At 38.0% G+C, this 57,671-nt stretch carries 59 protein-coding genes and 1 pseudogene (2 of these 60 cut by a window edge); 8 read left to right on the forward strand and 52 right to left on the reverse strand.

What is annotated here, in order from left to right:
• The 3 genes from IGI52_RS07750 to IGI52_RS07760 all read left to right on the forward strand — a co-directional run.
• Nucleotides 1-35, forward strand: the 3' end of a protein-coding gene (locus IGI52_RS07750; RefSeq protein ID WP_438780928.1) for an ATP-dependent nuclease. Its footprint begins 1,690 nt before the window's first position; 35 of the gene's 1,725 nt are visible here — the last part of the coding sequence; its start codon lies beyond the left edge, outside the window; its stop codon occupies nt 33-35.
• A gap of 837 nt (nt 36-872) precedes the next feature.
• A complete protein-coding gene (locus IGI52_RS07755) occupies nt 873-1,157 on the forward strand; it encodes a hypothetical protein (RefSeq protein WP_438780929.1) in 285 nt (94 codons plus the stop codon).
• 75 nt (nt 1,158-1,232) lie between these two features.
• Nucleotides 1,233-1,391 (forward strand): hypothetical protein, encoded by a 159-nt coding sequence (locus tag IGI52_RS07760; protein WP_438780930.1) that lies wholly within the window; start codon nt 1,233-1,235, stop codon nt 1,389-1,391.
• 499 nt (nt 1,392-1,890) lie between these two features.
• On the opposite strand, the gene IGI52_RS07765 is transcribed toward IGI52_RS07760, so the two are convergent.
• The 24 genes and pseudogenes from IGI52_RS07765 to IGI52_RS07880 form a co-directional block, all read right to left on the reverse strand.
• Complete coding sequence (locus IGI52_RS07765) at nt 1,891-2,889, reverse strand: hypothetical protein (RefSeq protein ID WP_438780932.1); 999 nt, start codon at nt 2,887-2,889, stop codon at nt 1,891-1,893.
• Between the two features lie 570 nt (nt 2,890-3,459).
• Nucleotides 3,460-5,148: an allophanate hydrolase gene (atzF, locus tag IGI52_RS07770; protein ID WP_438780934.1), complete on the reverse strand. Its 1,689-nt coding sequence runs from the start codon at nt 5,146-5,148 to the stop codon at nt 3,460-3,462.
• A 3-nt stretch (nt 5,149-5,151) separates the two neighbouring features.
• Nucleotides 5,152-8,772, reverse strand: coding sequence for an urea carboxylase (uca, locus tag IGI52_RS07775; protein ID WP_438780935.1), 3,621 nt, complete (start codon nt 8,770-8,772; stop codon nt 5,152-5,154).
• A 4-nt stretch (nt 8,773-8,776) separates the two neighbouring features.
• Nucleotides 8,777-9,490, reverse strand: coding sequence for an urea amidolyase associated protein UAAP1 (locus IGI52_RS07780; protein ID WP_438780936.1), 714 nt, complete (start codon nt 9,488-9,490; stop codon nt 8,777-8,779).
• Nucleotides 9,491-9,493: 3 nt separating this feature from the next.
• Entirely contained in the window at nt 9,494-10,150 is a 657-nt protein-coding gene (locus IGI52_RS07785) for an urea amidolyase associated protein UAAP2 (protein ID WP_438780937.1), read from the reverse strand.
• A gap of 18 nt (nt 10,151-10,168) precedes the next feature.
• Nucleotides 10,169-10,966 carry an ABC transporter ATP-binding protein gene (locus IGI52_RS07790; RefSeq protein ID WP_438780938.1) on the reverse strand — a complete coding sequence of 266 codons (798 nt, stop codon included), beginning with the start codon at nt 10,964-10,966 and terminating at the stop codon, nt 10,169-10,171.
• A gap of 11 nt (nt 10,967-10,977) precedes the next feature.
• Nucleotides 10,978-11,787, reverse strand: coding sequence for an ABC transporter permease (locus IGI52_RS07795; protein ID WP_438780939.1), 810 nt, complete (start codon nt 11,785-11,787; stop codon nt 10,978-10,980).
• Nucleotides 11,788-11,817: 30 nt separating this feature from the next.
• Nucleotides 11,818-12,882 carry an ABC transporter substrate-binding protein gene (locus tag IGI52_RS07800; protein ID WP_438780941.1) on the reverse strand — a complete coding sequence of 355 codons (1,065 nt, stop codon included), beginning with the start codon at nt 12,880-12,882 and terminating at the stop codon, nt 11,818-11,820.
• 20 nt (nt 12,883-12,902) lie between these two features.
• Nucleotides 12,903-13,256, reverse strand: coding sequence for a P-II family nitrogen regulator (locus IGI52_RS07805; protein WP_438780942.1), 354 nt, complete (start codon nt 13,254-13,256; stop codon nt 12,903-12,905).
• A gap of 11 nt (nt 13,257-13,267) precedes the next feature.
• Nucleotides 13,268-13,594, reverse strand: coding sequence for a P-II family nitrogen regulator (locus IGI52_RS07810; RefSeq protein WP_438780944.1), 327 nt, complete (start codon nt 13,592-13,594; stop codon nt 13,268-13,270).
• Nucleotides 13,595-13,884: 290 nt separating this feature from the next.
• Nucleotides 13,885-14,106, reverse strand: coding sequence for a hypothetical protein (locus tag IGI52_RS07815; protein WP_438782235.1), 222 nt, complete (start codon nt 14,104-14,106; stop codon nt 13,885-13,887).
• Between the two features lie 250 nt (nt 14,107-14,356).
• Nucleotides 14,357-14,515, reverse strand: coding sequence for a hypothetical protein (locus IGI52_RS07820; RefSeq protein WP_438780945.1), 159 nt, complete (start codon nt 14,513-14,515; stop codon nt 14,357-14,359).
• A 655-nt stretch (nt 14,516-15,170) separates the two neighbouring features.
• A complete protein-coding gene (locus IGI52_RS07825) occupies nt 15,171-15,380 on the reverse strand; it encodes a helix-turn-helix domain-containing protein (protein ID WP_438780946.1) in 210 nt (69 codons plus the stop codon).
• 66 nt (nt 15,381-15,446) lie between these two features.
• Nucleotides 15,447-15,848: a sigma-70 family RNA polymerase sigma factor gene (locus IGI52_RS07830; RefSeq protein ID WP_438780947.1), complete on the reverse strand. Its 402-nt coding sequence runs from the start codon at nt 15,846-15,848 to the stop codon at nt 15,447-15,449.
• Entirely contained in the window at nt 15,849-16,301 is a 453-nt protein-coding gene (locus IGI52_RS07835; protein WP_438780948.1) for a hypothetical protein, read from the reverse strand.
• A gap of 127 nt (nt 16,302-16,428) precedes the next feature.
• Entirely contained in the window at nt 16,429-17,607 is a 1,179-nt protein-coding gene (locus IGI52_RS07840; protein ID WP_438780949.1) for an acetyl-CoA C-acetyltransferase, read from the reverse strand.
• A gap of 13 nt (nt 17,608-17,620) precedes the next feature.
• Nucleotides 17,621-17,839: a tautomerase family protein gene (locus IGI52_RS07845; RefSeq protein WP_438780950.1), complete on the reverse strand. Its 219-nt coding sequence runs from the start codon at nt 17,837-17,839 to the stop codon at nt 17,621-17,623.
• On the reverse strand, nt 17,826-18,068 hold the full coding sequence (locus tag IGI52_RS07850) for a tautomerase family protein (RefSeq protein WP_438780952.1): 243 nt from the start codon (nt 18,066-18,068) through the stop codon (nt 17,826-17,828). Before IGI52_RS07850 ends, IGI52_RS07845 begins: the two co-directional genes overlap by 14 nt.
• A 63-nt stretch (nt 18,069-18,131) precedes the next feature.
• Entirely contained in the window at nt 18,132-18,761 is a 630-nt protein-coding gene (locus tag IGI52_RS07855) for a hypothetical protein (protein WP_438780953.1), read from the reverse strand.
• A 58-nt stretch (nt 18,762-18,819) separates the two neighbouring features.
• Nucleotides 18,820-19,293, reverse strand: a complete 474-nt coding sequence (locus IGI52_RS07860; RefSeq protein WP_438780954.1) for a tautomerase family protein — start codon at nt 19,291-19,293, stop codon at nt 18,820-18,822.
• Between the two features lie 17 nt (nt 19,294-19,310).
• Complete coding sequence (locus IGI52_RS07865; protein WP_438780955.1) at nt 19,311-20,156, reverse strand: Cof-type HAD-IIB family hydrolase; 846 nt, start codon at nt 20,154-20,156, stop codon at nt 19,311-19,313.
• Between the two features lie 21 nt (nt 20,157-20,177).
• Nucleotides 20,178-20,924, reverse strand: a complete 747-nt coding sequence (locus tag IGI52_RS07870; protein ID WP_438780956.1) for an AfsA-related hotdog domain-containing protein — start codon at nt 20,922-20,924, stop codon at nt 20,178-20,180.
• Between the two features lie 100 nt (nt 20,925-21,024).
• Nucleotides 21,025-22,157 (reverse strand): annotated as a pseudogene (locus IGI52_RS07875) (trans-sulfuration enzyme family protein).
• 85 nt (nt 22,158-22,242) lie between these two features.
• On the reverse strand, nt 22,243-22,617 hold the full coding sequence (locus IGI52_RS07880) for a carboxymuconolactone decarboxylase family protein (RefSeq protein WP_438780957.1): 375 nt from the start codon (nt 22,615-22,617) through the stop codon (nt 22,243-22,245).
• A 77-nt stretch (nt 22,618-22,694) separates the two neighbouring features.
• Between IGI52_RS07880 and IGI52_RS07885 the strand changes: the two genes are divergently transcribed.
• Both IGI52_RS07885 and IGI52_RS07890 read left to right on the forward strand, forming a co-directional pair.
• Entirely contained in the window at nt 22,695-23,096 is a 402-nt protein-coding gene (locus IGI52_RS07885; RefSeq protein WP_438780958.1) for a MerR family transcriptional regulator, read from the forward strand.
• Between the two features lie 184 nt (nt 23,097-23,280).
• Nucleotides 23,281-24,066 (forward strand): SDR family NAD(P)-dependent oxidoreductase, encoded by a 786-nt coding sequence (locus IGI52_RS07890; protein ID WP_438782236.1) that lies wholly within the window; start codon nt 23,281-23,283, stop codon nt 24,064-24,066.
• Nucleotides 24,067-24,109: 43 nt separating this feature from the next.
• Here the strand turns inward: IGI52_RS07890 and IGI52_RS07895 are convergent, their stop codons facing one another.
• Nucleotides 24,110-24,442 carry a MerR family transcriptional regulator gene (locus IGI52_RS07895; RefSeq protein ID WP_438780959.1) on the reverse strand — a complete coding sequence of 111 codons (333 nt, stop codon included), beginning with the start codon at nt 24,440-24,442 and terminating at the stop codon, nt 24,110-24,112.
• A gap of 349 nt (nt 24,443-24,791) precedes the next feature.
• Between IGI52_RS07895 and IGI52_RS07900 the strand changes: the two genes are divergently transcribed.
• The gene (locus tag IGI52_RS07900; RefSeq protein WP_438780960.1) at nt 24,792-25,553 is read left to right on the forward strand and encodes a DeoR/GlpR family DNA-binding transcription regulator; all 762 of its coding nucleotides are present in this window, start codon (nt 24,792-24,794) and stop codon (nt 25,551-25,553) included.
• A gap of 129 nt (nt 25,554-25,682) precedes the next feature.
• Here IGI52_RS07900 and IGI52_RS07905 read toward each other — a convergent pair whose 3' ends face one another.
• From IGI52_RS07905 to IGI52_RS08010, 22 genes are all read right to left on the reverse strand, one after another.
• A complete protein-coding gene (locus tag IGI52_RS07905) occupies nt 25,683-26,834 on the reverse strand; it encodes an iron-containing alcohol dehydrogenase (protein WP_396002797.1) in 1,152 nt (383 codons plus the stop codon).
• Nucleotides 26,835-26,909: 75 nt separating this feature from the next.
• On the reverse strand, nt 26,910-27,476 hold the full coding sequence (gene hxlB / locus IGI52_RS07910; RefSeq protein WP_438780962.1) for a 6-phospho-3-hexuloisomerase: 567 nt from the start codon (nt 27,474-27,476) through the stop codon (nt 26,910-26,912).
• Between the two features lie 11 nt (nt 27,477-27,487).
• Complete coding sequence (gene hxlA / locus IGI52_RS07915; protein ID WP_396002794.1) at nt 27,488-28,114, reverse strand: 3-hexulose-6-phosphate synthase; 627 nt, start codon at nt 28,112-28,114, stop codon at nt 27,488-27,490.
• A 9-nt stretch (nt 28,115-28,123) separates the two neighbouring features.
• Nucleotides 28,124-29,251 (reverse strand): mannitol-1-phosphate 5-dehydrogenase, encoded by a 1,128-nt coding sequence (locus IGI52_RS07920; RefSeq protein ID WP_438780963.1) that lies wholly within the window; start codon nt 29,249-29,251, stop codon nt 28,124-28,126.
• 1 nt (nt 29,252) lies between these two features.
• Nucleotides 29,253-29,687 carry a PTS sugar transporter subunit IIA gene (locus IGI52_RS07925; protein ID WP_438780964.1) on the reverse strand — a complete coding sequence of 145 codons (435 nt, stop codon included), beginning with the start codon at nt 29,685-29,687 and terminating at the stop codon, nt 29,253-29,255.
• A 12-nt stretch (nt 29,688-29,699) separates the two neighbouring features.
• Entirely contained in the window at nt 29,700-31,778 is a 2,079-nt protein-coding gene (locus tag IGI52_RS07930; protein WP_438780965.1) for a BglG family transcription antiterminator, read from the reverse strand.
• A 12-nt stretch (nt 31,779-31,790) separates the two neighbouring features.
• Complete coding sequence (locus IGI52_RS07935) at nt 31,791-33,248, reverse strand: PTS mannitol transporter subunit IICB (RefSeq protein WP_438780966.1); 1,458 nt, start codon at nt 33,246-33,248, stop codon at nt 31,791-31,793.
• 227 nt (nt 33,249-33,475) lie between these two features.
• Nucleotides 33,476-34,627 carry a methionine adenosyltransferase gene (gene metK / locus IGI52_RS07940; RefSeq protein ID WP_396002789.1) on the reverse strand — a complete coding sequence of 384 codons (1,152 nt, stop codon included), beginning with the start codon at nt 34,625-34,627 and terminating at the stop codon, nt 33,476-33,478.
• Between the two features lie 13 nt (nt 34,628-34,640).
• Nucleotides 34,641-34,904, reverse strand: coding sequence for a EutN/CcmL family microcompartment protein (locus IGI52_RS07945; RefSeq protein ID WP_396002788.1), 264 nt, complete (start codon nt 34,902-34,904; stop codon nt 34,641-34,643).
• A gap of 15 nt (nt 34,905-34,919) precedes the next feature.
• Nucleotides 34,920-35,759 carry an ethanolamine utilization protein EutJ gene (eutJ, locus tag IGI52_RS07950; RefSeq protein WP_438780967.1) on the reverse strand — a complete coding sequence of 280 codons (840 nt, stop codon included), beginning with the start codon at nt 35,757-35,759 and terminating at the stop codon, nt 34,920-34,922.
• 81 nt (nt 35,760-35,840) lie between these two features.
• Entirely contained in the window at nt 35,841-36,116 is a 276-nt protein-coding gene (pduA, locus tag IGI52_RS07955) for a propanediol utilization microcompartment protein PduA (RefSeq protein WP_396002804.1), read from the reverse strand.
• A 15-nt stretch (nt 36,117-36,131) separates the two neighbouring features.
• The gene (locus IGI52_RS07960; RefSeq protein WP_438780968.1) at nt 36,132-36,575 is read right to left on the reverse strand and encodes a BMC domain-containing protein; all 444 of its coding nucleotides are present in this window, start codon (nt 36,573-36,575) and stop codon (nt 36,132-36,134) included.
• Entirely contained in the window at nt 36,572-40,030 is a 3,459-nt protein-coding gene (nifJ, locus tag IGI52_RS07965) for a pyruvate:ferredoxin (flavodoxin) oxidoreductase (RefSeq protein ID WP_438780970.1), read from the reverse strand. Before nifJ ends, IGI52_RS07960 begins: the two co-directional genes overlap by 4 nt.
• Nucleotides 40,031-40,049: 19 nt before the next feature.
• A complete protein-coding gene (locus IGI52_RS07970; protein WP_396002784.1) occupies nt 40,050-40,967 on the reverse strand; it encodes a glycyl-radical enzyme activating protein in 918 nt (305 codons plus the stop codon).
• 21 nt (nt 40,968-40,988) lie between these two features.
• On the reverse strand, nt 40,989-43,508 hold the full coding sequence (locus tag IGI52_RS07975) for a glycyl radical protein (protein ID WP_438780971.1): 2,520 nt from the start codon (nt 43,506-43,508) through the stop codon (nt 40,989-40,991).
• A gap of 13 nt (nt 43,509-43,521) precedes the next feature.
• Nucleotides 43,522-44,313 (reverse strand): MIP/aquaporin family protein, encoded by a 792-nt coding sequence (locus tag IGI52_RS07980; RefSeq protein WP_396002782.1) that lies wholly within the window; start codon nt 44,311-44,313, stop codon nt 43,522-43,524.
• Nucleotides 44,314-44,322: 9 nt separating this feature from the next.
• The gene (locus tag IGI52_RS07985; RefSeq protein WP_396002781.1) at nt 44,323-45,435 is read right to left on the reverse strand and encodes a 1-propanol dehydrogenase PduQ; all 1,113 of its coding nucleotides are present in this window, start codon (nt 45,433-45,435) and stop codon (nt 44,323-44,325) included.
• Between the two features lie 11 nt (nt 45,436-45,446).
• Entirely contained in the window at nt 45,447-46,919 is a 1,473-nt protein-coding gene (locus IGI52_RS07990) for an acetaldehyde dehydrogenase (acetylating) (protein ID WP_438780972.1), read from the reverse strand.
• On the reverse strand, nt 46,909-47,649 hold the full coding sequence (locus IGI52_RS07995; protein WP_438780973.1) for a hypothetical protein: 741 nt from the start codon (nt 47,647-47,649) through the stop codon (nt 46,909-46,911). The genes IGI52_RS07990 and IGI52_RS07995 overlap by 11 nt, the downstream gene beginning before the upstream one ends.
• Nucleotides 47,650-47,659: 10 nt before the next feature.
• A complete protein-coding gene (locus IGI52_RS08000; protein WP_438780974.1) occupies nt 47,660-48,322 on the reverse strand; it encodes a phosphate propanoyltransferase in 663 nt (220 codons plus the stop codon).
• A gap of 15 nt (nt 48,323-48,337) precedes the next feature.
• Entirely contained in the window at nt 48,338-49,105 is a 768-nt protein-coding gene (pduB, locus tag IGI52_RS08005) for a propanediol utilization microcompartment protein PduB (RefSeq protein WP_396002777.1), read from the reverse strand.
• 45 nt (nt 49,106-49,150) lie between these two features.
• Nucleotides 49,151-49,429, reverse strand: coding sequence for a BMC domain-containing protein (locus IGI52_RS08010; RefSeq protein WP_396002776.1), 279 nt, complete (start codon nt 49,427-49,429; stop codon nt 49,151-49,153).
• A 228-nt stretch (nt 49,430-49,657) separates the two neighbouring features.
• Here IGI52_RS08010 and IGI52_RS08015 point away from each other — a divergent pair, with 228 nt between their 5' ends.
• Together IGI52_RS08015 and IGI52_RS08020 are read left to right on the forward strand one after the other, a co-directional pair.
• Complete coding sequence (locus IGI52_RS08015) at nt 49,658-50,929, forward strand: sensor histidine kinase (protein WP_438780975.1); 1,272 nt, start codon at nt 49,658-49,660, stop codon at nt 50,927-50,929.
• On the forward strand, nt 50,904-51,668 hold the full coding sequence (locus tag IGI52_RS08020) for a response regulator transcription factor (protein WP_396002774.1): 765 nt from the start codon (nt 50,904-50,906) through the stop codon (nt 51,666-51,668). The genes IGI52_RS08015 and IGI52_RS08020 overlap by 26 nt, the downstream gene beginning before the upstream one ends.
• A gap of 83 nt (nt 51,669-51,751) precedes the next feature.
• On the opposite strand, the gene IGI52_RS08025 is transcribed toward IGI52_RS08020, so the two are convergent.
• The 5 genes in view from IGI52_RS08025 to tkt are tightly spaced (at most 17 nt apart) and all read right to left on the reverse strand, a layout consistent with a single transcriptional unit that may run on beyond the window.
• Nucleotides 51,752-53,632: a fructose-specific PTS transporter subunit EIIC gene (locus IGI52_RS08025; RefSeq protein WP_396002773.1), complete on the reverse strand. Its 1,881-nt coding sequence runs from the start codon at nt 53,630-53,632 to the stop codon at nt 51,752-51,754.
• A gap of 17 nt (nt 53,633-53,649) precedes the next feature.
• Nucleotides 53,650-54,429 carry a triose-phosphate isomerase family protein gene (locus tag IGI52_RS08030; protein ID WP_438780976.1) on the reverse strand — a complete coding sequence of 260 codons (780 nt, stop codon included), beginning with the start codon at nt 54,427-54,429 and terminating at the stop codon, nt 53,650-53,652.
• Nucleotides 54,426-55,079, reverse strand: a complete 654-nt coding sequence (gene dhaL, locus IGI52_RS08035; protein WP_438780978.1) for a dihydroxyacetone kinase subunit DhaL — start codon at nt 55,077-55,079, stop codon at nt 54,426-54,428. The genes IGI52_RS08030 and dhaL overlap by 4 nt, the downstream gene beginning before the upstream one ends.
• Nucleotides 55,076-56,080 carry a dihydroxyacetone kinase subunit DhaK gene (locus IGI52_RS08040; RefSeq protein ID WP_396002770.1) on the reverse strand — a complete coding sequence of 335 codons (1,005 nt, stop codon included), beginning with the start codon at nt 56,078-56,080 and terminating at the stop codon, nt 55,076-55,078. The genes dhaL and IGI52_RS08040 overlap by 4 nt, the downstream gene beginning before the upstream one ends.
• Nucleotides 56,077-57,671: the 3' portion of a transketolase gene (gene tkt, locus IGI52_RS08045; RefSeq protein ID WP_438780979.1), read on the reverse strand. 358 nt of this gene lie beyond the right edge of the window; only the last 1,595 of its 1,953 coding nucleotides appear in the window; its start codon lies beyond the right edge, outside the window — the gene reads right to left on this strand; it ends in the stop codon at nt 56,077-56,079. The genes IGI52_RS08040 and tkt overlap by 4 nt, the downstream gene beginning before the upstream one ends.

Here is a 57,671-nt window from a genome sequence, read left to right on the forward strand (position 1 = left end):
TTGATTGCTTATTTCCAACGTTAGTTAATGATTAAGGAAAGATTTTGAAATTCAAATTACATTATCTTTCTTCATTTCAAAACATCTTCCTTATCTATATCTCAAAAAAGTAATTCAAATTAATAAGTCGACCTTTTTCCATGCTGAGTTAACAGTCAGTCTACCGTTTGAACAAGTGCACACTAACTGGTGATTCAGTTCCTTCAAGGCGCTTATTAACAAATTTAGGGAATATGCGCCATTTAAATTTCATAGCTACAATACTACTTTCAATTCAACACTTTTGAAAGTAACAAAAGAATGGTAGAAACCTATGGATAATAGTTCTTATTGAAAAATAAACTTGGAAAAGTCATTGAACCGCAATTGAATTGTTGTCACTCGACAAGTTACTTAATTTTTCTATTCGCAACTGTCAGTTCCAACTTTCTATGACGACTGTCTCTAGAAGTCTTCAAAACTATTCCAAGTCAAAAAGTCTCTAGTTACTAGATGTTACCTGAGGCTTTTCGACTTGGAATAGTTGAAATTTATGTAGAAACAAATTTTATCCAATAAGTTTGATGTGTCGCTACTGACTTTTATAAAGTACGTTCTTGTTATTATTAAAACAAAATTAAAATTGATTGTACTGCTATCTTCCCTTAATTTGATTAGATTATTCACTTTTTTATCTTCAATCTTCTTTAATGATTATTTCATTTTCAAATGTGATATCGAATAATACGGTTAGTATGATAGTAGATATTACGAAAATATTTTGAAGTTTTAATGTCTTGATTTTTCTCTCTTTATTGATATTATTATTACGAAAGTGCGTTCGTGGCATAATTAGAAAATAGATGTATTAAGTTGAATGGAGGAATTACCTTATGAACTTAGAAGAAGAACTGGTACTTCATCCAAAAGGTACATGCTATTATAAATCAGGAATACCTTATCTTTTGTATACAAAAGATAATTGGGCTGATATTAAGAAATTTTGTGCCCCCTTTGCTGTAGAAAAAACTGAAAAAGGCGCATCAGATGGTCGTGCACTTGTTGATTTACCTACCGGCAATGAGTCTTTTACTTATGGCATAATTTTAGTCAAATTAGGAACAAAACGTATCCTATTTTTTCATCAGAGTGAATTTGGCGAACTATTCAAAATCTGAATACATTATTGATTATGTATCCTATACCATTTGGAATCTTTATCATTATATATGGTATTACGGAGGAAAGTCTGAATGACAAAAGAAGAAATGCTTTTACTTATTATGAAATTTCTTCATGAAGAGAGTATTGAACCACATTTACAAAGAGAAATTCTTGGAACAGTAGCTGAACTACTAAATCATTATAGTGTTGAATTTGTCCAAGACCTTTTACCATCTTTATTGAGTTAGTTAATCGTGTTATGAGATGATTTTTTCTTTATGCTTTAATAAATCAGTAGCCTAAGATGAGTATCAGATTGGTTATCCGGCTATTTTGCGTAAAATTACTTAATATATAATAGATTTTTTCGTTAACCTTCTCTTGCCCATCAGAAATGAGTGCTTGATAACCAATTGGTGTATCAAAAGGAAGTTTAACGTCGAAGCTCTTTCTCCCACGTCTGGAAATGTGTAGTTTTCTTCTTTCACAGATAAACTGGGTGAAGTTGTTAGTAAAAAAGCGACAATAAGTAACTTCGTACAGATCAGCTCAACGGCTAGATGCTAGGTAGTCACATTTAAGGGAAATAATTAATGGCTATATCTAAAAATGAGTGTATTAAAAAGAAGCCTTCCAAAAAAGCACTTCCTTATTAAATTCATTCTACTTTGAATTCAATAGGAAGTGCTTTTTTATTATTTTTCAGGACACATTATTTTACTTTTTTAGTAACAATATTTTTTTTTACTAAATATCAAAATCGTTCTCTTGAATCCCTGTTGGCAGCTCTTTTTGGTATGTATCATCCGAGAAGCTATAGCCAGGAATAATGTTAGTCAAATCATTAACATTTAAAACAAGTTGAGAATCAGACATACTCCCACCATTTGATTGATAAACGAAAACTAATTTCCGAATGTTATGTTCCTTTTCATAGTTTGCAAAATCTTCTAGTGTTTTGATTGCTTCGATCTCTTTTTCAGTTTCTGGAAGCTCATATTCATCAGAAGAATCATAGTCAGAACTATCCTCAGTGTAGTCATTTTTCTTTGGTAATTTTATACCTGAAAAAGTATAATTTGTCACATCGTCTTTTGACACTTCTCTGTCTTTCTCTTTCATCGCAGTGATCTGAGATTTTTGAACAGAAATTTTATCGCCAGCAAATGTTAACTTCTCTACACTTGCTGAAGGGTAGAATGATTCAGTATCAATCCCTTCGCCTAAATACCAATTTCCTTGGTATTTATTCTTAAACTCTTTGTTTAATCTCTCTTCCAATGCCACAACGGTCTTATTGTAGGCATTTTCCTTTTTCGCTAGTTTCTTCTCTTTAGATTTTTCTTCGCTTTCCTCTTTTTCTGATTTCAAGCGACTGTTCTCTGCTTTTTCTTTTGCTTCTTTTTCTGCTTTTGACCCTTCTTTATACATCGTTTCATCATCAATAGTAAGTTTATCATCTTCCAACGAATAAGGGACTGTTTCAGTAAGTCCATCCATAGAGACTGTCATAAGTTCTTTGTCTTCATCAATCTCCACGTTAACAACGGTAACATCATCTTTTTCACCATTAGAATATTCCGTTTCAATGATTTTCTTCTGCTCGTCGTCAATTTCCCAAACAGTTTTTGTCTCTTCAGAATGGTCTGAATACTTCACCCAATTCCCACTCAACTTATTTCCGCTACAACCACTTAACATAAGTCCTAACACAAAAACAATACCAACAACACTAATTTTCTTCATTTCAACCCATTCCTTTACATACGTTTGTTTAAAAGTATAACAGTGAAAGTATTCACATGTCTATAAGATAATAATAATTCTAAGCACTCTTCCTTACGCTTCACTTTCGCTAGTCTTTCCTCTTTTAAGTTGATTTTCAAGAATTTCTGTACCAATGCCTTCATTGTTCTCTATACAAAATTTAAATAATGCAATATTAATAGTTGGCTTCAATCTGTCTAAATTATTGTGAATACTGTCAGGCGCTAACTCTTTAAATATTTCATTTAATAAAAAAACATATCATTCAAAAAAAAATGAATGACATGATTTTTGTTAATACCTAAATCTTGACAATAAAACTAGTACTTCCTTTTTTATGGTACAACTTAATTATATTACTTATTGATGAACTGAAATCTCTTAGAAAATTTTGTACTAGAAACACAATTGCCTATCTTAAAGACATGGTAAAATCAATCTTCTGTAACAGTTTTAATCTCAAAAAGCAAATGCCTTTAATGTTGCTTGAAGACTACTCCAAGAGTTCTAATATTTTAAATTATTTGAATGGATTGCTTAGAACCTCTTTTAAAAGACCCCCTTTAGCTGATAATTTCGCCAAGAACCAAATTCTGTGATTTCATGCATCTCAGTTTCATCTACTTGCTGACAAACAAATCCTAATACTATTTCACCGTCCTCTAGCTCAATCTGCCCAATGCCAAGAGGGTGAGGAATTGTTTGAATAAAGCTGCTTAACATCTCATTAGGGATCTGCCAAACTTCGACTTCAATTTTCGCACTATGATCTTCACATTTGACTAAGGCTGGTTTGCGAACTTCCGTTTTCACTTCATATAGACGATAGCTATTTGCAGTTTTTGCTTCTCCGTAAAATTCTGCTCCGTGAGCAAGTAAGTCTTTTTCAAGTGGGAAACCGCGCATATGCAGACCGCAAACCACTAATTTAGTTTTTTGCTGCTCCTTTTCAATTTCCGCCGCATAGCTTTTCAACAAACTTTCTTCTTCTGGAACAGAGAACAAAGTAACTCCAAAAGGCAGCTTGCTGTCGACAGGAGACGGCAGGGCAATGGCACTCAAATTTAACAAATTGCAATGGTTGGTATATAGCCCCATTTGACTATTGGTAAAAATAGGATCGGCCATTACTTGATCAATCCGCCAGGTTCCAGTACAGGTGGGCAGCAGCAGTAAACTCCCTTTCAGCCGCTGCTTCACTTTAGCTTCAACCTTTTGGCAAAAATGCTGCGCTTCAAATAATTGCTTTGCTGAATAATTAGTTTGTTGCGCTTGTTTTAATATCGCTGCCACCGGACCGATAATCGTCTCTGAGTGATGGCTGGCAAAATCGCCAATTGCTACCTCTCTTTCTATCACGAATGGTCCTTCATACAAAGAGCGAGCAACTTTCTGAATTTCCGCCATCGAGATAATCTCAACCTTTGTATTTTCTTTAAAATGGTTCACTGTCTGCTTCCAAGATAGCTCATATAGCTTGGCAAAAGGTCCGAAAAACTCCAGCTGATCCGGCAAAAAAACTTTTTGCGGAGATTTTAACTCCGGTGTTTTTGTATTTAAAGAAGAAAGCTGCTGATCAATTAGCTGAATATCTTCGGTTGTATTGCCGAAAACTGAAACACAATCCAACGATTCACAGGCTGGCACTACACCTTTAGTTGAGTAGCTGCCGAGTGCTGCCTTGTACCCAACGATATTATTCAACGCCGCCGGTACTCGCCCAGAACCTGCAGTATCGGTCCCCAACGAAAAGCAGACCTGTCCTAAAGCGACCGCAACGGCCGAGCCTGAACTGGAACCGCCGCTGATCAGCTCGGGATTAAGGGCATTTTTTGTGGCTCCATGAGGGGATCGCGTCCCTACTAATCCAGTAGCGAACTGATCCATATTGGTTTTGCCGATCGGAATGGCGCCGGCCTGAATCAGCTGTTGAACCACCACAGCAGACTCTTCTGGAATGTAAGAAAACGCTGGACAGGCTGCCGTTGTCGGTACCTTTTCCAAATCAATATTGTCCTTGATGGCAAAAGGAATTCCCCACAAGGGTTTGTTTTGAGGGCCAGTAGCTTCCAACTCTTTTACGTAGGTTATGATTTCCTTTTTGTCCAGTACATGCAGCCAGATATTGTAATCGGCAAACTCCTTGATGCGGACAAGAAGCTGATCGATGACTTCCTCAATGGTAAATGACTGACGGCGATAGCCCTCCTGAAGGTGTCGAATGGTCATTTTTCCCATCTGCTAGACCTCCTCAATAAAGGCTAGGGATTCACCTGAACGTAAAATATCCCCCTGCTTAATCAAAATTTCCGAAATCTTTCCATCACAAGGAGCATGATAAGCAATCTCTGTTTTCATACTTTCGGTGACAATCATAGGTTCCCCACTTTTCACGTAATCCCCCTTGCCGACTAAGATTTTCCAGACACTGCCTGGGATGGCACACTTCAAGACTTCATTGTTTTCCGGTATCTTCCGTTCAGTTGCTGGAACTTCATCCATGGTTTCTGATACGAATTCCAGCAAGCCTTTTTTCTGCCAGTCTTCCCGTTCTGCTTCAAAGGCCGATTGCTGGCGTTTTTTCACCTGTTCGATTTCTTCCTGGTGCTCTGACAGCTGCTGCAAATATTCTTTAATAGAAAACTCAGTCTCTTCAATTTCCAGCTGATAGTTCCCTTGTACAAAATCCTTGCGATATTGCAGCAATTCTTCTGGAGAAACTAGGAAAAACTGTAGTTGATCGAAATAATCCAGCAACCAAGGCTTCGTTTTACTAAAATAATCAGTTTCCTTTTGTAGATTCCACATCTGAATCGTCCGACCAAACAACTGATAGCCCCCTGGTCCTTCCATACCATATACACATAGATAAGCACCGCCGATTCCTACCGCATTTTCCGGTGTCCAGGTTCGAGCTGGATTGTATTTAGTAGTAACCAACCGATGGATTGGATTGATGGGTACTGCCACTGGAGCACCTAAATACACATCACCTAACCCTAAGACCATATACTTTGCTGATAGAATCGTTTCCTGTACCGTCGTCTTATTTTTAAGTCCATTAATGCGGCGGATAAACTCAATATTATCTGGGCACCAAGGAGCTTCAGGCCGTACATTGCCTTGATAGCGTTCCATTGCCTTGACCGCTTGAGGATCATTCCAGGAAAGAGGCAACTTAACTACTCTTGAAGGAAAAACAGCATTCTCCAGATCTGGCAATTGATTATCAATGGCAACTACTTTGTCCAGTACCGACCTTAGCGACATTTTCTTCGTATTCACCTGAATTTGCAGACTGCGGATTCCAGGAGTCAAATTGATGATTGGTAGATCACTGGCAGTAAGTTCACGATACAAGGCATGAATCCGAACCCGCAAAATAAAATCCAACTCCATTTCGCCATATTCCAAAAGCAAGTATTGATCACCTGACAACCGAATCGTCAGCTTGATGCCCTTAGCATTTTGACATTGATAAAAAATTGGGTAATTAGTCAGCTTCACCAACGTTTTGGTTTGATCCTGTTTCCCGTTACGATAAAGCTGAGTTAACACTTCGCTGGTCAGTGGCCGTGCCAACAGGTTATCTTGTTCAGCATTAAGCAAATTAGCAGTCTCAAGATCCACTAGGCGGAACTGTAAGGTATCACCTGGTTTCAACTGACCCAGTTTCCATAAATCACTAGTAATGACCGTCGCTGGACAAACAAACCCGCCTAGACTAGGACCATCTGGACCTAAAATTATCGGCATGTCACCAGTAAAATCAACTGTCCCTACCGCATACGCATTATCGTGAATATTAGAAGGATGTAAACCAGCTTCGCCGCCATCTTCTCGTGTCCATTTTGGCGTTGGTCCAATCAAACGAACCCCGGTTCGTGAACTGTTGAAATGCACCTCCCATTTTGTCTCGCAGCATTCCTTCAAGAAGCTGGGATCAAGAAATTCCGGTGTACAATGAGGGCCTGGTGTCACATGAAGCAACCAGTTTTGCTCGGTCTGCGATAATTGGAAAGGCTGTTCCAATGATACTGAACTCTTAGCTGATACTTTCAGCGGATGCAGCACATCGCCCGCTTGAAGTGCCCGGCCATTTTTCCCACCAAAGTTTCCTAAAGTAAAGCAAGATGCACTGCCTAACACCTTCGCTGCACTGAATCCATTTTTGACTGCTAAATAACTGCGCATGCCGTTAACTGATTCGCCAAAGCTCAACACTTGACCGGCCTTAGCTTGGATAACCTGATACATGGGAAGCGGCTGTCCATCTAATTTGGGCTGTAGATCAGCACCGGTTAAAGCAAATTCCAGTGAGCCACGGAACAGCCATTTGCCGCCGGAAAGTGTCAGCTCAATTACCGGAGCCTCCTCAACATTGCCCAGCAGCTTATTAGCCAATCGTCCAGACAAAGTGTCCATTGAACCAGATGGCGGAACACCCACTCCCCAATAGCCTACTCGGCCAGGATAATCCTGCAGTGTACTATTTACTCCACCGTCCAACACCTCGATGGCTGGGACTTCAATCGTCAGCTTTTCCAAGGTTTTCGTCGTTATATCCCCAGCAATAACCTGCGGCTGCTTCAATACTTCCTGTAAAAAGTACAAATTGGTTTCAAGTCCATGAAGCTGCGTTTCCTCCAGGCTGTCAGCCAATTTAGTCAAGGCTGTTTGGCGCGTCTCTCCTTTAGTAATGATCTTTGCCAACATTGGATCATAAAACGGACTGATCTCTAGCTGATCAGAAATAAAAGTTTCGATTCTGGCTTGCGAGCTCCATCTCATTTCATCTACTTTGCCTAAGCTGGGACGGAAATGGTGATAAAAATCCTCGGCATAAATCCGAGCTTCTAGACTGACGCCTTGCGGCTGCAGCTGAATGTTTGCCAGCTCCGGAAATTCATTTGCCGCCTCTTTAATCATCCATTCCACTAAATCAATTCGGAAAACTTCCTCGGTAATACCGTGCTCCACCTGTAATCGGGTATTTACTTCTAAAAAGTAAAATTTCTCTGTAGCGGTATCGTACAAAAATTCCACCGTTCCAGCACTGCGATAGCCCACCGTCTGACCTAACTTCAGCGCTGCCTGATGCAACGCCTGACGAGTCGCTTCCGAAATACCAAAAGCCGGACATTCTTCAATGACCTTTTGATTTCGCCGTTGCAGGGAACAATCCCGTTCACCAACTGTAACTATATTACCAGCAGTATTCCCAAAAATCTGCACCTCGATATGACGAGCATTTTCTACATACTTCTCTAAAAAGACACCGCCATTGCCAAAGTTGGTCTCTGCCTGATTAACCACTGAATCATAAGAAGCTAAGAGCTCTGCCTGATCCTGACAGATTTTCATCCCAATTCCGCCTCCACCTGCGGTACTTTTCAACATAATTGGATACTCCATCATTTCAGCCGCTTTTTTTACCTGCCACTTGTGATTCAATAATTCAGTTCCTTCAATCATCGGGATCCCGGCTTTTTGGGCATACTCTCGAGCTAAATGCTTCATCCCAAATTCGCGAATATGCTGACTTTCTGGACCAATGAACACAATTCCATTGGCGTTACATTGCTCCACAAAATCGGCATTTTCACTTAAAAAACCATACCCTGGAATAATCGCTTCAGCCTGACAATTCTTGACAATCGTCAAGAGCTGCTGCGTATCCAAATAGGTTTCGTTGACTGTTTGTCCATCAAGTAAATAGCTTTCATCGGCTAATTCTACGTGCAGACTTTTTTCATCCGCCTGGGCGTAAACCACCACAGCAGTAATCTTCATTTTTTTCAAGGTGCGAATAATCCGAACCGCAATAGTGCCACGGTTGGCAATAAGTACTTTTTTAAACATCTGCTCACCCTTTCATTTGGTTTTCGACCAAGGTATTTTCAAAGGCTCGGGTATTTTCACCACATTTAGACACCACTGGGTCGAATATATCAGCCGCCTCGCCTTGATAAATTTCCATTAAAACCTCATCCCGCGAGTAATCCTTTGCTGGATTCAGGGGATGTGGCGTATTGGATAAGATCAGCAAAACTGCTTCATCGGTTCGCAAGATCACTTCTTTGTCTAATGTGTTTTCTGGCTGATAGGACAGCTGACCTCCATCAGAAGCAGTAACTTTAGAAAATAAATTGACGACCGAGGCTAGATCACAGCGACCCAGTCCGCGACGAAACAGCTCAATTGAAAAATTATCGTAGCTGTTGCGGGTGCGCTGATTGCGTTCCCTTTGATAAGTCGACTCGCCATACTGTGCTTGAATTTTCCGATGAAGTGTATGCCCGCAAACTGTATCGTGCCAGCCAAAGGTATCTTTTACCATGCTTAAAAGCATTTTCCCGTTGTCGCTCATTAGCAAGTCATTTTCACTTAGATAAAAGGTATGCTGCGCCTTTAAGGAATCCGGCATATTATATTTTTCCTCGGGGTGTTCATGGTGGTAGGCACCTAAAACTAAGTTGCAGGCTTCTCCTTTGGCGGTCAATCGAACCAGCATCCCCGCTCCGATATATTCCGACCATTTTTCTCCCGGTAATAAACGCTTCGTATAAACTAAATTCATTGACTATTCCCCCTTCCAGATCAACACATCAATCGGTGTTGGATTGTAATCATTGCATGGATTATTCAGCTGCGGACAGTTGCTGATTAGGACAATAACGTCTTCCAAAGCTTCCAGCTCTACATAGAAACCCGGACCAGAAACACCATCCTTAAAATCCAAGTTACCTGCTGTATCCACCGGCACATTCATAAAGAAATTAATATTAGGAGCCAAGTCTCGTTTAGTAAATGGATAGCAGCCAGGATATTTGCTCATTTGCAACATAAAGGTATCGCGGCATGCATGCATATACACCTTCTCCCGTTGATAACGAACAGTATTACTCTGACAAGAGCAGGCTCCACCGATGGTATCGTGCTTGCCACAAGTATCGGCAGTAATTTTCAACATTTCTCGACCCGATTCACTCATCAAAACGGTGCCAGTACTTAAATACAAGCTCTCTTGTTCCTGAATCGTCATGGTTACACTGTAATGATCTGCTGGATCATCTGCCAAAAAGAATAATGTATCAGCCGCCTGGTTTCCCACCTGGTCAACAATCCGCAGCGTATCACCCTTTTTGATTTCTTTCATGAAGCCGTCACCAGCTAAGACTTCTTGATTATAGTCAGAATTTTCTGACTTTTTATCGCTGAATGTTGGTACAAACACCATCTTCATTCCTCCTGCTCTTTAACTGTGTATGATCTGATCGATTCGTTTTTTGACTTCAATAAAGTCAGGTTCATCCTTTAAGCTCAGAGTTCGCTGATACGGTAGATAAATAGGGATGGTCTGCTTGACTTCACCTGGTCCGGCACTCATCACCACGACCCGCTGTCCTAAAAAGGTAGCCTCTTCAATATCGTGAGTAATAAATAAAATAGTCGGCCGTTCTACTTCCCAGATTTCCCGCATCAACAACTGCATGTTGCGTTTAGTCTCTGGGTCCAAGGCACCAAAGGGTTCATCCATCAACAAGATTTCCGGACTGTTCGCCAGAGACCGGGCAATCGCAACTCGTTGCTTCATCCCCCCCGACAATTCCTTTGGTAGACTTTTGCGAAATTTTTCCAACCCGATGACTTCAATGTAACGATCAACAATTTCATTAATTTCATTCTTAGGCTTTTTGCTGATCTTTAGTCCAAAGGCAATGTTTTCCTCTACGGTTAGCCATGGAAACAGCGAATAGCCTTGGAACACCATCCCTCGATCCGCGCCTGGTCCTACCAGCTCCTGATCATTTAGTACAATTCGACCAGAGCTGATATCCTCTAATCCACCCAGAATTCGCAGCAATGTTGATTTCCCGCAACCGGATGGTCCTACAACACACAGAAATTCATTGTCCAATATTTCCAAATCAATATCACGTATAGCTACTACATTGCTTTTTTTCGTAGAATAGATTTTGTTCACCTGTTCAAAAGATATTTTGCTGTTGGCTATTTTTGCCTCTAAGCCCTGCTCACCTGTGATTACTGCCATTTTCCAACCCCCTACTCTTCTACCCAGCGAAACAATTGTTTATTTAATAAACCAAACAGTCGGTCCGTGATTAAACCTAAAATCCCGATGACTAAAATCCCCATAAAGATGGACGATGTATCTAAAAAGCGTTGAGCTTTTAATATGTTGTAACCTAGACCCGAATTGGCGGCTACCAACTCTGCCACTACTAAATACGTCCATGCCCATCCCATAATCATTCGCAAGCTTTCCATCAGCTTCGGCAGCATCGCCGGTAAGATCACTTTGAAAATTACCATGGTCGACTTGCCCCCTAGAGTGTAGGCGGCATTGATTAAATTTGACGGCACACTTTTGACATTATCTGCCACCATCGGAATCAGCTGGAACAAAATCCCCAGCAAGATCACCGCTACCTTCGCATTTTCCCCAATGCCTACCCAAACCATAATCAAGGGTACAAAAGCCGGCACTGGCAAATAACGAAAAAATTCCGTTAAAGGCAAAACGAAGGCTTCGATTTTCGAAAAGGAGCCAACCAGTACACCTAAAGGAACTCCAATCACAATCGCCAGTAAGAATCCCTTCATAATTCGGGAAAAGCTAATCCAAGTGTCCGCCACCAATGAGCCATCCTTCATACCATTGATGAATGCTTCAATAACAGCTACTGGTGTTGGTAAAAAAATAGGACTGACCATGCCACTGGTACTAACCAACTGCCATAGTCCCAGCACTAAAATAAACGCAACTGTTGCAATCATGGAATACTTCTGCTTAGATATCCCTTTTCTCAATCTAATTTTCGTTCCAGTTCTCGGTATTACCCGCATATCCATAGCACTGCCTCCTTGTTAAAACTTCAGTATTTATTCAGCTTTAGTGTTCGGTACTGTCAAATCTGGATTTTCTTTATATATCTTATCAATATAAGTAGAATCGAAAATACTCTCCGGATCTTTTAGTTCTTTGGACACCATACTTTGATTTAACAGGAATTTAGCAGTTTTTTCTGCTGTATATGGCAAGTAACTATAATCCTCAGCCGATTTATTGAAGGCCGCTTGATTGTCAGCAATCGAGAACAGCTGAGCACCCTTCATAGCAGTCGCCATTTCTTCAGTACTGATATCAGCCTGTTTCGCCATAAACTCTAAAGCTTCATCCGGTTTTTCCGCATAGGCCTGCATTCCATCAAAGTAGGCATCGACAATCTTCTGGACATCTCCCGTGCGCTTTTTTAACAACTTTCCACTGACCATCAGCGTATCAGGAATTAATCCTGGTGTTTCGGAAGAATCAAACAACACGTTGGTATCTCTTTCTGAAGCCGCATAGCTTAGCGACGGCTCCCACAAACTAGCCGCATCTACTTGACCCGAAATTACGGCTGGTCCGGCATTTTCTACAGTCATATTGGTCAATTCGACATCCTTTTCGGTTAGGCCTACCGTTTCTAAGGCGTTCAATAGAAAAAAATGTTCAATCGTTCCAATTTCGGTCGCTACAGTTTTCCCTTTCAAATCTTTAAGAGAGGCAATTTCCGATTGAGCAACAATCCCATCAGCCCCGGCTGAATTATCGTTGACTAATACGACTTTGAAATCCACGTCGCTCAGTGCTGGCGAAATCGTATCACTTAGTGCCGCACACACTGCGTCAATCTGTCCACTGTTAAAGGCTTGAAGCGAATCGCTGTAAGTATTGAACCAAACCAGCTCCACATTTACCTCGTTTTCCTCAAATGCACCGAAGCCCTGCACCGCGTACCAGGTATACCACCCTGGAAAGGCACTGACACCAATCTTGATGTTTTTGTCAGAAGAACTGTTATCTCTGGATTTTTTGGCTTCTCCGCCAGCATTGCCACCGCAACCACTGATTAACAGTACTAGTAAATACGTCATCATCAAAAAGCTGATTATTTTTTTCATACCTCATCCACTCCTCATTTTTATGCCAACGCTTCAATCCCGGTTTCATTGGTTCGAATACGAATTACATCATCTAAAGGAGTAATAAAAATTTTACCATCTCCTTTATTTCCCGTTTGATTCACCTTCAAAACAGTTTCTACTAAACGATCAACATTTTTTTCTTCAATATTGATTTCGATAATTCGTTTACTGACGAAAGGACACCTGATGGTAGAATTACTAACATTTGTCTTATTTACAGAATAGTCTTGCTGGTCCTTGCCTCGTCCGAGTACACGATAGGTGTTCAAGGAAAAAAAATTTTGCTCTATCAAAGCCGCCTTTGTCTCATAATATTTGTTATCGCGAATAATCACTGTAACTAGTTTCATAGCCCCACCCCCTATAATGCTTTCGCTCCACTGCTGATAGTCACCGCTTTTTCCACTGGTAAAACAAATATCTTCCCATCGCCAAACGCACCTTCCGATCCTGACCGACAAACCTTTTGAATGATGTCAATTACGTGTTTCTCATCCACTCTTTCTACAACAATGACAATTGTTTCTTTCGGAATTTCATCGTAATAAACAGTACCAAGCTTTAAGCCTCTCTGCTTCCCCCGGCCTAAAACACTGTAACGAGTAGCTGAAACAAATCCTGCTGCCGCCAATTGGTTTAACACCTCATCAGCTTTTTCTGGTCTAACAACAGCTTTAATCATTTTCATATTTTATTCCATCCCTTCTAAATAAAAAATGCACTGGTAGTCCTCTCGCACCCAGAGGCCTACCAGTGCTAAGCAATTTCCATTTGAACTATTAACCCCGGCAGGTGAATAATTCTGGATATTTTTTATTATCATATAAAACAATCAGAGATTATTCAATAGCATATGTCATATTTTATAACACAAACTGCAAGTTTTCTTAAAATAATTACATTTCATGTTAACTTTTATTTCTCGTTGCGAACAAATTGATGGCAGGTTAATTAATCATAAGTTGTAAACCAATCATGTTAACTTGAGAAATTCCCATCAAATAAACATTCATTATACTTAATTGTTTTAAACAAAACTTGAGCTTTTCTAATTTCCTTATACTCTGTATTAGGTCTTGTATTGAACGAGATAATTTTTTCATTGATCTCAATCAACGTTGTTTCGTCTAATCGTTTTCGGAAATGGGCCATTGAACTCGCATCAAAAGACTTTTCATCATGATAGTCAGATAATCCAATGAAAAATTGTAAGTAAAGATTTTCAAGTTCTAGTCATGGAATCCATTCCGCTTTTTTGATCCGGCGATTTTCAGGATTAATTTTTAAGTTGATATATTGAAATCTTCAAATACAAGTTGTGTGTAAATTTGTGGTTTATACCTCCTAGTCCTCCATAATAGATAAGAGTCTTGCATTTATTTTATTAAAATCGATGGACAGCAATGGTGTGTTCACGTATTTAAACGAATCAGTAGACATAACTTATTGTTTAGTCTTTCTCATTATTTTTATCTTTATATAAAACAAATTTTTCTCGCTGTTTTCTATTAAGAATATTAGTAACGAATGATCCATAATAACGCTCCTTCATCTCAATCTCTATCCTACACTTTTCTTTTTCAGCTAAAGTCAAACTCTCTTTAGACATAAAAGTCCCCCTTAAAAAACTCCACGACAACAAACTCAACAGAACACATTTTAAAGAGTGTCCAAGACAATCATATCGCCTAGAGTATGCTCTAGGTCAAGGTTTTCAAAGGAAATAAAATTGGATTTTTGTAAATTTTTCAATTGACTAAATGAAGATTATTCTTTAAAATAGTAGGCACATGATAGGAATAACTAAATAAAAAAAGGCACTTGGTTTTCTAGCTACCAACTAGATCACCAAGCCCTGATTAAGTCACACTACTGACCAATCAAGTTGCCCTTAGTCAATGTTCGACATTGACATAGATTATTTTACTCAATTTTAAAGGAAATATCTAGTGTTTTTTTCTAGTATTCTTTGTAATTTTAATTGGTTAAAATCGCAGGATTTTCGACTCCTGTTTATTAAGGCTATGCAACAGTATTGGTAGACAAACCAATACTGTTTTTTTGTTGGTTTTCCTATCATGCTTCTTGCAGAGTATAAAGTATTCTCTTAATTCGTGTATTGCTCCACAACATATGGATATAAGAAATCTTTTTTACTCTGCTTTTTTCGGTTATTATAAGAGCAAGGAACAAAAACTATGATCTGGATAAAGTAAGACTCAATGAGCTGCAACTCATCGAATCCTACTTCAATGACTAAAGTCCTAATTGTCACGGATGAGTTCGAACTGACGGACAGCTTTAATGAAGCGCTCTGCTAGTGTTTGGTAGCAATCTTCATCTATAAAGCCATAAGAGTTCTTAGACAGTTTTAACAGCAGGTTTCTAAATTGACTAAGAAGCTCTTCCATTGATTCTTCATCACCTTGTTGTGCTTTAATAAGAATTGGGACTAAATTGACATAGTTTTCCATAATTCCACTCCTTCAGATACCAGTTTTTTACTAGTTCTGGAGGAGCTCTTTTTTGGTTATTTGCTGTTATGGACTGATAGTTAAGTGGTCTTCCAGTTTCTTTATAGCCCTCCTGCGCTGCTTTGAAACTGCCTGACTTGTAATTTCCAGTTCTTTAGCAATTAGTGGATCTTTTTTCCCTTCAACATACCTCTTGAAGATGATCAGTTTTTGTCTTTCAGTTAACTGAGAAATTGAGTTGGAAAGATTTTCGTCTTCGACATAATCCTCAAGATTCTTATAACTGCCCTTGGGTAATGACTCTAATAACTGTTCATTTTGATACTGAACACTCATTAATAAATTTTCATCATGGATCAAATCAATTCCTTTACTCTTACCATCTCGAATATAGTTTAGCTTTTCATTGATCATTACTTTATGGATATAACGCACAAACATCGCATTCATTACTTTTTCATCTTGCATCTATACGTTCCTCCTAACATATTGCCAGTAACCACGATAGGCTTTTTCTACTGAGAAATTATTCGACTCACCAATCCTAGGGAGTGTATTACTTCTGAAGCTCTCAAATGAAATATTAATTTGATAATCTTCAATCAATCTTTCATAAATACTTTTCGAGTTCATAGGAACATCTGAATTTCTCAAAATTTCCGAAACATAGCCTGCAATCCTTTCAAAAGCTACTTTCGGCTTTCTCTTATACCTTGGAATCACATTTACTTTCTTTGATTTTTTATCAGAAATCGATTCTTTGATAATCGAATTTTGGCTAAAGGGAGTCTCCCCTGATACCATTAACAAATCATCAAGACGATATTTCAAATCATAATACTGACGACTTAGTTCTCTTCTCTCTGAAATTATTTCTTGCATCAATCCATAAATAACTTCGACTTCTTTTTCAGCATCCATAGGCTTTCCTTTCTTTACTAGTTATTAATAAACAAACTTTTGAACCTAAAAAATGAAACCTATTTAGACAAAAAAATGGAAGTGACAATTCTAAGAATCATCACTTCCAAAAAGGTTTTGGTTATTACTATCTACGGATAATAGTAGAGCATCCCATTCCACCGCCAATACACAAAGCAGCCAATCCAATTTTCCTATCACTTCTGACCATTTCATGAATAAGTGAAACAAGTATTCGACAACCTGATGCACCTAGCGGGTGACCTAAAGCGATGGCTCCACCGTTTACATTCACTATGCTTTCATCTATTTCAAGATCTTTGATTACAGCGACAGATTGCGCGGAGAAAGCTTCATTTAGTTCTGCTAATTGAATATCTTTTATTGATAATCCTACCTTTGACAAAACTTTCTTCGTAGAAGCAACCGGTCCAATGCCCATGATCGAAGGCTCAACCCCCGCCACTTCTCCAGCTTCCCAATAAGCAAGAATTGGGATATTCATTTCCCTAGCCTTTTCTTCACTCATTAAAAGGACAGCAGCAGCTCCATCACTTATACCAGAGGAGTTTCCAGCAGTGACTTTCCCATCCTTAATAAAGACTGGACGTAACTTCTCTAACTTTTCTACCGTAGTATCTTTTCTTATACTTTCATCCTCAATAAACAAGTGACTTCTTTTTTTAGTTTTAATTTCAAACGGAAGAATCTCATCAATGAACTTATTTTCTTCAATTGCTTGAGACGCTTTTAATTGACTAGATGCCGCGAATTGATCGAGTTCTTCTCTTGTTAAGTTCCATTCCTCTGCAATATTTTCAGCAGTTACACCCATATGATAGTCACTGAATGCATCTTGAAGACCGTCATTAATCATTGAATCAATGACTTCGCCAGAACCAAGTTGATAACCATATCTTGCTTTCGTAAGAAGATAAGGACTAGCTGACATATTTTCCATACCACCGGCTACAATAATATCTGCATCGCCGGAAGAAATGAATTTTGCAGCCATATTAACTGTTTGTAATCCCGATCCACAAAGAAGATTAACTGTGGTAGCAGGAGTCTTACACGGTAGCCCAGCTTTCATCGCTGCTTGTCTTGCTACATTTTGTCCCTGACCCGCCTGAAAAACACAACCCATAAATACTTCATCCACGAGATCAAAATCAATTTTGCTTTCCTCTAGAACACCCTTAATCACATGACTTCCAAGATTGCTAACTGAAATATTACTTAATGAACCACCCATCGAGCCAATTGGCGTTCTTAATGCGCTAGTTATTACTACTCTTTTTTTCATGATATGCTCCACCTTACATACTATGTTTGCGACTCAAATTCGCAAAATCAGTATGGTTCCTTGTATAGCCGCCTCTTCCCCAACCGTCGTCCTTTAGTTCATTGATGACTACCGATATTTTTTCAGGTGGTATATTTAACAAATCATGTGTTCCCTTCGTAAGATCAAAAATCAGTTTTTCTTTTTGTTCTTTCGTACACTCACTCATTAAATCGACTTTAATTACTGGCATTGTCATCTCCCCCAACTGTTTGAACTCGTGAATTTTCCAGCCAATCATTATCTGTACCAACTGCTCCCGCTTGTCCCCAATTTCCACTAGGAATCTCGTTAACAAAGACAGTTATCTCATCTAATGGCTCTCGAAAAGTTTTCGATATTATTGTTGTACATTCTCTAATCCAAGCTTTTTTATTTTCAGGTGTAATTCCTTTCCACCCATATATCTGAACGATCGTCATCTTCATTCTCCATTCTAAATAAGCTTCTTAATCCCAAAACTTCTGAGATTAAGAAGCCAATAATTATCCTACTTTATAGTATTCATACGTATTTAGACCACCCTTGATATGGTCATGTCCGGCTTCCTTAATGATCTTTTGATACTCGGGTGTCAGGAAACTATTTCTATACTCATCGGGATCTCCTTCAAATTCTGTAACAAAAAGGACTCCAGGAGTAGAAGATAGTAAACTATGGAATGCTACGAAAGACTTCACTTTATTATTTCTTCCCACAAAATCAAAAATCGTTTTTTCACGCCAGTCCAAGTAATCCTCAATACCTGATAGTGGCACTTCGATATGTCGCAACTGCATAAACGAACTTGTCGGCAGTAAATTATCTCTTGGTGCTACTTGTTTCACCAAAGCCACGATTTCCTGATGAAAATCACTTCCCATAAATTCTGAAATTCCGTTAACAAATCGGTTGAACTCGGGACTTTCTAAAAATCTTTGTGCATCATTAAACTGTTCAATTTTATAAAGTAAAACTAACGTATTTTTCTTAATCGCTTGATATAAAACAGAATCATTGAGTACTTTTTTCGCTTCGCTAGAATTCCAAAAGTCAATAATCTGTTGGTTTGTGTGAGGTAAAAATTCAAACTCCGTAACTACTAAATAAGGTGCTTTCTGCTTAATTAATTTCATCATTCATTCTCCTAATCGTGTTTTCCGTATATTGCTCCACAACATATGGATATAAAATTTATGCTTTTCTACTTTTTTCTAAAAAATCTTCATCAATGCCTGAGATTCCATTCTGAATCCAATTAGCTGGTTCCATATCTCTGATCAATATCAGGATGTTGTCACCTATTAATTGAAATTCCTCTTTTAGGAAATTGGTAATTTCATTCCCTAGATTTGATTTTTCGCTTATTGAGAAGTTACGCCAAATATCTAACTCAATAATGATCAATTCTTCTTTTTTAGGAATTCCTTCAAAATAACTATCTTCTGATAAACCATTTGTTCTTCGACTAGCTATACTAAAATCTATATTATTCAGTAAGGCCCCCGCTCTAGAAAAATTTTCTTTTCTCTCTGTTTGAATGAACACTTGAACTTTATCGGGGGCAACTTTCAAATTGTTGACTGTTAATTCGGTGATCGTTGAAGCAACTCTATCTTTTTCATTTCGATTGACTGAAAAAGAAGTTGTTACAGTAAAAAACGGCATATCCTAATCTCCTTATCTTATAAGTCGCATAAAAATCTGTCTTCATTCATGACCAATTCATCTAAAACAAAAGCAACGCCATCCTCGTCGTTACTCTTTGTGACGTATTTCGCGACCTCTTTAAGTTCTTTGCAAGCATTATTCATCGCGACTCCAAAATAAGTACCGGCGATCATTTCAAAGTCGTTATAGCTATCACCAAAACTAATGACTTCTTTATCGGGATTTATACCAAGTAAATGTGACAACTCGATAACAGCCTGACCTTTGGAAGTATTTGGTGCGAGAAACTGCAACATCCATTTGCCTTCTATCCATGGAATAAAAACATAATCGAACTGGTCTTTATAATAAGTGGTCATTTCTTCAAGATAATCATCCAACTTGTTTTTATCATCAATCAACAACATTGAGATTGGTTCTTCCATAGGTAAACTAGTTGAAGGAAGAATAGACATTTCAATTCCCAACTCTTTGGCATATTGTGTGCTCCACACATTGTTATTTTGAATAAACACGCCATTGTCTCTATTAACATGTAGGATCGAATTTTTCTTTTGACTGAATGAAAATATTTCTTCGACTATATTTGACGGTACTGTTTTTCTTGATAGTATCTCTCCTGTTTTCAGGTTCTTGATCAGTCCGCCGTTATGTGTAATAACCAATCCATCAGACTTTATATACTCAAGATGTTTTTCAACAGCGTTTTCCATCCTGCCAGTTGCAAAAACGATCTTTACATTTTTTTCAGAAAATCTATTGATTGATTCAATTGTGTTCATACTGAGTTGATGATGACTATTTAATGTTGTGCCATCCATATCAAACGCAGCTAATTTAAACCTACTAATTCTTTCCATGTTTCTCTCTCCTAAAGAAGATCATTTTCTTCTTTTTTCTAAATAAATCTCTTTCGACCGGAATGTATAAGCGCCAAGAAATCCTTTAGTAACAACTCTTTCACCCTGGATGATGTTAAATACACAGTACATCGCTCCGCCGTCTTGTTCGCATGCTGGAATAGCCTGAATAATATACGGTTCATCAAGCTCAACGTAGTTAATGTAATCAATTTTAAAATTGGTTAAGGCAACTACACCGTTATGCTGTAGTCCATTCAAATGTAAGGATGCCAGTGTCGCCTGACGAAACGCTTCAAATAATTTTATACCGTCAACGTGATCTGAGAGATGATCAGAATTAAGTTCGGCAATATCCGAAAAACCTTTAAAATACCACACATTCCCATGATTTTTTGGCTCTGAAATTAATACATTCGCTGAATTCTTCTTATGAACCATGTCTTTTTCTATTGGTTGATTAGTATTCTTAAGTTCACTGATCAAATCGTTAGGAATAGGAATTTTTGTGGAAATATCATACATCTCTTGTGGGTTCCGATAATTCCATTTAGCACTGTCTAATGCATTACCATCAATTTCATTGTTTGGACTTATATAAATGTGCTCAATCGTATCACCTAGCGCTAATTTTAAGAGCTCCATTTCTCTAAGTGACCCAAACTCAACTTGGTTACTACCTAGTAATTTTGAATTTTCCTCGTCACTATTTTGATAAACTAATGTATATCGTTCTTTTTCTTTTGCTACTACATCAATAGAATTCATTATTTTTCCTCCACTCTTTTAATACTAAAAACTCAGAATACAAAAGGTGGAGGACGATTGACTGTATTAATGACGATCACCTTCCTTCATTATGTTTTATCTAAAGCAACGCTTGTTCGATATCCATAATCAAATCAGCGATATCTTCAATACCACACGACAGACGAATCAGCTCAGGAGTAACTTGCCGATCCAGTCTCTCAGCTTCTGCTAGTCCAGCGTGAGACATTGACCATGGGTAAGATAGAATTGTTTCGACTCCTCCTAAACTTACTCCCACTAACGGAATAGTAGTTTTTGTCAGTACTTGCTTAACCATGTCCACACTTTCCAATTCAAAGCTCACAACACTTCCAAATCCTCTAGCTTGATTTTGATGAGTTTTTCTTCCTCTATGGCTGTTTAATGAAGGATGGTAAACTCTCTTAACTTTACTGTTTCTATTTAAAAATCCAGCCATTAGTAGTGCATTCTGTTCTGATCGTTCCATACGAATACCAAGAGTTTTAATTCCTCTCATCAACAACCAAGCATCTTCTACTCCAAGAATCCCACCGAGTATGGTACGTTGATTGACTATTCTTTGGTTAAGAATTAAATCATTCGTAACAGTTAAACCAGCAACAACGTCACTGTGTCCATTAAGAAACTTAGTTCCACTATGGATAACAATATCTACTCCAAGATCCAGGGGATTTTGATAATATGGTGTCATAAAAGTGTTATCACAGACTGTGATAATGTCATTTCTTCGAGCGATCATTGCTACCGCTTTGATATCAGTGATTTTCAGTGTTGGATTTGATGGAGTCTCCATATAAATCATTTTTGTGTTTTCTCTTATCACATCGCTCCAATTTGATGTTGGTCTTTCTTCGACAAATGTGTATTCAATATTGAACTTATCCAAAAGATCCATCACTATCTGGTAAGTTCCTCCATAGATATTCTGGCAAAGAATAATATGATCCCCTGCTGACAGTAGAAGCAACACAGAACTTATTGCAGCAACTCCTGATGAAAAAGCTACCCCGTATTTTCCATCTCAAGAACTGCAACAGCTTTCTCCAATGCTTCAACCGTAGGATTGCCGAACCTTGAATAAGTATATTTTTGTTCACTGAACAGATCAGACTGATGAAAGGTTGACGCTTGAACTTTTGGAATGGATGAAGCTCCAGTTTTATCATCAATCATAGGATATCCATGTATAACTTTCGTGTTAATATTCATTTTTAGCCTTCTTTAATTAAATAATTGGGTATAACTTATATTTTCGTTATTTTAATCGGATTTATTCTATTGTTTCTAATAAATATCATTTGCTATCCTTGAACGCTTTCTTCGCTGTCTCAATTGCATTTAATACTCTTGGAAAGCCCACATAAGGTAAGGTCTGAATAAACATTTCGATTATTTCATTCTCAGTCCATCCAAAATTTTTTGCCCCCTTAATATGAGTGTAAAGCTGATGGCTTGTATCTCCTTGTGTCAACAGCGCGGTTAATGTAACTACTTGTCTTTGCTTTAGGTCTAGGTATGGTCGATTATAAATTTCACCAAACGCAAAATTTATTATATAATCGGAGACATCTGGAGCTATCGATTCTAGACCCTTTTTAACTTTTTCACTTGTTCCTTGATTCAACTTATTGAGTGTTTCGAACCCCAAATCATACTTTTCTTGATCCATGCTTGAACCTCCTCTCACGTTATGTTAATATATGATAAATGCTGGAGTGTGCTCCATGTCAAGGGGGAATTTCTAATATGGAATATGGCATTGGTGAGTTTTCAAAAATAACGGAATTATCAATCGATACAATTCGTTATTATGAAAAAGAGGGATTAATTATCCCTGATAGAGATGAGAATAATCGCAGGGTTTATGAAGATTGTGATATTGGTTGGATTGACTTTATTAAGAAGTTAAAAATGACAGGAATGAGATTGAAGGATATAAAATATTATGCTCAATTGAGATATGAAGGTGATAGAACCATTGATAAAAGATTAGAGCTTCTTTATCAGCAGGCTGATATTTTATTCATGAAACAAAAAGAAGTGGCAGAACATATCAAGTACCTTTATACTAAGATAGATATTTATCATCATAAACTAGAAGAACAGCATAAAAACAATAATGATGATGATAGTTTGAGATCAGCATAATCTCGGAGACTCATATTTTGAGTCTCTTTTTTCTTTTCTTATTTTTGATAATTTGATTTATTATACGTATATTTATTCAGTATTTAAATATCTTTTTCTAACTGATAAAAAAAAGAGGATTTTTGTTGACATAGACTATACTCCATATACTAGGATAGAATTTATCAACTATTTTAGGAGGTTCATTATGCCCAATCAAAAATACATCGTTATTACAGGAGCAAGCTCAGGAATCGGCTATTCTACAGCAAAAGCATTTGGAAAAAGAGGAAGAAATCTTATTCTGGTAGCTAGGAGAAAAGAAAACTTAGTAAAGCTTAAAAAAGAGATTCTAGATGTTAATCCTGAATTAGACATAGTCATCAAGGTTGTTGATCTTACTGTTGAAGAAAATTTGTACCAACTATTTGATGAACTAGCAGATTATGAGATTGATACTTGGATTAACAATGCTGGTTTTGGTTATTATAGTGATTTTGCTGATCAGGATATTGCAAAAACGGTCAAAATGTTGCGTCTAAATATTGAAGCACTGACTATTCTATCTATGTTGTTCGTCCAAAAATATCAGAATATCGAAAATACACAAGTGATCAATGTATCTTCCGCTGGTGGATATACGATTGTCCCTACGGCAATAACTTATTGCGGAACTAAGTTCTATGTTAGTTCCTTTACTGAAGGTCTAGATCGTGAGTTAATTGATAAAGGTGCGAAAATGCGTGCGAAAGTTTTAGCTCCTGCCGCCACTAAAACTGAATTCGGTAAAGTCGCAAATGACTTGGATTCATACGACTATGACAAAGCTTTTGGTACTTATCATTCTAGTGATCAAATGGCGCTTTTCCTTTTAGATTTATATGATAGTGATAAAACTGTTGGTCATATCAATAGAGAATCGTTCACCTTTGAATTGAGTGATGGTTTATTTAATTATTCGGACAACTCATCTAGCAATCAAAAACCTTAAAAAAGAGATCTTGAAGCTAAATATAGTTTCAAGATCTCTTTTATTATGAAGTTTTTAAAGTGCTAATATACTTCTGTAAATTATTAACTCTTTGTTTTGTTGTCCGAACTTGTTTTTCCAATATCTTAATCCTTTGTTCAAGCGTGCCCTCACCTTGCTGTTCTAAATCAATGTACTTCTTGATTTCTTTGATTTCCATCCCCATAGACTTTAAGCACTTAATGAATTTTATTGACTCGATATCAGAATTTGAATACTTTCTAATCTTGTTCGTTCCTCTTTCAATCTTCACTAGTTCTTCTTTTTCATAATAGCGCAAGGTATCGATTGATAGATTCGTAATTTTTGAAACTTCCCCAATGTTAGAATGTGACATTAAGCATATACTCCTTTCTTGACTAGATGCTATCGTATGGAGTACAGTCCATGTCAAACATAAATTATTAACAAAAATGTTGCTGCTCTAATATTACCTGTCTTCTTCAATCTCCTATCGTAGGTTCCTCAATATCACTTCATAGTTTAATTGGTTGCCTCTTTTTTCATATTACTATTCCGATTATTGTATAGATGTATCAATGATTGAAAACAATCAAACCTCCATATTAATATGATTGATTTTCAATATCTACGTCATTTGTTGTTCACTAGTAAGTCTCTAGCTATTATTAAAATAGCAAAGGAAATTTAAGGTTTTATTACATGTCTTACTCTTGGAGGATAATATGTATTCTAATGAGCGTAGAGAGAAGATTATTGAAATAATTAACGATAACGAAGTCATTTCAGTTAATGAGTTAACCAAAATCTTTAACGTATCAAAAGTCACGATTCGCGCCGATCTGAAGAATTTAGATGCTCGAAATTTGATAAATAGGACACATGGAGGCGCAGTCCTTTTAAAAGAAAAAACTGTCACTCACCTTGCTATTGACCGAGATAACAATGATCAAAAAAATCTAGTCCTTAGAAAAGAAATAGCTACAAAGGCTTTGGACTATATTAGTGTAGGTGAATGCATTATTTTAGATTCTAGTGCTGTATGTTTTGAGTTAGCAAAACTGATCAAAGAGTCCTCTCTTTGGATCACTGTATTGACGAATAGTATAAGTATTGCCACACTACTTCAGGAAAAACATAATTTGACTGTGATAATTTTTGGTGGAGTAATAAATAGATTTTCTGTTATAGAGGGTATTCTGGGTATCGATATTCTAAAGAAAATAAACTTCGACAAATTTTTCTTTTCCGCACATGGTCTATCCCTAAAACAAGGTTTGTCAGATTCAAATCTCAATGAAGTTGATCTAAAAAAACGCATTATTGATAATTCTACACGTCCTATCGCTTTAATTGAAAGCAATAAATTTGAAAGCAATTCTGTTTCAACTTTTACATCCTTGGAGAATCTTGAATTATTGATAACCAATGATAATATACCTTCAGAAACAATAGAAATATATAAAGATAAAGTTACTGTTATCTAGTCTTTTCACCTCTTAATTACTATAAAGTAATCACTGAAATAATTGGAACAAATATTGATTTTTTGTTTAGCTCAAATTAGGAAACCCCGAAGCTTTATCTTCAAGCTTCGGGGTTGTTTTAATCTCTTTTTATAATATCTCTTTGAACATTTCGATCGTTTCTTCTTTTGTTGGTAAATATGGATTTGCCCCAGCACAAGCATCTAGTAAAGAATTTTCCGCTAATTTATCCAAATCAACTTCATTCACACCTAGCTCAGATAGTTTTTCTGGAATTCCGACTTCCTTAGATAATGCTTTGATTTGGTCGATTACGTAATCTGCACACTCTTGATCTGATTTACCTTCGATAGTCATACCAATTACTTCTGCAATTCGACGGAAGCGCTCTGGTACCACCTTGGCATTTTCACGCTCAACAATTGGTAATAACATCGCGTTACAAACGCCGTGAGGAAGATCATACAAGCCGCCTAATTGGTGAGCCATCGCATGAACATAACCTAGCCCAGCATTGTTGAAGGCCATTCCCGCTAGGAAAATAGCATAGACCATGTTCTCGCGCGCATCCAGATTATGACCATCTTTTACGGCAGTTGAAAGATTTTCAAAAATCAATTTAACAGCAGCCTCTGCCATCACATCTGTAACTTGATATGCACCAGGAGTTACTAAAGCTTCGATTGAATGAGTTAACGCATCAATACCTGTTGCAGCAGTTAAATCCGCAGGTTTATCCACCATCAACTCTGGATCATTGACCGACATAGTTGCCAAACTATTTTTATCGATCATAATCATTTTTACACCGCGAGCTTCGTCTGTAATCACGTAGTTGATCGTAATTTCAGCAGAAGTTCCAGCTGTAGTATTAATTGCGACAACGGGCAAGGCTTTTTCAGTTGTTTTATGCATACCTTCGTAATCTTGCATCTTGCCTCCATTAGTAGCTAAAATAGCAATCCCACTTGCAGCATCCTGCGGTGATCCTCCACCAAGTGAAATAATGAAATCACAATTGTTTTCTTTCAATAAAGCTAGTCCTTCATCAACACTTGCTACAGTCGGATTGGCCTTTACGTTATCAAAGACGATGTAATCAACACCGATTTTATCCAATGGTTTTGTGACCTTAGGTAAAATATCACTACCACTTAAAAACTTATCAGTAACAAGTAGAGCTTTCTTAAATCCTAGATTTTGAATATGCTCACCAATATTGTTGATACATCCTCTGCCCATAATATTCGTTGATGGTACATAAAAAACGTGTTCTGTCATGTTGTTGCCTCCTATTTTAGTTAGTTTTACCTAAATATTTTTGTAAGAAAAACTGCTTTTTCAGCAGCTCCCCTATTATTCTAAGTTGGCGTGTCTTGGGAACATCGTATCAGTTGTTTCATCAACTAATTCCATCAGAGCCATAATCATCGCATCGTAAATCAAGAAACTTAATTGCTCGTAAGACGATCCCATTGGTTGAACAGACTTTCCAACTAAGTCTTCATCTTCTACTTTTGGCGAAGCACCTGGAAGAACAAATTTAACGTCTGCCATTTGACCAATTGTTGAGTCTGGATTAATTGTATTTAAAGCAATTTTAACGCCATTTTTCTTAGCCTTTTCTGCCATTGCAACCAAACTTTGCGTTTCACCTGAACCAGAGCCAATGATTAGCAAATCACCTTCATGTGCACTCGTCGTTGTAATATCTCCAACGACACTCACATCAAACCCTAAATGCATCATCCGATTAGAGAAAGCTCGAATGGCTAGACCAGAACGACCGGCACCGGCTACAAACACTTTTTTTGCCTTTGGAATCAGTTCAACAAACTCGTTTAACTGATCGCCATCCACTTTACCTAAATTGATCGATAATTCTTTCAAAATCAACTCTGTGTTTTTTTTCACATTCATCATTATGCTTCCCCCTATTTAATTGCTTCAGCAATCAACCGTGCTTCTTTTACAGGATCATCCGCATTTAGAATTCCGCTACCTACGATCACAATATCTGGATTTAATGCTTTATATTCCCCAATCGTTTTACTGCTAATTCCACCAGCTACTGCTACTTTTACATTCTTCACGTGTTTTTTCATTTCAGTCAGATCTTCCAAAGGTGTACGCCCAGCTGCTTGTTGATCCGCTCCAGTATGGACAGCAATCACATCAACACCTAAACTTTCTACGACTGGTACACGTGTCGCAAGGTCATCTACACAGATCATATCTACCATGATTTGACGATTTTGCTTTTTCGCTTCTTCTACACATCCTTTGATGGTCAAGTCGTCTGTTACACCAAGAACCGTCACATACTCAGCTCCAGCATCAAATGCAAGCTCTGATTCGTATGCCCCAGCATCCATGATTTTCGCATCACATAAAACGTCTAACTGAGGGAATTTCGCTTTGATTTGGCGAACTGCCTCACGTCCTGCATCGATCACAAAAGGTGTTCCTACTTCTACGATGTCCACATATTCCGCTAACTCTTCCAGTTGTACCAGTGCTTGTTCTAAGTTTAATTCGTCGATCGCTAATTGTAATTTCATTTTCTACCCCTACCTTTTATATTCTTTAATAATTGTTTGGAACAATTTTGAACCCGGATCAATTTTACCGAACTTCTCTAGTGCTTTTTCTACTCCATTTGCTGAGATCTTAGCTTCAAGTTCAGCAGCTTGTTCATCCGCTGGATTCTTGAATTTCAATAATGCTGCAATACATTTAGCTAATGCTGTATTAGGTAGTCCTAATTCCTCTAACTGAACAGCCGGTGCAACCAATCTGTCTGTTGGATCAAGCTTTCTTAACGGTGAACGTCCCACTCTTAAAACATCATCCATAACGAATGTAGCTGAGAAACGAACCAATGATTCTTGGATTTTCTTCTCTAATTCTTCTTCAGAAAAACCATATTTCTTTTCTAACAACTTAGCTGATTCGCGCATCGCTTCAGTAGCAACACTTCTTACTTCCTCATCTTTAATCGCATCTTGAACTGTTGGATAACCCTTCACGAAGCCTAGATAAGCTAACGCAGCGTGCCCACAATTGACGATGTATAGTTTTCTTTCTAAGTGTGGTTGTAATTCTTCTGCATAAGTCGCTCCCTTAATTGGTTCTTTTCTCAACAAGGGTTTTGCCTCAATGACTAACTCGAATGCAGAGTCAATCTCAACACAACTTTTCCCGCCAACTACTTTTCCTAGAGCAAGTCGGTCCACTGAGGTATTCGCAAATTTTGCGATCTCAGTTAATACATCTTCATTTAACTCTTTTAAAAGTAGGTCTTTCAGAATATTTGTTGCGAACAAAGCATTCTCACATGCAATAACATTCACCGGTGAAAGTCCCCTGTTATGACGAACATGCAATCCTTTCGCTAATACAGGCGCAATTTTTGGCAGATTATCCGCCCAGACGGATGTCGTAATTAAGTCTGCTTCACAAATTGCTTCAATAACTTTTTGTTCCTCCGTTAATGAGCTGACCGCTTTGATATCGTTAATGACCACACGACGATTGTCTTCATTAAGAATGAATAACTCGTAGTATTTATCTTGATTCAGTTGACGAACAACTTTATCAGTCACTTCAACAAAAGTAATGCTGTAACCGCTCTTGTGTAAAAGATCTCCGATGAATCCTCGTCCAATATTACCTGCTCCGAAATGTAATGCTTTCACGCTAGATCACTCCTTCAAATAGTTCTGAAATTTCTTTTTCAGATTGTGCGTTTACTAATTTATCAATGTTTTCTTCTTCGCCTAATAATCCAGCAATTTTTGAAAGTATTTCTAAATGTTCATCATTTTTTCCTGCAATCCCAATTAGTAATTTTGCTTCCTTATCTGGTCCGAAGGAAACGCCTTGGGGAACTTGAATAAATGAGATGCCAGAATGTTTGATGTATTGTTGAGACCCATCTACTCCGTGAGGGATTGCAACATGACTCCCAATATATGTTGACACTACTTCCTCTCGTTGTAGCATGCTATTAATGTATTCAGGCTCAACATAATTATTGTCTAAAAGCACCTTACCTGCAGCTCGAATCGCTTCCTCCTTATCACTTAAGGAGACATTTAACTTGATATTTTCTAATGGAAAAACTTGTTTCATCTTCTTTCACCTCTACAATATTTTTTCAGTAACGTAATTTTTGATTCGTTCACCTAATAATTCTCGTAATTCTTTTTCTTCTGTTTGTTCAAACATCTGAATTGATTCTGGCGTCTCAATAATCAGCATTGTGATCATACTCAGTAAATCAGCAACAATATCCTCATCTTTTTTAGGTGAAACGACTAGTATAACGCTGGTTACTTCCATCAGCTCTTTTTCCATAGAGGAGAAAACAAGATTCTTTTCTAAATCGAAAACTAAAAACAAAGGTGCTTCCACTTTGTTTGTTTGACAATGGATGTAGCCTAAACGTGTATTTGGTATCCCAAAATAGGATTCCAACTTTGCTTGCTCTGCGTAATTCACTAATAGATAGGGATCATCTGTATGGCCCTTTTCAACTAAATAATTACCTAAAGTCTGAAGAATCGGTAAATTGTTGGCTTCAGGATTTATTTTTGCTGTATGGAAATTTTTTAAGACATCACTACTATATTTTGCGACTAAGCTCAACTCATCCAGAACCTCGGGAAGTTCATATACATTCAATGGCTTCCGTGGTACCAGTAATTCTTTTCTATGCAGTTTGCTGAATCGAATGGTTTCAAGAATCTTCTTTACTTCTCGAAGTTCCTTTTTATTCAGCAATGGTGATACCATCACATAGTCTTGAGGTTCCAAAGGTAATGAAACGGTAGAGAAAATGATATCGTACTCTTCAAGATCTTCTTTTGTTAGTTTTAAGAAACTCACAATTTTTTTAATCTCTATTTCGGGAATTTCCCTTATCAAACGATTGGCCAGCATTTTTGATGACCCCATCCCACTAGAACAAACAACTAGAGCAGTGATGGATTTATCCAATACTTTATCCAAAGCAACAGCAAAATGTAGAACCAAAAAACCAATTTCATCTTCTGGGAAACGATCATTTTCAAAGACATACTCAGCAGCAACTTTTATAGTTGAAAATAACTTCTCGTAACTTTTACGAATCTCTTTAATCATCGGATTTTTTATCGTGATACCACTTCTGATTCTCGCCAATGTTCTATCCAAGTGTTCAAATAAAGCTTTTTGTAAGTGAGCATCTGTACGCAAGCGGCACCCCATTGTTGTTTCAACAAATACGATAAAATCGTGAACTTTGTTAACTAAATCAATTTCTGGAACTTCTTCGGAGAGCTCAGTACTTTGAAAATTATTATTGATTGAAACTAACCATTCTAAGTACACTTCTTCATTTTCATTCAGTTGAATATCGAACTCTTTTTCAATTAAACTCTTAAGTTCATTGTATAGATCGACAGCGGTATCTTTTCTTTTTACGATATTATCAAGATAGTAATTGTTGGTTGTATTCCAATCTAAACGTCTAATCATGATTGAAACTAAAAACACATAGTCTTGAAACATCGTATCTGGAACATGAAGCTTATATTCTTGAAATAGTTTTTCTAAAATACGGAATGTTTTCTCAACAATCGAGAAGTAACCTAGATCACTCAACATTTTGAAGTAGATAGATGTACTTTTCTCTTCATCGATCCAACGGACTAAATCCACAAAAGAAATATGATCTCTGAAAATGTTTGATAACAGAACCCTTTTCTTTGTTTCTGAACCGGTTATTAGAAAACCATCTCCTTTTTTTGTCGTTAGATCTAAATCATAAAAAGCCAAGTCTTTTCTAATTTGCTGGAAATCATTTCGAATTGATTGAATAGATACATTTAAGAGTTCTGAAAAATATTGAGCCTTAACATAATCCTGTTCGTGAAGTAAATAAAACTGAATCGCATTGATTCGATCTTCTGTAGTCAACTCAAATTCTCGATCACTCTTCTCGAACAAGGCTTCTAATTCTTTTAATTGCTCTTTCGTACCAGACAGTTTCATCCCTTGACCAGAAATGTTTTCAATAACTAGACCTTGTTTTTCGATAATTGAATACACTTCCTCCAATTGTCGATAGATTGTTCGATCCGTTACATTCAATTGTTCTGCTAATTCCTGCACAGAAACATAACTATTCAGTTTTTCCATCAGCAGTAATAAAATCCCTTTTGTCCGAGAAGTAATGATCATTATTGTCACCTACTATTCATCTTTTAATTTCTTGATGATTGCATCATATTCAGCTGCATCCATAAATGCGGTTAATGTTAAATATTGAATATTGGGTTTATCTTTATTATTCTCCATTGCGCGATCCAATAAATCTTTATGTGTAATCACTAAATCAGCATCATCTGGAATATTATTAATAGATTTATTGATGACTTCCATATCGAGCATGGCTTTGTTGACTTTCGTTTTCAGCATGGAGGCTCCCATCGCACTGGAACCCATTCCTGCATCACAAGCAACAACGATTTTATGAATTTTACTTGGATCAATTTCCCCTACCGCTTTTGAACCGTTTGCTAAGCTTGCAGATACGTGATCTAGAGCAGCCCCATCATTGATTGGACCAACTTCTGTCTCGATCAGCTCCTCTGCATCATCCACCATCGTCTTATCTCGCTTCAATAGGAACCCGGCAATCAGGAAGGAGACACCCATTCCTGCAAAGTAACCAAGTATATTTACAATAAAACTACCCTTCGGCGTCATCAATAAGAAGGCTATGATACTACCTGGAGATGGTACAGCAACAGTTCCGCCACCAAAGAATTGGAAAATTGTTAATGAAGTCATACTTCCGAAAATTGGTGCTAAAACCAGAATTGGTTTCATCAAAATATATGGGAAGTAAACTTCAGCAATACCACCGAACATAACGATAATTGTTGATGCAGGCGCCGTTTTCTTTGCAACTCCTTTTCCAAAGAAACAGAATGCTAACATAACTCCTACTAGTGGACCACTATTTCCTTCAACTAAGAATAAAATTGATTTCCCAGCTTCAACTACTTGTTCAATACCCAATGGAGACATAATTCCGTGGTTGATTGCATTATTCAAGAATAATACTTGAGCCGGAGCTACGAAAATACTTGTTAACGGAATCAAGTTCATATCAACAAACCAATTGACTCCTGCTGACAATGCACTTAGGATTACATTGAAAATTGGCTCAATTGCTATCAATCCTAATACCATTAGGATTCCACCAACAATTCCGATAGAGAAATTGTCGACTAACATTTCTAATCCAGGTTTTACTTTTCCATCATATAATTTGTCTACTTTACGAATGATTACTGCGGCGACAGGTCCCATGACCATCGCACCCATCAGCATCGGCATATCAGAGCCAATAATAATTCCCATTGTTGCAACTGCTCCAATAACTCCTCCACGACGATCATAAACATTTGCACCAGCAGTATAAGCAATTAATAATGGCAACAAGTATTTGATTGTTGGATCAACCAACTGACCTAAAACAGCATTTGGAAACCACCCAGTAGGAATGAATAGAGCTGTAATAAGGCCCCAAGCGATAAATGCCCCAATATTAGGCATAATCATTGAACTTAGCATTCCCCCGAATTTTTGGACTTTTGTTTTCCAATCAACCCTTTGATTTGACACGGATGCATTACCTTCCATTAATGTCTCCTCCTTGAAATTTTATATTTAGTTGTATAAGCGCTTTCTACACTTTAATAATAAAGTGTATAGCGGTTACAGTCTATCTTTCATAGTACTAACTTTTTCAAAACTAAGTTTGACATTTTTGTGCTTAAACCTTTTTAAAAAAAGACAGGCAAAATTAAGCTGCTGAGGAGGTATTATTAAAAGCAAAAAAAGGGAGGAAAAACTCCTCCCAAATGGTATTATCTTTTATTCAAGATTAACTTTAATTGCTCACTTTTATTATCCTTTTCCCATTCGAACTCATTTGAATTTCTAAAGTGACCATAAACTGAGGTTGATTTGAATATCGGTGTTCTTAACCTTAATTCGGTTATGATCCCTTTCGGGGAAAGATCAAATAATTGTAGAACTGCTAACTTTAATAAATCTTCAGAAATAGAACTCGTTCCAAACGTCTCAATATCAATTGCGACAGGCTCCTCATAACCAATTGCATAAGATAGTGCGACTTGACATCGCTTCGCTATGCCCGCTGATACAATATTCTTGGCAACATAACGAGCCATATACGCTCCAGACCGATCGACTTTCGTTCCGTCTTTGCCTGAAAAAGCACCTCCGCCATGTGGTATCACCCCGCCATAGGTATCAACAACAATCTTTCGTCCAGTCAATCCTGTGTCACCAAATGGCCCGCCAACTACAAATCTTCCAGTTGGATTAATTAAATACCGTGTTTCTTCTCGCAACAACCGGGTTGGAAGAATCGGTTCTATCACCTTTTCCTTCAATTGCTTCCTAAGTTCTTGAATAGTAACTTCTTCTGTGTGTTGAGCAGAGATCACTACATCGGAAATATACAGGGGTAGTTGGTGGTCGTCATACAAAATGGTTACTTGGGCCTTTCCATCAGGTAGTAAAAAAGGCAGCCGCCCCATATGCCTCATTAAATCAAGCTGTCTTGTTAGTGAATGAGCCAAATAGATCGATAAGGGCATTAAGTCTGAAGTTTCATTCGTTGCATATCCATAAACCGTACCTTGATCCCCAGCACCAATGATTCCCGAGCTCTGGCTGACTCCTTGATTAATGTCGGGTGACTGTTGATGCAGATTGGTTAAAACAATACAATTACTTCCATCAATACCAATATCATTGCTGGTATAGCCAACATCTAACATAACCTTTCTTGCAGTCTCTTCGATATCCACGATTGATAAACTGGTTACCTCTCCTGCAATAACTAATAAGTTCTTTGAAACCATACACTCGACTGCAACATGTGATTCAGGATCTCCTTTTAAGTACTCATCTAAAATTGCATCTGAAATCTGATCGCATAATTTATCAGGATGTCCTTGTGTAACTGATTCGGATGTTAAATAATTCATCACTGAATCCTCCTTACTCATCAAAAGTATCAATGATGCCGACAATTGTGGCATCAATTGGTGCATCTGGAGTATTGGTTGATACACGAGCAGAGCTTCCTTTAACGACCAACACAAACTCACCTTTACCAGCTCCAACTAAATCTACAGCAACAATCTCTTCAATTCTTTCCATAGTACTACGTTGGATCAACTCAACAATCATCAATTTATATCCCGTAAGAGCTGCTTCTTTTTGGGTAGAAACAACATTTCCAATTACCTTTCCTATATACACTCAATCATCTTCTTTCTAAAATAGTTCACTTAACATCGCAATCCCTATAGGTGTTACATAACGTGGATAAAGAGGTTTTTCAGTAGGTATAGAAGTTATTCTTTCAAATACCTCTTCAAAATGCGGCAGCATAGTAGCCCCACCAACTAAGTAAAGCTGATCGACTGGCTTTCCATAATCCTTTAAGAATCTATCAGTAATGGTCGCCATCTTTTCTACAACGGGACGCAAAATTTGAAAATTTTGTTCATAGTGCGAAGAATCACGCTTAATTGTCTCACCCTCAGCTAAGTCGATTTGGTAACTACCAGCCAGAACTAAACTCATATGATGACCACCGGTGGGTTCATCAGCTGAGTAAACATGATTTCCTTCTTCAAAAATACTAATGCCCGTTGTTCCTCCACCAATATCGATAACTGCCCCATCTTTTACGCTCAAAACCGCAGCTGCTGCTTCTGGCTCATCTAAGATGCTTGTGCTTTCCATTTCCGCAGCTTCAATTACATGTCCAACTGCTGATTTATTCTTTCCTAGTGTTTGAGGAGGGATAGCGCCAGCAGCTGATAAGATCGGACGATTTATCCAAGCTTCGGCCTGGTTTTTTAAGCGTCTAACAATTTGAACGGTTTCAGAAAAATTAACAATTAACCCATCCTGAATCACATGAGCTTCCTCAGTAAGGCATAGGATTGGAAAGTTCTTTTCATTTAATATGACTAAGACAATTGAAGAAGTGCCTAAATCAATTCCAACCTTTATTTTTTCGTCCTTAGCTAACTTTGCGCAAGGTTGGTTTACCATGTTATTCACTGAAGTTAGTAGTTCGTTTGCTGGAAGTAATAGCTGTGTCATAAATTTCCCCTCTTTCTTGTCCTTAATAATAAACAGAAAATTTCTATTCATTATTGAGGACAAGAAATGCCCTCAATACTTTTACAGTTTTGGTAAAATAGTCTCAACATCTGTATGTGGTCGTGGGATCACATGTACTGATACGACTTCACCTACATTAGCAGCTGCTGCTGAGCCAGCGTCTGTCGCTGATTTAACAGCACCAACATCACCTCTGACTAGAACTGTAACCAACCCTGATCCAATTTGCTGATAACCAACAAGTTGAACATTGGCAGATTTTACCATTGCATCTGCTGCCTCAACCGCTCCAATAAATCCTTTTGTCTCAACCATTCCTAATGCATCATTCATTATTTTTCCTCCTCAGCGCTACTTTGATTTCTTTTTAGATTTCTTTTGATTTGATGATTTCTGCTTATTATTTTCAGGCTCTTTCTTTACTTCTGGTTCCTTATCGATTTTCTTTTCGGGTTCAGGAGCCTTTTCTTCAACTGTTGTTGGCTCAGTTACAACTGGAGTAGGTGTTTCATCTAACTCCTTCTTTCGTTCTTCAAGAAAAATATCATCGATTGGTCTAGGGATAACCTTACTAGCAACAAGACTATTTTTCTGAATGGCCAATTGTTTGCCACAATCAACCGCTGCATTAACTGCTCCTACGTCGCCATAGACTTTAACAGTCATCCAGCCATTTCCCTTCGTTCTAGTCATTTCACCCAAACGAACATTTGCTGCTTTTACCATTGCATCCGCAATTTCAATTGCAACAACAAGTCCATAAACTTCGACCATTCCTAAAGATTCTCTTCTCAATTTTTCTCCTCCTTTCCAAACACTGACTCTCCTAATTCTTTTATCAATAAATAGTTGAAATAACGCTGCTTCACTGTTGCATAATGTCTTTTTGCTTTTTCGTTAGAAAAATCAAGAGAGTTATATCTTGATTGCTTTTGTAAAAAAGAAGAAAACGATTCAAAAGTTGGCTCTTTACTATAAAGATTCAGATTCCTGTCAGAATAGGTATATAGCGGCCAAAATCCGCTTGAAACTGCTTCTTTACTACTTTCAACAGCAGAAAGACTACTTTTGTTCATGACACAAGGGCTATACGCAATAACTATTGAGGGACCAGAATACTCTTCTGCAGATTTTAAAACCTTTAAGGTATGAGAAGGATGTGCAAACAAAGATACTTGGGCAACAAATACTTCGCCATACTGCATCGCGTAAAGACCAAAATCTTTCCTATTTTGCTTATTTCCATTCGACGCAAATTTTACTTTCGCTCCTAATGGTGTCCCTTTAGATAACTGCCCTCCAGTATTCGCATAACCTTCATTGTCTAGTATGAGAATATTGCAATCCTGTCCACTAGCAATCAGATGATCCAAACCGCCAAAATCTATATCATAAGCCCACCCGTCTCCACCAATTAGCCAGTGTGTTCGTTTGACCAAATAACCTTTAAGGGCAACTATTTTTTGCAGCAATACATCCTTCGAAGACTCAGTCAATTCTATAAATTGTTGAATTGCAGATAGATTCTTTCCTTCTAACTTAAGTAAATCTTCCGCAGTTTTGCGAATCGTTAGTGGATAGTTGCCTTCTGATATAACTTTCCTTAACAAATCATAAACTTGTTTCTGTCGAATCATGAATCCCTGTTCTATCCCTAATCCAAAAGCACTATTATTTTCAAATAGCGAGCTTGACCAAACAGGACCCATTCCATTCTTATTTTGATAGAAAGCTGAAAATGGTGAACTGGCGGACCAAATGGAAGAACACCCTGTCGCGTTAGTAATACTTAACCTTTCACCGAATAACTGTGTTAACAACTTGACATAAGGTGTCTCACCACAACCAGCACAAGCACCTGAATACTTAAGTAATGGTTCTACAAACTGGCTTTCTCGTACACCAAGATTTTGCTTAATCACTTGGTTATCATTAATCACCACAGCTTTTTGCCACTGTTCTTTTTTTTCTTTAAACAATTTGGCAGTTGCTTCCTTCATGCTAAGAGCATTTTTTGATCGCGCAGGGCATGCTTCGACACATAGCTGGCACCCTGTACACTTCTCTGGGTCAACCAAAACTCTGTAATCAAGATTTTGCTTTCCTTTATAGTCACCCTTATCTTTCTCAGTTCCATTAACAAACGGTCTGATCGCTCCATGTGGACAAACCAACGAACAAATATTACATTGTCGGCAATTTTCTAGTTCCCAACAAGGAAGTGTTTCAGTAGGCGGAGTGACCATCGAAGTGCTATATCCCAATGGGATCGAACCATCGACCATTCCATTTTTCAGCAAATCACAAGTAGAAATAGTATTTCCTAATTGTTTCTGAATTGGCGATACAATCGAATGCTGAAAATCTGGAACTGGTCCATTGAAATCATCCACTTCTAGCTTTCCCCAGTCCCCATCGATTGAGTACTTTCTCATCATTGATATACTCAGGTCAATCGAATCAAAAACAGCCTGACGATAGTCTTGGTTTTCCATATAGTCGTGTCTCAATAAAAATCTTTTATACTTTTCGATCCCGTTATCATTTGGTAAAAAACTTGTTAATACAAGTAGATTTGCCATCATTAAAGGACTTATTTTGGGTCCCAACTGAAATTTGCGCGCTATCTGGTTCGCATCAAAAATATAAAGCGAGACTCTTTTTTCAGCTAACATATACTTAGTTACATCAGATAAATGTTTAGAAAGATGCTGCTCACTGAAAGTCGTATTCAAAATCAATTTCCCACTAGTTTTCAATCGTTCTAAACTCTGAGCTTGTTTGAGATAGGTCAAATCATTACAGACGAGATAATCTACTCGCTGCTCTTCATCCATCCCTTTCATCTTCTTATCACTGAATAATAAGCGTGCAGTGGTTCGCCCACGTGATTTAGTAGCTGGAAAATGAAAATCGCCCTTAACGTCCATCGTTGTCTCTTCACCAATTAAATGAAGAAAATCTTTTTCCGCTGACATCGCTCCATCTGAACCAACCCCTAGAATTTCAATTCCTATAGATGAATCATCCACATTTTCTGGTGTGAACTGCGGTAAAGAAAGCTTAGTGACGTCATCATTGATTCCTATCGTGAACTCTGCTTTCGGATCATGATTTTTCAGTTCATTGAAAACAGCTGCTAATTGACCCATTGAAGTCTGTTTACCACCGATTCCATAACGTCCACCAATCACTTTAATTGGGCGATTTGACTCAGAAATGATTTGTTGAATGTCTAAAAACAACGGTTCGCCTGTCGCTCCCGGTTCTTTCGTCCTATCTAAAACAGCAATCCTTTGAACAGTTTGCGGAATCACTTCTAAAAACTTTTGTTTTGGAAATGGACGATACAAATGGACTATGATTACACCCACTTGTTCGCCTAATCCCGAATAATAGTCGACGGCTCTCTCAGCTGATTCTCTAATCGAGCCCATCATTACAATCACTGAAGTCGCATTAGGACTGCCATAGTAATCAACCGATGAAGCAGTTGTTCCAAATAATGGATTTAATTGTTGAATCGTTTCTTCAACTATTCCTTCCGCCGCAACATAGAAAAGGTTTGCGGCTTCCCTTTGCTGAAAATAGAGTTCCTCTCCCTGAGTCGTGCCACTCATTTTAGGAGAAAAATTTGACAGTCCTTTTTTGAATGAATCCAATTGCCCCTGGTCAACATAGTTCGCTAGCTCTGAATACTCTGGCAATTGGATCTTTCTCAATTCATGACTAGTATCAAATCCATCAAAGAAATGAACCACTGGTAAACGGCATTTTATCGCAACAACATGAGAAACAGCGGCAAATAACGCTGTTTCTTGTACACTGCTGGCTGAGATCATTACTACTCCAGTCTGTCGAACTGCCATTACATCACTGTGATCTCCGTAAATATTCAGCGCACTGGATGCTATTGAGCGAGCAGCAACATGAAAGACTCCAGGCAATAACTCGCCCGCCAGCTTATACATTGCCGGAATCATCAGTAATAACCCCTGTGACGATGTATAAGTTGTTGCTAAAATGCCTGATTTCAGTAACCCATGCATCGAACCAGCAACATTCGCCTCTGAGTTCATCACAAGAATTTCCGGGCTTTCACCGAATATATTTTGCTTACCTTTACTAGACCAACTTTCGGTCAACTCGCTCATTTTAGAGGAAGGAGTTATTGGGAACAGACTAGCCGCCTCAGAAAATGCATAAGACACATAAGCTGCCGCTTGATTGCCATCCATAATCTGTTTCATGTCCTTCTCCTCCTTCTACTTATCCACCAATTTTACAAGGGACGCCAATTCCTTCGACTAACTCACGTAGAATCGTCATTTTGTTTGTGGAAGGAGTGTCTATATCTGCTGCCAGATAGGTCATATCTAAATGTCCATACTTGTTTGATCCATATGGATGATACGGCAACAGATTTACCTTATTCGCTTGAAGTTGTTTCGCAATTAAAGCAATTGCTGCGATATCCTCTGGACTATCATTAAAATCAGGAATAACAGGAATTCTCACGTCTAAAGTAACATTTGGAAAGTCAGCAATCACTTGTGCCGCTTTTAAGATCAAATCATTCGGCTTCCCAATATATTTTTGGTGCTTTACACTGTTCAAGTGTTTGATATCTAGCAAGACAAGATCCGTATAAGGTAAAATCGTCTCTAAGATTTCTTTCTTGGCATAACCCGTTGTCTCAATTGCGGTATGCCACCCTTGTTCTTTACAAGCAGCTAAAAGCGCCGCTGCCATCTTAGGTTGTGCTAAAACTTCACCGCCAGATAAAGTGATTCCACCATTGGATTTTCTGTAGTGAACCTCATCCTTTTTTAGTTCAACGATCAATTGACTAACTGTCATTTCCTGACCTGTTAGAGTCAAAGCGCCGCTAAAACAGACATCAGTACACTTACCACAGTTGATACATTTTTCTCGATCAATTGTAACCTCTGGTGTATAGGAAATGGCGCCTTGAGGACAAACAGGTGCACACATACCACAGCCAATGCAATTTTTTTGAATAACCATCAATTGTTTACTAAAAATTTGGCTTTCAGGATTACAGCACCACTCGCATCGCAAAGGACAACCTTTAAAAAAAACGATTGTACGAATACCTGGTCCATCATGGACAGAAAATCGTTGGATATCAAAAATCATACCGGTCTCTTCTTTTATTGCACTCATTCCATTCACCTCAGTCTTTTACTAGAAGACTTGCTCCGTTCTGGCAATGATATCTTCCTGAATTGACTTGTCTAAAGAAACGAAATGGGCACTGTATCCAGCTACACGTACTACCAAATTCTTATATTTGTCAGGATTTTTTTGTGCGTCCATTAATTTTTCACGACTTACAACGTTGAACTGCACGTGCATACCTTTTTGCTCAAAATAACCACGAACTAATGCTGATAAATTACGTAAGCCTTCCTCTCCTTGCAAAGCTGAAGGATGGAATTTTTGGTTCAGTAAAGTCCCGTTTGACGCAATATGATGATCCAATTTCGCCACGGAATTCAACGCAGCTGTTGGACCACTTTGGTCTCTGCCTGAAGTTGGTGAAACACCATCAGCTAAAGGTTCACCTGCATATCTGCCATCAGCAGAAGCCTTGGTCTCCATTCCGCAGGAAACGTTTGCTGAAACTGGGTATAAACCTGGTTGGAACGTCCCACCACGAGGATTTGTATATTTTTGTACTTCTTCGCAATAAATCAAAGCAACATCACGTACGATTTCATCCACTTCATCATTGTCGTTTCCGAATTTAGGCGCTCCATTGATCAACAATTGACGTACATATTCGCCATCTTTATTTCCTGAAGCAGGAACTGAAGCTGCTGCTGGTACTGCTTGTTGATCATTTAATAATTGTTTCAATAAATCAACTAATTTTTCGCTAGTCAAATTGGTTAGGTCAATATTACTCAAGTTCTCAGCAGATGCTGTTTCAGTAATTGAAGCACCTTGACCGAAGTTGCTGTCTAAGACTTGTTTCAATTCAGCCAATGATAATTTTCCTTCTTCAAAAACGACCTTCTTGATGGCCATTAATGAATCGCCAGCATTTGCGATCCCAACACCTTGTGGTCCAGTAAAGTTATATTGAGCTCCGCCCTCTTGTAAGGATTTACCTTTTTTGATACAGCAATCAACCATTGAAGATAAGAATGGTAATGGAGCACGCTGCCCATGTGCCACATCTACTGAATTATCTGCATTAATCAATAGCTTAACAAAATACTCCATTTGTTTTCTAAACGCATCCTCCAGTTGGTCATAGCTTTGGTAAGAAGCGATATCACCAGTTTGCAGACCGACTTTCTGACCATTTACATACCCATTATTCAAAGTAATTTCTAGTACTTTGGGAATGTTAAAGAATGCCGCATCGTGCCAACCTTCTGTCTTTCCACCAACTTGAGGCTCCACACAACCAATGATTCCGTAATCACGAGCATCTTGTAAATTGATACCACGATTTTCTAAAGCAGGGATGATGACTTCATCACTGTAATATGCGGGCATCCCTAAGCCCATTCGTGAAACATCTCCAGCTTTATGCAGCAAAGCTTCTGGTGTTTTGTTCCATACGCGAATTGAAATTGATGGTTGTGGTAATTTTGTATGCGCCGTTGCAGTTAAGCAAGCATAGGATAAAGGGTTGGTCGCATCGATTCCTTTGGCGTTTTGTCCACCGACAATCAGGTTTTGGAACATTGGATAACCACCAAAAGCTTTCGTTGAGCCTTCATCCCTAATTTTATTCACATCGTTAAACTTCACCCATAAACAGTCCAATAATTCCTGCGCTTGATCTTCGGAAAGCAAACCGCTCTCTACATCCTTTTGATATAAAGGATAAACATATTGGTCAAAGCGCATTGGTGAAATGGAGTGACCATTAGATTCAATTTGAATCACTGCTTGAATGATCCAGAATGATTGTAGTGCTTCATAGAAGCTAGTTGCAGGGTATTCTGGGACTTTACGCAAATTTGTGGCAATTTTTTCCAGCTCATTTTTACGTTGAACATTACTCTCACGGCTCGCTTCTTCCGCTGCTAAGTTCGCTAAACGATTCGCGTAGCAGATCACGGCATCCACAGAAATGATGACTGATTCTAAGAAATGAGATTTAGTTACTGCTTCAGGATCACCATAATCCAAGGCACCTAACTCTGTTTGAGCTTCTTCCTTAATGCCTTTCAACCCAATTTCAAGGACTTTACGGTAATCAACTGAAATATGACCGACCCCGTTGAAATAATAATTTCCAACAGTGAATACGCCTGCATTCATTGCCTCCACCGTTTCAGAGAACATTAATTCTGTTGCTAGCTCATTGGTAGTACGGCCTCTCCAATACTTGAAAGCTTCTGATAGCTCTTGTTTCACCTGATCAGAAATTCTAAATAGATCTCCAGTTCGTTTTTCAATCCGATCAAACTCATCTTCTAACCATTGATTCGAAAACTCAGGAAAAATTTGTGTGCCTCGCGGTGATTTTGTTAAGTTCCCAACGATCAACTCGTCAGGGCGGATAACTAAACTCATATTGCTCAGAATTTTTTGTAACCCTTTCGCACGACGAATAATCATCGGCTGATTTTCAGTTTCCTTATAAGATTCGGTGATCAATAATGCCCGTTCAGACTCAATTCTCGGATCTACTGAATACAAATCATCAATCAATTTATCAATACGTACACTTTTTTCTACCATTTTAAAACTCCTCTCAATTTTCAGTTTCTAATTTTGGAAAATAAGGGACAAGTAATTTGAAATAGACAAAACCCGCAAACACAGCGCCTAAAATCGGGCCAAAAATTGGAACGATTAAACCGTAACCATTGGCACCTAAAGCAGTAGTTCCCCACCCGGAAACTAACGTAAACAATCTAGGACCTAAGTCTCTTGCAGGATTCATGGCGAACCCAGTCAAAGTTCCAAATGCTAAGCCGCAAACAGCAACTGTCAAACCAATTGCCAAAGCTGGCATTCCACCAGTTGGCGCGCCGCCGTTACTTGCATCTGTAACTGAATAAATCACTAGCATCAAAATCATCGTAATCACAAATTCAACGAAGAATGCGTTGATCATGCTAATACCAGCTCCAGCTGAGGTAGCAAAGATACCCGCCGTACCAGCTCCTGAAGCAGTTCCTCGAACAATATCATTAGCCGCCTCATAATTTCCAATCACCGAATGGAACAATAAGAAGACTACCGCCGCTGCTAAGAAGGCTCCAATAACTTGTGCGATTACATATGGTCCTACCTTCTTCCATGAGAACTTGTTCCATACCGCTAGAGAAATCGTCACAGCCGGATTCAAATGGGCTCCAGATACAAAGCCTGCAATATAAATCCCCAAAGTCACACTGATTCCCCAAAGAATAGCAAGTTCCCAATAAGACATCGCTGTATCAGTTGCAACTAAGATCGCAACTGATGCGACACCGATCAAAACAAAGATAAACGTTCCAATTGCTTCACCCAAACACTCACCAAATAATTTGTTCTTCATCGTTTTCTTCTACTCCTTTGTGTATAAGGACAAATAGATTTTCTGCAGAGCTTCTGCATCCACTTCTCTCGGATTCGTCTTTGTGCAATCATCCTTAAGGGCAAATTCTGCAATTTGCTGCGCAGTATTTTGATAATCAGCCTTTGAAATACCAAAACAACTAAAACTTGGTTCAATCTCTAAAGCCTCATTCAATACCTCGATTGCCAAGATTAAATTGTTCGTACCTTCCTCAATTGTACTTGCCGGCAACCCTAAGAGTTTTGCCAAATACTGATATTTTTCTCCTTGTTCATTAGAATTGTAGGCAATCACCTTTGGCAAAAGCAGTGCATTGATCCGTCCATGGGGTAAATGGTGAATCCCTCCAATCGCATGAGCCAAACTGTGATTGATTCCCAAAGAACTATTTGTAAACGCCATGCCTGCCATAGCTGATGCTTCATGCATTCGTTCTCTAGCGTTTAAATTCTCGGGTTCTCTAAAAACCTGTAATAGATTTTCGAAAACTAATTGAACTGTTTTTTCTGCTAAAGCATCTGTGAAAACACTAGCGTCTGTGGATACATAAGCTTCTAATGCATGGGTTAACACATCCATTCCCGTATCTGCTGTAATTTTAGGAGGAACTGTTTTTACCAAATCCACATCTAAAATCGCAATATCTGGAACCAATCGTTGATCGACATATGGTTTTTTATCTTGCCCATTTGTAATCACCGTAAACGAAGTCACTTCACTGCCAGTTCCACTCGTTGAAGGAATAGCGATAAGTTTTGGTTTTTGATATGTCGAAGTCAACTTGTAATTCGCCCAGATCATTCCTTTAGCCGCATCAATCGCAGATCCTCCGCCAATCGCGACTAAGCAATCCGGTTGAAACTGATTCATTTGATAAACACCCTTAGAAATAGTCTCAATCGTCGGATCAGGTGTAATCTCATCAAACAATAAGAAGGTTTTTCCATCGCGTTGAAAAGTTTGGCTGATTTTTTCGACAAAACCTAACTTAACCATCATAGGATCAGCAACAATCATTGCTTTTTTAAAGGTACTTTGATTGAAATAGTCACCAATCGAGGTATCAAAAATTACCTTAGAAAAAATACTAAATTCTTTCACTTCATTTCCTCCTATGAAATCTCAGTCAATTTTTTCAAAGCCGCTTCGATCAGTTGACGTACTTCATTATCAGAAATATCCGCGGAGACATTTATATTCTCAACTTTTTCTGATGGACCTCGTAGGCTTTCCATTGATTTCACACCATATGCCGCTTTTCGAACATTCAGCAAATGTAGAGGAGTAATATTGTCAGACGTTGAACTTCCTCCAACCGCTCCACAGCCTAGCGTCAATGCAGGAGCCAAATTAGTAGTTCCACCAATTCCACCAAGTGCACCTGGCGTGTTAATCAACATTCTAGATACTGGCTTATGCAAAGCGAACTCTTTGATGACTTCTGGATCTTGAGAATGTATACATAAAGTATGTCCTCTTCCCTCAACATTCAGTAATTCAATCGAACGGTTGCATGCATCTAGCCAATTTTCTTCGATATAAAAGGCTAGGATTGGGCAAAGCTTTTCCTTACAATAAGGATTTTCTTTCGAAACCGTTTTTTGTGCTGATACTAGTACTGTAGTCTCACTTGGAACAGGAATCCCGGCCGTTTCAGCAATTGTATTCGCAGTTTTCCCAACAATTTTTGGATTCATCGTACCATTTCCCCGCAAAATGAAGCCTGCTAATATGCGACTTTCATCTTCAGATAGAAAATAAGCTTTGTGTTTTTTCAGCTCTGCTATCACCTGTTGAGAAATTGTTCGTTCCACAACGATTGATTGCTCAGATGCACAAATCACACCGTTGTCAAAAGTTTTACTAGCAATAATATCGGCAACAGCTTGCTCAATATTTGCCGTTCGTTCGATAAAGGCTGGACCATTCCCCGGTCCAACACCAATCGCTGGATTTCCTGAACTATAGGCTGCGCGGACCATTGCCTCGCCTCCTGTCGCCAAAATCATTGCGGTATCCTGATGCTTCATCAATTCTTCCGTGCCTTTAGCAGTCAGAATCGTTAATGACCCAATGATTCCACAAGGTGCGCCAGCTTCTGAAGCTGCTTGTCGAAGAATCTTGACAGTTTCAAGAATCGCTTTTTTTGCACCTGGATGTGGAGAAATCACAATGGCATTACCAGATTTTATGGCGATTAACGCCTTATAAATGGTTGTTGAAGTTGGATTTGTCGAAGGAATCAAACCTGCGATGACACCCATTGGAACAGCGACATCCATAACCTGTTTATCTTTGTCATCTTTCAATATACCAACTGTCTGCATATCCTTGATGCTAGACCAAACAACCTCACTGGCAAATTTATTTTTCAAGGTTTTGTCCCTAACATTACCGAACCCTGTTTCTTCATTCGCCATTTTTGCTAAGTCCACGGCCTTTTCACTGACTTGTTCAGCCATTTTTTTAACAATGGCATCAATTTGTTCTTGAGACATCGCTGCCAATTTTTGCTGTGCATTTTTTGCTGCTTCGATTACCAATCGCGCCTCTTGGATCGACTGTAAATCTTTATCATATTCCATCAGCTACGTCTCCTTTCTTTTGGTATTCACTTAGAAATTCCTTTGCTAAATCCGTCATTCTATTTTCATTAGTCAAATAGAAATTTGGATTCTTTTTTACATCACTCAAAGTTAAAACATGTTTGCTAGTTGAGTTATTCTCTTTTGTATTAATGGTAGTCTTTTCATTAGGAATAAAAAAATTGTCAATAGCTTTTTTCCATTCCAACAAAGATAAACTACAAATCCCGAGACTCTTGATAGTTTGCTCATGTTTATCATAGAGTTTTTGCATCGGTATATTTTGGTCAACCCCTTTAAAACCAGCAAAATCGGTATCCCTTCGCCAACAATGATTGGAGACAATAATTTTTTTCCCCATCAGCATACCTTGATTGAGCAAACTCAATGGTAAGTTATCAGCAATTCCCATAGATAATTTTGCTAAACTATTCCTGGTCAAAAATGGAACTAAGATTAAATCTATCTTCTGCAACTCTTCTTGTGTCTTTTCATCAAACTTGGTTAATAAATCTCCTAATTCTACCCATTTTTTCAAGCCAAAAAGTTCCTCATAAGTTTTAGAGAAGGCAAATTGATATTGAGCATTCGCTTGATACTGTTTGAGAAAGGAATAAATTTGTTTATCCTGTTGATTACTACCAAAACCGACCACAAGAATACGGTAACTTCGTTTATTCAATTGAGACAAAGCTTTCTCTAACAGAATTTTAAATTCTTCCATATCCATCGTTATCACCTCAAACTTCTTTGGTGATTTCGACAAATGCATTCTTATTACTTAACCCTGCTGCGTTTGCTTCATCCATATCCAAATGGCATTCTAACGAAAAATCATCGCTGATTCGAATGATCGTTTCACCAAAAATAGTCGCTCGCTCCCCAATTGTTTTAACGGAAACGGTTTGTCCTTGTGTAACCTCAAAACGCTTCGCATCTTCTGGAGTCATATGAATATGTCGTTTCGCAATGATAATATTTTCTTTCAACTGGATCGAGCCTTTAGGACCAACGATGAATGCCGAACCAGCATTTGTGAGATTCCCTGACTCATTAATTGGTGCATGAACTCCTAATTGAAAGGAATCTGTTCTTGAGATTTCTAATTGTGATTCTTGCCGTTCAGGTCCCAACACTCGAACATTATGAATACTGCCTTTTACACCAACAACTGAGACTGTCTGGTCAGAAGCAAATTGTCCTGGCTGAGATAAGTATTTTTTCGGAACCAGATTAAAGCCCTTTCCGAAGAGCGATTCTATATCCTGCTGACAGAGATGAATGTGACGATTTGAAATTCCAACAGGAATCTGTTTATTTTCTGATTTCTTTTCACTGATCTGATGCAACAACCGCTCAGCGATAATAAGTAATTGTTCATCAGAAAAATCCTGACGATTCATCTGCTTCCTCCTCGATTAAAATAATGTTGGTGTTGATGAAGAAGGCGCTTCTCCACCAAGAGCCTCTAATGATGCCAGACCAACTTCTTGGGCGCTGATTAAGGATTGCTTCACTGCTCCTGAATCTCCCGTGATGGTGACGATGATTTCATTTGAACGAGCTGTTCCCTTGTCCGGACTAGCAAAAGTAACAATATCGACGTTTGCTGTTTTTACAGCTGTATCCGCCATTAACAGTCCAATCGCCGCTGGAGCTCCCACGATAATCCCAAATGATTTTCCAACAGGTGCAGTAAAGCCCATTTCTAATGCTTGACTTGCCCGAGCAGTATAATGTAGCTCAATATGCCCTGCATCATTCCCATAGACATTTCCAAAGTTTCTTTCCACTGCAGACAGAGTAATTTCCACTGCACGACGTGCGTCAGAAACATCCTCCGCCGCAAAGATTATCGTCGCACCATGACCAGCACCACCTTTGGTATCACGTGCCATCTCAATCTTTACAATCTCTGTATTAGTGGCCTTTACTGCTTCATCAGCCGACATGATATGAGGTGCACCACCAGTACGAGCGCTTAAAAACCCGATTGAGCGATACTTTTTATCTAAGCCTAGGTGTTCATGAAGTTGTGTATCGATATTTGCAATCACCATTCCGATAGTATCCCCCATTGCGGTGCCAACAAATTCTGTCAAATGGACCGTTTTGGGTGATGTTTGTGACTCGTTTACCCGTTTTTGAGCTTCAGAGAGCACTCTTCCTAATAATTCTTCGTTCATTTCTTTTCCTCCTACAATTTTTTTCTAAAATCTTTTTTTGAAATATTATTGTTTTTTTAGAATAACTGACTCGATATCAGAGTGTGGTCTTGGAATCACATGAGTTGAAACGACTTCTCCTACTGCATTCGCTGCACTAGCACCAGCATCTACAGCCGCCTTCACTGCTCCAACATCTCCTCGTACAAGCATTGTTACCAAGCCAGATCCAATTTTTTCAGAACCGACTAATTCAACATTTGCTGCCTTAACCATTGCATCAGCTGCCTCAACAGACCCGATAAAACCTCTTGTTTCAATCATTCCTAACGCTTCTTGTCCCATAGTAAATCCTCCTTAAGTATTTTTGTTCACAAATCATTTTACTTGGAAATCGCTTTCAAATATTTCCTCTGCATGACGAATAATTGGACTTCTATGACCAGAAAAAATATAACAGATATGACTTTATATAATAAAAACGCTATCATCACATTCACTTCCCAGTCACATGATTTGCTAAGAAAGTTTGCTATAATAAGGAAAAAGAGCAATGGGGTTGGAGGAAATTGCATGTATTCTAACGAGAACTTACATTTAACTGATGTGATAGATATTGATCTGCTACATAATGTCCAAGATAAACTTTCAAGTCTAGTTGATGTCTCTGTTGTTACAGTAGATTCAGAAGGAAAACCTGTTGGTGACTTGAATAATTTCACACCATTTTGTGATCTAGTACGTTCATCTAAAAACGGGTCAAAACTCTGTATTGCCTGTGACGCTCGAGCTGAAAAACGCTCCTTTGCGGATAGAAAATCTATCACATATGATTGTCACTTAGGTTTAAAGGATTGTTGCGTACCGATTATTGTTGATGAAAAACTTTTGGGAGCTGTCCTTGGCGGACAAGTTTTAATCAAAGAACCAAATAGTGAGAAAGACCCACGAGACAAATTTGATGTACATAAAATGGCTTCTGAGCTAGAAGTATCTGAAGAAAGACTTCAAAATGTTATTGATCAAATAGCAGTTGTTGAAGAAAAATACTTGCAAGATTGTGTTGACTTGTATGAACTGATTGCTAACTACTTAAAAGAGATGGGTCTAAAATCTATTGCACAAAAACAATTTGTTGAAGAGTACCAAGAAAAACTTGCTTTTGAGAAAAGGCTAAAAAATGCCGAGCTTAAGACCATAGAAGCGCAAATCAATCCTCATTTTCTCTTCAATACCTTAAATACCATTGCTAGAATAGCACTGAAAGAAAATGCTGAAGATACTGAAGAAATGATCCATACTCTTTCGGATCTACTTCGATACAATTTGCGCCAAGTCGAAGAATTCCCTACATTAAAAAATGAATTAGCAAATATTAAACGGTACTTATATATTCAAAAAACTAGGTATCAAAACAGACTTGATTACTCAATTGAGGTTTCAGATGAAGTATTATCTTACTGCATACCGAATATGATTATGCAACCCATAGTCGAAAACTCAATTATTCATGGGATTGAACCTCTTCTATCGGGGGGAAAAGTCTTAATATCAATCAAAAAAGAATCTGACATCGTTATTGTTGAAGTCAGCGATACTGGTGTCGGAATGTCAGCAGAAGTTCAAGCAAATCTTTTGAACTCCACTTCTGGAAAACGACATCACGGATTGGGAGTAAACAATTCCCATCTTCGATTGAAAGATTACTTTGGAGACAATTATGGACTACAAATCGAAAAAAGAAGGGGGTATTCTACTACAGTAAAAATTGTTTTTCCTGCCTTTACAGATATTCGTCAGTTACAAAGGGGGTACTTAAATGAAATACAAAATGCTAATAGTTGAAGATGAAAATTTTGAAAAAGAGGCACTCGAAACAATCATTAGTAAAAAGTACAACGAAATTAGTATCGTAGGGTTGGCAACAAGCGGAAAAGAAGCTGTGAATAAAGCAAAACTGTTTAGACCAGATATCATTCTAATGGATATCGGTATTCCTGAGTTGGATGGTCTCTCTGCACAACGGCAAATACTAGATTTTTTGCCGGATGTCCGTACGATTATTCTGACTGCCTACTCGGACTTTCAACACGCACAAGACGCAATCAACAGCCGAGTGGTTGATTATCTTATTAAACCCATTCGCACAAAGAAATTAACTGAATCAATTGATCGTATTCTTTTAGATTTCCAAAATAATTCTAATCACGTTTCATACGGTGTAAATGAGCTCTCCCAAATATCTCAGAATGAGACTATTCAACAGGCATTAATTTACATCGAAAATCATTACTTAGAGAATATTCAAATCACAGAACTCGCTAAATCTCTTTTTCTAAATCCTCAATATTTCAGTCGATTATTCAAAAAAGAGCTAAATATCAGCTTTAGTGAATTTCTAATTCTTTATAAGTTAGAAAAATCAAAGGATCTACTGATTGAAACAGACCTGCCCATTTATGCAATTGCGAACAATTCTGGATTTACGGATTCCTCTTATTATTGTAAAACCTTTAAAAAGTACGTTCATGTAAGTCCATTACAATTTAGAAAAAGAAACAAAGGCTCAGTATCGTTTTCTTGATCATGAATAAAAAAAACGTCAAGAAACATTCTGTAGAATCAGATGTGTCTCGGCGTTTTATTATGAATAGTATTAAATTTTAATTATTCAGGAGCTTTAGCAAGCAAACCTACCAATAATCCTGTAACAATTGTACCTGCTGCAATAGCTACAAAATACATAGCTAGATTGGTCATAACACCTGGAATAAACATTACCCAAATTCCACCATGAGGTGCTCTTGAAGCACACCCAGCTGCAATAGAAATCGCCGCTGCTACAGCTGATCCAGCCATTAAACTTGGGATAATCTTTAATGGGTTGGCAACTGCAAAGGGAATTGCTCCTTCAGTAATGAATGATGCTCCCATAATCCAGCAAGACATTCCGGCTTCACGTTCTTTTTGTGTAAATTTATTCTTAAACAATACTGTCGCTAAAGCGATTCCTAGCGGTGGAGTCATCCCCGCGACCATACATGCAGCGATAGGTTCGTATATTCCATTGGCCATCATCCCCATAGCAAATGTTACCATTGCTTTGTTTAAAGGGCCGCCCATATCGAAAGCCATAAAACATCCAATCAATAAACCAAACAGAACGCCATTTGTTGTACCCAAGGAGTTCAACCAGTTTGTCAAAAATTCCATCAATGCTGAAATAGGCTGACCAATCAAGAATTTCATAGCTAAACCTGTAATCAATACAGCAAGTAAAGGAACAATAATTAAGTTGGATAATGCTTGAATCGATTTCGGAACCTTCAGATGTTTTACAATAAATGCCGTTAAATATCCAGCGAAAATACCGCCTATTAATCCTCCTAAAAATCCGGCACCACTCGTACTAGCTAACATCCCGCCAACTACACCTGGTGCAATACCTGGTCTTCCCGCTACTGAATAAGAAATACCACCAGCAAGGATAGGTACCATTAATGCTAATGACGTCCCACCACCTATTTCACTCAATGCAGCAGCTAAAACATTGTATGACGCACTGGTTGGATCACTGGCCTCAATACCAAAAGCAAAGCTTAATGCCGTGATAATCCCACCTGCGATAACGAATGGTAACATAAAGTTTACACCCGTCATAAAATGAGAGTAAATTCCTGTTTTTTCCTCTGATGTTTCTTCACTTGTGGTTGATTTTCCAGATACTCTTCCTTGTGGGCTGTTCAGAACTTCTGTTATCAATGATTCGGCTCTTTTCAGCGGTTCCGCAACTTTGACTTCAATAAATGGCTTGTCGGAAAAACGACTTTTTTCTTTTACATTCGTATCTACCGCAAAAATGACTCCATCAGCAGCAGCAATCATTTCAGGTGTCAACTTATCTTCAAAACCTGTTGCTCCTTGTTTTTCAATGTGCACTTCAACGCCCATTTTCTTACCAGCTTCTTCTAAAGCTTCTGCCGCCATGTAAGTATGAGCAATACCAGTTGTACAAGCAGTTACTCCTACGATCATTTTATCCATGCTTTTCTTTTGTACAGAGGTCAAAGGCTCATGTTTTTGATCCTGTTCCTTTATTGCACTATACACTTCTTGAGGTGATTCTGCTGTATTAATTGTATGGATAAATGCAGGTTTCATCAACTGTACGGATAGTTCAGATAATAATTTTAAATGTGTACTTCCTGCCTTATCCTCTGGAATCGCCAACAAGAATATCGTCTCAACTTGATTAGAAGCATTCAATGACGGCCATGCTGATCCAGTTAATGGTTTTTTTAATGTCATAACTGCAAAAGCTGGTTTGGCTACTGCATTACTTTTCCCATGCGGAATGGCTAATCCATTTTCCATTCCAGTAGCTGACTCTTCTTCTCTTTGTAAAACAGAACGCATAAATGCTTTTTCATCTGTTACAATCCCTTGAGCTGCAAATAACTGAATAAGGTTTTTCAAGATGGCTTCTTTGCTGTCAAAATTTTGATTTGTCAGAATTAGTGCTTGATTTGTCATTTCATGTAATTTCATCTTTCTTCCTCCTTGTGTTAAATAAATTGGTCTTGATTTGAATCTACATAAAGAATAATTTCCTCAAATTTTTGAATATCCCAAGCAGTACGTCCAATAAACAATCCGTCAATATTATTTTTTGCCAATAGCTCTTGATAATTGTCTAAATTGACACTTCCACCATAGAGCATTGGAACATTGTTACCCTGATTGCCAAATCTCTTGACTAAACATTTTCGCATTGCAGAATGAATTTCCTCAACATACATAGGATCAGCTGGAATGCCATTTTCTCCAATAGCCCACACAGGCTCATAGGCAATCATCACGTTTTTATACTCTTCTCCTTTTAATTTCGAAAGACCAGTTTCTAATTGACGTAAAACGGTTGAAATACTGGCATCACTTTCTTTTTCAAAAGAATTTTCACCAACACATAGAAGCGGTTTCATTTCTAATTGAGAAGAAGCTTTTACTTTTTTTGAAAGCTTCTCATCAGTTTCTCCAAACCACTGACGTCTTTCCGAATGCCCTAATTCATTAATCGTCACACCAATTTCTTTTAGTTGCTTTGGTGATACCTCTCCTGTAAAAGGACCCTCCTCTTCTTCAGACATATTTTGCGAACCAATCCAGCAATTTCCTTTGGTTGAAATATCAATTGCTTCCCTGATTGTTAAAAATGAAGGAATAACAAATAATTGGATGTTTGAAGAGACCTTTTTTGATAGTTCAGTTACCTTATCGATGTACACAAGCGTTTCTTCATAACTTTTGTACATCTTCAAATTTGTACCTAAATATAATGTGCTCATGAGGCATTCACCCCTCGGACATATCTAGACATTGTATCGAAAATCAAGGCAACTGAAGTAGCTCCAGCATCCTGATGACCGATAGAACGTTCTCTTAAGTTTTTTGATCTTCCATGTTTTGAAATCATATTCTTCGTAGCTAAAACGCCATCTTGAGCAGCTTTTGTGCCAGAAGAAAGTACATCAATTATGTCAGCATCTTTATTTTTGATTACTTCTTTCATAGCCAGAACAGCTGGTTCTAAAGAATCAACCATTGTTTTGTCGCCTGCTTTGGCTCCTCCACGTTTCTTAATACTTTCTACTGCTTGAGAATATCCTGCAACAATCATTTCTCCATCTAAAACCGTTGAGTCTTTTGTTTCTTCCGCCAATGAAATATAAATACTTGCAAACAATACACCTGATGCGCCCCCCATTGAAGAGAGCAATGCCATTCCAACATCCTTGTAAAACTCACCAATCGTATTAAAATGTATATGTTCATCAATCATTTTTTCTACTGCTGAAAAACCTACAAACATACCTTCTCCGTGATCCCCGTCGCCTATCTTCCGGTCAATTTCTCCCAATAGTTCTCGATTTTCAATGATGGTTACAGAAACGGCCTTCTGCATATCTTTGACTTGATCGATTGTCATCGTTTTCATTTTTTCCCTCCAATCTGATTGAATGGCATTACATAATCATCTTCATATAGTTCAATAAGTTCATCATCTATATCTAGGATTGAAACAGAAAATCCAGACATATCGTTTGTAGTAAAATAGTCACCGATAATAACGTCTACAACTGAAATCCCTTTATTGTTAATTTTCTTGATGACGCTCCTAGAAACAAGTAATTCTTCCATCAAGGTAAAAGATCCAAGACCATTTATTAAAACAGCAACTTTGGAACCTTCTTTAAATGCAGAGTTTTTTTCTAAATCATTGACGATTAGTTCACTTAGTTCATCGGCAGTCATCAATCCTATGAGATTTTTCCCCGGTTCGCCATGAACACCAATCCCAAACTCCAGTTTATCTTCAGCTATTTCAAAATTTGGTTTACCAGTTAAAGGATTAATCCCAGGCTTGATGCCAACTCCTAAAGAATAAAGACGACTATTTACTTTTTGACCAATTCTAATGCAGTCGAGAAAACTATAGCCTCGCTCAGCGGCAGCGCCTAAAATTTTTATCACAAATACGATTCCTGCTACGCCACGACGTTCTTCTCTCCTCATATTGTCGGATGACCCAATGTCATCTGATACAACAATGTTTTCAACATCTACTCCATCCAACCTCAGAAGGTCAGTTGCCATACCAAAATTTAAAAGGTCTCCTGAATGATTGCCATATAAAAAGATAATTCCCTTCTCATTGTTGACAGCCTTTGCCGCTTCAACAACCAGCAAAGGGTTTGGCGCGGTAAACATATTTCCAATCGCTACCCCATCAGCCAATCCTTTTCCTAAAAAGCCAAAAAATATAGGCTCATGTCCGCTGCCTCCACCAATCACAATGCTTACTTTTGATTTATTTCGGTTCTTATAGGTCAAAGCATTCTCTTTATTAACTCGTTCATAATCAGAGGGAAAAGACAATGCAATTCCCTCTACCATTTCATCAACAATACTATCTGGATGATTAATTATTTTTTTCATTTTGGTAATCCTTTCAAAATTTTATAGATATCTTCCACAAGTGCATCGCTGGTGAATCTGTAATCATCTACCAACTCAGTGGCTGGCGCAGATTTACCAAAACTATCAATTCCAAAACAATAATCAACATACTCATGCCAACCATAGGTAGATCCACATTCAATACTGAATGATAATATATCTCTTGGAAGCACTGATTCTTTATATTCATCTGATTGTTGAGAAAATATCTCTTGAGAAGGCATACTTACCACACGAATTGACTTGGATGGCATTTTGCTTTCTATCTCTAAAGCTAGAGATACTTCTGATCCTGTGGCAACCAGAATTAAATCAGGCTTTCTTGAACTATCTTTCAAAATATAGGCCCCATTTTTTATTGGTGAGTTGAGTGGTGTAACATTTGGTAAATCTTGACGACTAAGAACGACCATACTTGGCATTTCAGGTTTTTCTAAAATATATTGATAAACCGAAAATGTCTCATTTGCATCTGCAGGTCTGAACACTCTTAAATTAGGTGTAGCTCGAAATCCAGCTAATTGTTCGATTGGTTGGTGTGTTGGACCATCTTCGCCGACAGCAACTGAGTCATGAGTCATTACATAAATGACTGGCAATTTCATTAATGCAGCTGAACGAATAGCCGATTTCAGATAATCTGAGAAAACGAAAAACGTTGCTCCGAAACTTATCAATCCCCCATGTAATGAAATACCATTCATTGCAGCACCCATAAAAAACTCTCGTATTCCAAACCAAATATTACTTCCTTGATAAGATTTATCGGAAAAGTCTCCTTTCCCATTTAAATACGTTTTATTTGATGAAGCTAGATCCGCTGAGCCTCCAAATAACGGGAGCTTTTCAGCTAATTGATTCAGTACGATACCCGATGCTTCTCTTGTTGAAAGTTTATTTTGGCCTCCAAACGGGTTTGCCATATTTTTTACTTCATCGAAATAATTTCCAGAGAAGTCTTTCATCAACTGCCTATACATTTCCGGATACTTTTCTTGATAAGAAGCAACCGAATCTAACCAGCTAGTTTCAAACGTTTGTCCTCTTTTTAAATACTCTTTTTGAAAATTCTTTACTGAGTTACTCAATTCAAAATCTTCTAACGTCCAATTATAGAACTCTTTTAAATTCTTTAAATCATCGCCTACAATAGGGTTTCCGTGTACTTTTGAGGTTCCAGCCTCTAAAGACCCAAATCCAATCACACTTTTGATCTCGATTAATACTGGTTTTTCCGTCTTTTTTGCGGATGATATTGCTTCGGAAATCTTATCCAAATTGTTTCCATCCTCAACTAAAATGTAGTCCCAGTGATAGGCTTCGCATCTTTTCTCTACGTCATCCTTAGAAGAGTAATCCAAATTACCATCCAAAGTAATATCGTTTGAATCGTAAAGAACAATCAGTTTATTTAACTTTAAGTTTCCAGCTACTGACATTGCTTCTGATGAAATGCCTTCCATCAAGCAACCATCGCCAACCAAGCAATACGTGTAGTGATCAATAATCGAAAATTTGTCCCGATTATATTCACTTGCCAAATGTGCTTCTGCCATTGCCATACCAACTG

This window comes from Enterococcus sp. DIV0187, from assembly GCF_051713785.1.
GTDB classification, from domain to species: Bacteria; Bacillota; Bacilli; order Lactobacillales; family Enterococcaceae; genus Enterococcus_A; species Enterococcus_A avium.

Coding starts and splice junctions, on each gene's coding strand:
- IGI52_RS07755 (WP_438780929.1), top strand. CDS start 873: ATGAACTTAGAAGAAGAACTGGTACTTCATCCAAAAGGTACATGCTAT.
- IGI52_RS07760 (WP_438780930.1), top strand. CDS start 1,233: ATGACAAAAGAAGAAATGCTTTTACTTATTATGAAATTTCTTCATGAA.
- IGI52_RS07765 (WP_438780932.1), bottom strand. CDS start 2,889: ATGAAGAAAATTAGTGTTGTTGGTATTGTTTTTGTGTTAGGACTTATG.
- atzF (WP_438780934.1), bottom strand. CDS start 5,148: ATGGGAAAAATGACCATTCGACACCTTCAGGAGGGCTATCGCCGTCAG.
- uca (WP_438780935.1), bottom strand. CDS start 8,772: ATGTTTAAAAAAGTACTTATTGCCAACCGTGGCACTATTGCGGTTCGG.
- IGI52_RS07780 (WP_438780936.1), bottom strand. CDS start 9,490: ATGAATTTAGTTTATACGAAGCGTTTATTACCGGGAGAAAAATGGTCG.
- IGI52_RS07785 (WP_438780937.1), bottom strand. CDS start 10,150: ATGGTGTTTGTACCAACATTCAGCGATAAAAAGTCAGAAAATTCTGAC.
- IGI52_RS07790 (WP_438780938.1), bottom strand. CDS start 10,966: ATGGCAGTAATCACAGGTGAGCAGGGCTTAGAGGCAAAAATAGCCAAC.
- IGI52_RS07795 (WP_438780939.1), bottom strand. CDS start 11,787: ATGGATATGCGGGTAATACCGAGAACTGGAACGAAAATTAGATTGAGA.
- IGI52_RS07800 (WP_438780941.1), bottom strand. CDS start 12,882: ATGAAAAAAATAATCAGCTTTTTGATGATGACGTATTTACTAGTACTG.
- IGI52_RS07805 (WP_438780942.1), bottom strand. CDS start 13,256: ATGAAACTAGTTACAGTGATTATTCGCGATAACAAATATTATGAGACA.
- IGI52_RS07810 (WP_438780944.1), bottom strand. CDS start 13,594: ATGAAAATGATTAAAGCTGTTGTTAGACCAGAAAAAGCTGATGAGGTG.
- IGI52_RS07820 (WP_438780945.1), bottom strand. CDS start 14,515: ATGTCTAAAGAGAGTTTGACTTTAGCTGAAAAAGAAAAGTGTAGGATA.
- IGI52_RS07825 (WP_438780946.1), bottom strand. CDS start 15,380: ATGGAAAACTATGTCAATTTAGTCCCAATTCTTATTAAAGCACAACAA.
- IGI52_RS07830 (WP_438780947.1), bottom strand. CDS start 15,848: ATGCAAGATGAAAAAGTAATGAATGCGATGTTTGTGCGTTATATCCAT.
- IGI52_RS07835 (WP_438780948.1), bottom strand. CDS start 16,301: ATGGATGCTGAAAAAGAAGTCGAAGTTATTTATGGATTGATGCAAGAA.
- IGI52_RS07840 (WP_438780949.1), bottom strand. CDS start 17,607: ATGAAAAAAAGAGTAGTAATAACTAGCGCATTAAGAACGCCAATTGGC.
- IGI52_RS07845 (WP_438780950.1), bottom strand. CDS start 17,839: ATGCCAGTAATTAAAGTCGATTTAATGAGTGAGTGTACGAAAGAACAA.
- IGI52_RS07850 (WP_438780952.1), bottom strand. CDS start 18,068: ATGACGATCGTTCAGATATATGGGTGGAAAGGAATTACACCTGAAAAT.
- IGI52_RS07855 (WP_438780953.1), bottom strand. CDS start 18,761: ATGAAATTAATTAAGCAGAAAGCACCTTATTTAGTAGTTACGGAGTTT.
- IGI52_RS07860 (WP_438780954.1), bottom strand. CDS start 19,293: ATGCCGTTTTTTACTGTAACAACTTCTTTTTCAGTCAATCGAAATGAA.
- IGI52_RS07865 (WP_438780955.1), bottom strand. CDS start 20,156: ATGGAAAGAATTAGTAGGTTTAAATTAGCTGCGTTTGATATGGATGGC.
- IGI52_RS07870 (WP_438780956.1), bottom strand. CDS start 20,924: ATGAATTCTATTGATGTAGTAGCAAAAGAAAAAGAACGATATACATTA.
- IGI52_RS07880 (WP_438780957.1), bottom strand. CDS start 22,617: ATGGATCAAGAAAAGTATGATTTGGGGTTCGAAACACTCAATAAGTTG.
- IGI52_RS07885 (WP_438780958.1), top strand. CDS start 22,695: ATGGAATATGGCATTGGTGAGTTTTCAAAAATAACGGAATTATCAATC.
- IGI52_RS07895 (WP_438780959.1), bottom strand. CDS start 24,442: ATGTCACATTCTAACATTGGGGAAGTTTCAAAAATTACGAATCTATCA.
- IGI52_RS07900 (WP_438780960.1), top strand. CDS start 24,792: ATGTATTCTAATGAGCGTAGAGAGAAGATTATTGAAATAATTAACGAT.
- IGI52_RS07905 (WP_396002797.1), bottom strand. CDS start 26,834: ATGACAGAACACGTTTTTTATGTACCATCAACGAATATTATGGGCAGA.
- hxlB (WP_438780962.1), bottom strand. CDS start 27,476: ATGATGAATGTGAAAAAAAACACAGAGTTGATTTTGAAAGAATTATCG.
- hxlA (WP_396002794.1), bottom strand. CDS start 28,114: ATGAAATTACAATTAGCGATCGACGAATTAAACTTAGAACAAGCACTG.
- IGI52_RS07925 (WP_438780964.1), bottom strand. CDS start 29,687: ATGAAACAAGTTTTTCCATTAGAAAATATCAAGTTAAATGTCTCCTTA.
- IGI52_RS07930 (WP_438780965.1), bottom strand. CDS start 31,778: ATGATCATTACTTCTCGGACAAAAGGGATTTTATTACTGCTGATGGAA.
- IGI52_RS07935 (WP_438780966.1), bottom strand. CDS start 33,248: ATGGAAGGTAATGCATCCGTGTCAAATCAAAGGGTTGATTGGAAAACA.
- metK (WP_396002789.1), bottom strand. CDS start 34,627: ATGAATTATTTAACATCCGAATCAGTTACACAAGGACATCCTGATAAA.
- eutJ (WP_438780967.1), bottom strand. CDS start 35,759: ATGACACAGCTATTACTTCCAGCAAACGAACTACTAACTTCAGTGAAT.
- nifJ (WP_438780970.1), bottom strand. CDS start 40,030: ATGAAACAGATTATGGATGGCAATCAAGCGGCAGCTTATGTGTCTTAT.
- IGI52_RS07970 (WP_396002784.1), bottom strand. CDS start 40,967: ATGAGTGCAATAAAAGAAGAGACCGGTATGATTTTTGATATCCAACGA.
- IGI52_RS07975 (WP_438780971.1), bottom strand. CDS start 43,508: ATGGTAGAAAAAAGTGTACGTATTGATAAATTGATTGATGATTTGTAT.
- IGI52_RS07980 (WP_396002782.1), bottom strand. CDS start 44,313: ATGAAGAACAAATTATTTGGTGAGTGTTTGGGTGAAGCAATTGGAACG.
- IGI52_RS07990 (WP_438780972.1), bottom strand. CDS start 46,919: ATGGAATATGATAAAGATTTACAGTCGATCCAAGAGGCGCGATTGGTA.
- IGI52_RS07995 (WP_438780973.1), bottom strand. CDS start 47,649: ATGGATATGGAAGAATTTAAAATTCTGTTAGAGAAAGCTTTGTCTCAA.
- IGI52_RS08000 (WP_438780974.1), bottom strand. CDS start 48,322: ATGAATCGTCAGGATTTTTCTGATGAACAATTACTTATTATCGCTGAG.
- pduB (WP_396002777.1), bottom strand. CDS start 49,105: ATGAACGAAGAATTATTAGGAAGAGTGCTCTCTGAAGCTCAAAAACGG.
- IGI52_RS08010 (WP_396002776.1), bottom strand. CDS start 49,429: ATGGGACAAGAAGCGTTAGGAATGATTGAAACAAGAGGTTTTATCGGG.
- IGI52_RS08015 (WP_438780975.1), top strand. CDS start 49,658: ATGTATTCTAACGAGAACTTACATTTAACTGATGTGATAGATATTGAT.
- IGI52_RS08020 (WP_396002774.1), top strand. CDS start 50,904: ATGAAATACAAAATGCTAATAGTTGAAGATGAAAATTTTGAAAAAGAG.
- IGI52_RS08025 (WP_396002773.1), bottom strand. CDS start 53,632: ATGAAATTACATGAAATGACAAATCAAGCACTAATTCTGACAAATCAA.
- IGI52_RS08030 (WP_438780976.1), bottom strand. CDS start 54,429: ATGAGCACATTATATTTAGGTACAAATTTGAAGATGTACAAAAGTTAT.
- dhaL (WP_438780978.1), bottom strand. CDS start 55,079: ATGAAAACGATGACAATCGATCAAGTCAAAGATATGCAGAAGGCCGTT.
- IGI52_RS08040 (WP_396002770.1), bottom strand. CDS start 56,080: ATGAAAAAAATAATTAATCATCCAGATAGTATTGTTGATGAAATGGTA.